The following is a 57,191-nucleotide window of genomic DNA, read 5'->3' as shown; positions in this document are numbered from 1 at the left end:
GTCTTCTGCCCTTTCAGGGCGCGCGTCAGATTGGTGGCTTCATCGCTCAAACGTTGATTCAACTGCTGCAGACGCTCCAGCTCCTTCGCCAGCGAAAAACGTTCGCGGGCTTCGTTCTGATAACTTTCCTCGACGCGCTTTTCGAACGACTGGATGCGCTCCTTGAGCGGTGTGAGCAATTGCCCCAGTTGCTGCTGGCTGGTTTCGGCAAAACGCTGCTCACGCTCATCAAAGATCTTGCCTGCCAACTCGGCGAACTGCGCGCGCAGCTCATCCCGGGAACCCTGCAGGTCATTCAGGCGCTGCTGATGGCTGTCCTGCTGTTCACGCAACTCGGCATTCAATGCCGCGCACTGCGCATCCAGACGACGCAACTCGGCTTCTCTGCCGGCACGCTCATGATTCCAGGCATGCGCCGTTTCGCGAGCGCTATCGCCTTCCTGACGCAGCAACTCGACCTCGCGCCGCAGCGCTGCAAGGTCGGCCTGTTTGGCCGCATTGGCCTGGCTGAGGTCACTCACCTCGTCGCGGCAGGCATCCAGTTGCGCATTGAGGCCTTCCTGCGCCATCTGCGCCATGCTCAGGCGCTCGTCCAGCAGCGCGCTCTCGGCCTGACGAAGTGCCAGACGACGCTGCAACTGCCAGAGCAATGCCAACAAGGGCACAGCAGCTGCAGCAAGCCCCAGTAACAGGCTGTTCAGGTCCAGTGCCATAAAGACTCCATGCAGGCTGAATCATCGCCAGCGGCAGTGTGGGTAAGCGCGTGATAGTGCAGCAGAAACGTCGTCTAGGGCGAGGCAAGATCAACAGGCGGGGGCAAATCGGGGGAACGGATTGTACGCGCTTTCAGCAACGTGCACAGCCCCCATTTCGGGGACATTTCAGCCGGGACAATCCACAGAAGCTGTGGATAACTCAGTGGACAACCCCCCTTTAACTTCCGCAAACGCAAGCAGGATGCGGCCTGCGCTCAAACTGACGATTTTTTCACCAGCTAAAAAAAACGATGTTTTTCATTGACTTAATAATTCACCATCATAAATCAAACCCTTAGCAACGCTTGTGACAGTGATATGGCAGCTTGTTCAGCTAATGTGCACAACTCCTTGCCGGGGCTCTTTTCAGCCATTTCGGGCATCATATGATTGTTGCTCGATTGCATCTTATTCTCAATGAATACGTGGCTTTCAGCAGCCTTTCAACCACTGGGATCGACCTGTCGCCGACGCAGTCCACACCTCACCAGACGCCTTGAAAACAATGCAGGCGACAAATCATGCATCTCGCGGTCCAATCACTGCCAAAAAAGACCAAATATCAGCCACCAAGGATTCAGTGAAGGCCCCATGAAGGAGATAGTGAAGTTCTTCCTGCTGCTGATGGCCGTCTGCATCGTCGCCCTGGCCACCAGTATTGTCCTGCCACCGCCGGACGGCGGCGTCTTCGCCTACAGCGTGCTGTTGTCTGCAATTGCCCTGCTACTGATCATCTGCAGCGACCTGAGCAATGGACGTATCAACAAGACAGGCGACATCATGCGCGCCATCGAAGGCCGCAAGTCCCTGCGGCTGACCATCGCTGCCTACCTGCTCGGGTGCTCAATGGTCGCATCCGTGACCGTGCTGATCTACCGTATGGTGGGGCACTGGTGAATTTTATTTACCGACGCTTGCAATACTTCGAAATGGCGGGTAGCATCACCGCCGTTAGTACCAAGCTGAAAATCAATTCCGGTCGACAAGTCCCCCGACAGAAACTCCTCCATGCGGCGAGAATGTTGGCAACAAGGGATCGACCACCTCGATGGTTTCCAGACATGAACCTTTCGCGCTGATGCACCATTTGGGGTGACAGTGCAGTCATGGCTCTCATGGTCTGCTTCAACCAGCCTGCAATTGATCAGGATCTTCACCCGGAGCGTAGAACCTTTGCTCCTGTTGTGTTGCCTGCCCTCCTAAGTACCTACCGGTCAGCCAGAGCGCCATACGATAAAGCGCGCTTCAACTGCCTGTCTTTGTTCCAGTCAGGTTCTCCGCCCAGCCAGGCTTTTGTATCAAATGTCGGCCTGCGTTTACTGGAATCTTTATTTATGCACGGTATTGTTCCGTGTTGTTTCAGGAAACACCTTGAATATGAATACTCAAACCCAACACGCAATTCACACATTGACCAATGCTTTTGCCCCGATGAACTGCCTGATCATGGCCGCTCGCAAAGGCTGTTTCAGTTTTACAATCGTCAACGAACACGGCATCGCCCGTCACAGCGAACGCCTGTACCCCGATCAGTACGCAAGCGCCGAACCGCTGCAAGCCGTGATCGAGCGTACTCGTCAAGCACTCATCGCCTGACGCAAACGATTCACCGCTCGCCAAAAGCCCCGCCCTGCAAAGCGGGGCTTTTTTATGCCCGCTCTATATTGAATTGACGACATTAACCAATGTGCAGCACTGGGACTTCGTCTAAATTGCAATTCCCACGGCTTCATCAAGATTGTCCTACAAGAATAGCTCTAAATCGGGCTCCTCAGCCTATAGCGCGCCATCGAAAATGTTGGTAATTTTCGACCGGTGAACAACAAGGAGTTCTAATAATGAAAATAATGACAAAAACACTGAACCGGACAACACTTGGACTCGCCCTGGGTCTGGCTTCTTCTCAACTGCTTGCAGCCGGTTTTGCCCTCAACGAACAAAGCATCAGCGGTATGGGCACCGGCTTTGCAGGTCGCTCCTCGTCAGCCGATGACGCAAGCACCGTATTCGGCAACCCTGCCGGCATGTCCCGAATCAAACGCGAACAAATCAGCGTCGGCGCCGCAGCCGTGATTGCCAAGACCGACATCGACAACGGTCGCGGCACATTCGGCGGCAGCAACGACGGTGACATGGTTCCGGTGGTCGGCGTGCCAATGGGCTATTACGTCAAACCTATCGATGATCACTGGGCATTTGGTCTGGGCGTGTACGTCCCGTTCGGCCTGGTCACTGATTACGAAAAAGGCTTTGCCGGCCGCTACTGGGGCGACAAGAGTCACGTCCAGATCGTGACCTTCCAGCCAACTGTCAGCTATGCATTCAATGACAAGGTTTCCATCGGTTTCGGCCCGACCATCAACCGCATCGACGGTGAACTGACCTCGGCAACATTGAACGCCGCAACACCGGGCCGTAATGACGGCAAGGTAAAGATCGAAGGCGATGACACCGCAATCGGCTTCAATGCCGGCATTCTGGTGCAGGCTACCGACACCACTCGTCTGGGCCTGACTTACCACTCCAAGGTCGATTACAAGCTCAAGGGCAAGACCAAGATCGAAGGCTCGGGCTTCGGCCCGTTCGGCGGCCAGAAGTACGATGCTTCGCTGGACATCTCCACGCCTGAGTCGGTGGACTTCTCTATCACCCAGCAACTCGACGAGAACTGGACTGTTTACGCAGGCAGTACCTGGACTCGCTGGAGCCGCCTGCAGGACATCACCGTCAACAACGATGGCGTCCCTGCTCTGCTGGGCGGTTCTGCCGGCCCAATCGGCACCATCACCGAAGAACAGAACTGGCACGACACCTGGGCGCACGCCATCGGTGCCTCGTACAAGGTCAATAAAGAGTGGACCCTGCGCACAGGTTTCTCCGTTGATCAGTCGCCGACCAACAACGTCAACCGCTCCCCACGCATCCCGACTGGCGATCGCAAGATCATCAGTTTCGGCGCAGGCTGGAGCCCGACCGACGACCTGACCATCGACGTGGCGTACTCGTACCTGCGTGAAGACGAAACCAAGATCCGCGACTCAAGCGCGACCAAAGGTTCGTACAGCGCTGACTACCGCAACACCGCTCACGGCCTGGGCACTTCGGTTACCTATCGCTTCTGATAGCAACTGCCAGACTGAAAAAAGCCCGCAACCAGTAATGGTTGCGGGCTTTTTATTGCGTGCCTGATGCGCTCAGATCCGCATTGATTGACTGCCGTACAGATACTCCGCGTCATTGACTGGCTACTGTACAGATGCTCCGCCTCATGACTGACTATCGTGCCGACGCTCCGCGTCGGCATGCAGTTCTGGACGCTCTGCGTCCTCTTTGTGGCGCTCCGCGTCACACAAGGCTTCTGCGATGTCAGGCAGATTCAGACAACACTCAAGCCCGCCCTAAGGCTTCGACGCAATCGCCTTTTCAATGGCTGCGATCAGCTCAGGATCATCCGGCTTGGTCATGCTGGAGAAGTTGGCAATGACTTTACCCTGGCGATCAACCACGTACTTGTAGAAATTCCAGCGCGGCGCACTGCTTTGCTCGGCCAGCACCTTGAACAAATGGGTCGCATCATCGCCGCGCACGGCCTGCGGCTCGGTCATGGTGAAAGTCACGCCGTAATTGACATAGCAGACCTTGGCGGTCTCCTCACCATCCTTGGCTTCCTGTTTGAAGTCATTGGACGGCACGCCCAACACCTCAAGCCCCTGCCCCTTGTAGCGCTGACTCAGCTCTTCAAGCCCTTTGAACTGTGGGGCAAAGCCACAGAAACTGGCGGTGTTGACCACCACCAGCGGCTTGCCGGCAAAGCGTTTGCACAGGTCGATGTTTTCCTTGGCGCGCAGCTTGGGCAACTCGCCCTGCAGCAGCGGCGGACAGTCGGCAGCCATTGCAGCGCCACTCATGGCCAGCAGCAGAAGAGGAATCGAAACAAAGCGAATGTTCATCATGGCGGCCCTGGATAATGTTGTCGTTTGTCGACACGCTACCCCATGCCAGGCTGTCTGCCTAGCAAGCGCCCATTCCCAGTTGCAACGCAGCCAGCCCAACGTGCTGCCAGGCCCACCAGACCAGCCCCAACACCACCGCGCCTGCGAGCACCGCCGCCAGTAGAGGCCAGCGACGGCTCATGCCAGGCTACCCTGCGCCTGCAACCTGGCCACCGGGCGCTCACGCACCGGCCAGTTCAACGCGGCGGCCAGCAGACTCAGCAGTATCGAGACTTGCCAGACGAGGTCGTAGTTGCCGGTACGGTCATACACCAGCCCGCCCAGCCAGCCGCCGAGGAATGCGCCTAACTGGTGAAACAGAAAGACGATACCGCCCAGCATCGACAGGTTACGCACACCAAACAGTGTCGCGACCGTGCCGTTGGTCAGCGGCACAGTCGACAGCCACAGCAGGCCCATTGCTACGCCGAACAGATAGGCAGTGGTCTGGCTCAACGGGGCCCAGAGAAACAACACGATCACCACCGCGCGCAACAGATAAAGCGCGGTCAACAATCGAGGTTTGGACATGCGCCCGCCCAGCCAGCCAGCGGTGTAAGTGCCAAAGATATTGAACAACCCGATCAAGGCCAGCACCGTTGTACCGACCTTGGCAGGCAAGTGTTGATCCACCAGATAGGCCGGCAGGTGCACGCCGATGAACACCACTTGAAAGCCACAGACGAAGAAACCCAGTGCCAGCAGCCAGAACCCCGAATGCGAGCAGGCTTCACGCAGCGCCTCGCCCAGCGTCAGCTCGATGCCGGTAGACACGCTCGGCGTATCCTTGAGCATGCCTACCAAGGGCAGGATCAGCGCCACCATCACGCCCAGCACCAGCAAGGCACCAGACCAGCCCAACCAGCTGATCAAACCCAGTGTGCCGGGCAACATGGCGAACTGGCCGAATGAACCCGCCGCGCTGGCGATCCCCATGCCCATGCTGCGTTTTTCCGCAGGCAGCGCGCGCCCGACGACACCCAGAATGACCGAAAAAGACGTGCCGGACAGACCAATACCGATCAGCAAACCAGCACTAAGGGAAAGACTCAGAGACGAATCAGCCATACTCATGCACAACAGCCCTGCCGCATACAGCACACCGCCAACGAAGACGACTTTGGCCGCGCCAAATCGATCTGCCAGCGCCCCGGCGAACGGCTGCGCCAGACCCCACATAAGGTTCTGCAAGGCGATGGCAAAGGCAAAGACCTCACGCCCCCAGCCAAAATCCGCGCTCATGGGCGCCAGAAACAGGCCGAAACCGTGCCGCGTGCCCAGCGAAAGCGCAAGGATCAACGCACTGCCCAGCAGAACCCAGCCGCTGGTACGCCAGATCGATGTCATGGTTAAGCTCCCTGCACTTTGTTACATGGTTTTACCTGCGAATCGCGAAGCTACGCGCTGCCGGTAAAAGCTGTCAACAAAGCGTTGTGCAGGGTCTCAAAGCAGCGCCAGCGTCAGCAGCACCGCCAATTCCAGCAGCTCGAGCAATGCCCCGGCCGTATCGCCGGTGCAGCCGCCCAGACGGCGCATCATCAACTGCCGCAGCCAGAAGAAACAAACGGCGCAGACCAGCAATACAGCTACCCCTGACCAGCCAGCGAGCAGCACGCACGCAATGGCAGTGGCGGCCAAAACCTTGCGTCCAGGGCCACGCGGCAGGTGATCGGCGAGCGCCTGCCCCAATCCCCCGGAACGCACATATGGTGTGCCCAGAAAAAGCCCAAGCATGGCAGCGCGTCCGATCAGCGGCGCCAACAGCAGCCCGATACTGCTGTGACTTTCGATCAGCGCCAGAATCGCTGCAAATTTGAGCAGCAGCACCAGCACCAGCGTGGCCACGGCAATCGGCCCGCTACGCGGGTCCTTCATGATCTGCAAGGTAAGTTCGCGATCACCACAACCGCCCAGCCAGGCGTCGGCACTGTCGGCCAGACCGTCCAGATGCAAGCCGCCACTGAGCAGCACCCAGGCGCTGAGTACCAACGCGGCATGCAGCATGAGCGGCGTACCACTGAGTAGCGCGCTGAAACCCAGCAGCAGCATGCCGAACACCACGCCTACCAGCGGGTAGAACAACAACGAACGCCCAAGCTCTTCCGGGCGCGGCATGCCGGGCAGACGAATGGGCAGGCTGCCGAGAAATTGCAGGGCGATCCAGAACGGCAGCATCTCAGACCTCCGTGATTACGCCATCAGCAGCGACCTGAATCGACAGCAGTGCGCCATGGCCGACCACCACCTGCAACAATTGCTCACGCGGCAGACCGCGCGCCTGCGCCAGCAGCAGGCGCATTACACCGCCGTGACTGACCAGCAACACGCGTTCATCGGCATACGACTTATGCAGACGCGCCACCGCATTCAGCACCCGTGTCGAAAATTCGATCACTGGCTCGCCATTGGGCGGCGTGAAGGCGTAGGGATCGGCCCAGAACAGGCCCAAGCCTTCGGCATCGGTTTCCATGAGCTGCGCAGGGCTGTGGCCTTCCCAGTCGCCGAAATGCAGCTCCTGCAAACCCGGCTCCAGTTGCATGGGCAGCGACAGGCGCTGCGCCAGCTCTTCGGAAAAACGTGCACAGCGCTGCAAAGGCGAGCTGACAATCCGTTCCCAGGGACCGCCATCGGCCACTGCCGCACGCATCTGCTGCCAGCCGAGTTCGGTCAGAGCATCGTCGAGGCTGCCGCGCAGACCACCGCCCAGTTCTGTTTCGCCATGACGCAGCAAGTCCAGACGCAAGGTCATGCGGGGCGATCCGCCACTGCCGCTTCGGCAAACGTTGCCATGCCGTTGTGCAACTCACAGGCCAGACGCACCAACGGCACCGCCAGGGCTGCGCCACTGCCCTCGCCCAGACGCAAGCCGAGGTCCAGCAGCGGTTCGGCCTGTAGCGTTTCCAGCAAGTGCCGGTGGCCCGGTTCGGCGCCACGGTGGCCGAACAACAGCCAGTTGCGGCAAGACGGATTCAGGCGCACCGCCACCAACGCGGCCACGCTGCAAATGAAACCGTCGACCAGCGCCACGATGCCTTCCTGCGCACAGGCCAGATAAGCGCCGGTCAGCGCGGCAATCTCGAAACCACCCAGGCAGAACAGGCTATGCAGCGGGTCGCCCGCCTGCTCGGCATGCAGCGCCAGTGCGCGTTCGATGACACGGGTCTTGTGCTCGATGCCCTCGGCGTTCAGCCCGGTGCCGGGACCGACCAGCAACGGCGCGGCACATTCCAGCACCGAGCAGGCGACGGCGCTGGCCGCCGTGGTATTGCCGATGCCCATCTCGCCACCGATAAACAGCTCGGTGCCGATCGCCTTGGCGCGCAACACGCTGTCGCGCCCGGCCTGTAGAGCAGCAAGCCCCTGTTCGGTGCTCATGGCTGGCCCGTGGGCGAAATTGGCGGTGCCCGCGCCGATGCGCAAATGACGCACGCCCGGCAAATCCAGAGGCGCCACGGTACCCAGATCCACCACGTCCAGCTGCGCCGAGAGCTGGCGCGCCAGCACGCTGATCGCTGCGCCACCGTTGACGAAGTTATGCAGCATCTGGCCGGTGACTTCCTGTGGATAGGCCGATACACCTTCGGCCACCACACCATGATCGCCGGCAAAGATCGCGATCCACAATTTGTCGGCAGCCGGACGCTCGCGCCCTTGCAGGCCGGCAAGCTGTACCGCCAGACGCTCCAGTTGTGCCAGCGAACCCGCCGGCTTGGTCAACTGTTGCTGACGGGCCAGTGCCGCCTCGCGCATCGGTACATCAATGGCCTGTGCAGGCTTGAGCCACCAGGAATTACTCATAGCGCGGTTCCTTTCAACGTCAGGGGCAAGCCGGCAACGGTCAACACGACACGCTGGCAACGCTCGGCCAGCGCCTGATGCAACAGGCCGGCTTCATCGACATAGCGACGGGTCAGTTCGCCGAGCGGCACGACGCCAAGCCCGGTTTCGTTGCTGACAAAAATGATTTCACCCGGCAGCCCGGCAAGGCTGTCGAGCAGGGATTCACGTTCTTGAAGCAGGCGCTCGGGGTTGTCGAGCATCAGTAGATTGGTCAGCCAGAGGGTCAGGCAATCGACTAGCAGGCAGCAATCGGGCGCCGCATTTTCGCGCAGCACCCGCGCCAGCTCGAGCGGCTCTTCGACCAACCCCCAGTGTTCGGGGCGACGGGCGCGATGGCTGGCCACGCGCTGATTCATTTCGCCGTCCAGAGGCTGACTGGTGGCGATGTAGGTCACCTTCAGCGTGCTGTCGGCGGCCAGTTTTTCCGCCAGGCGACTCTTGCCGGAACGCGCGCCGCCGAGGATCAATTGCAGCATTCAGTTCGCCTCCAGGCCACACAGTTCGCGAAGCAATGGGCCGTCCAGGTGTTTTTCCACCAGGTCCGCCAGACGTTCGATGTCGCGCTCGCGCAGGGCGTGATAGTCGACGGACTGCACGTTCGCCAACCCCGCCCAGCGCAGTAACGCGCTACAGGCCGCAGGTGATTCGAACAGGCCGTGCAGGTAAGTCCCGAGCACCTGCCCGTCGACACTCTGCGCGCCATCGCAACGCCCGTCGTCCAGTTGCACGGCAGCCTGCTCCAGCGCCGGCCCTGTCGTTACCCCGGCATGAATTTCGTAGCCGCTGACCTCGGCGTCTTCCAGGGTCAGACGACCGCGCACATTGCGCAGTTGCTTTTCCGCTTCCAGCACCGTGCTCATTGCCAGTAGGCCAAACCCGGCGCTGGACCCGGCTGCGCCTTCCAGCCCGAGAGGATCGTGCACCTGCTCACCGAGCATTTGCAGGCCGCCGCAGATCCCCATCAGCTTGCCGCCATAACGCAAATGCCGCTCGATGGCGGTGTCCCAGCCACTGTTGCGCAGGTAGTTCAGATCGCTGCGCACGCTTTTCGAGCCGGGCAGAATGATCAGGTCCGCAGGAGGAATCGCCTGGCCGGGACCGATGAACTGCAGATTGACCTGAGGATGCAGGCGCAGCGGGTCGAAATCAGTGTGATTACTGATGCGAGGCAGCACCGGGACCACCACGTTCAGCACATGCTCGACCTTGTCGGTCTGACGCTGGTCCAGGCCGTCTTCGGCCTCCAGGTGAAGGTCCATCACGTAAGGCAACACGCCAACCACCGGCTTGCCAGTGCGCGCCTCCAGCCAGTCCAGGCCTGGCTGCAGCAAGGCGATGTCGCCGCGAAAACGATTGATGATGAACCCCTTGACCCGCGTCTGTTCGCTGGGCGACAGCAACTCCAGCGTGCCGACCAGATGGGCAAACACCCCGCCGCGATTGATGTCGGCAATCAATAGCACCGGGCAGTCGACCGCCTCGGCAAAGCCCATGTTGGCGATATCGTTGGCGCGCAGGTTGATCTCGGCCGGAGAGCCCGCGCCTTCGACCATGATCACCGGGTAGCTTTCACCCAGCCGCTGATGCGACTCCAGCACCGCCTGCATGGCGATCTCTTTATAGCCGTGGTAAGCCACCGCATTCATGGTAGTGACGGCGCGACCGTGAATGATCACCTGCGCACCGGTATCACTGTTGGGCTTGAGCAGCACCGGGTTCATGTCGGTGTGCGGCTGCAGAAAGCACGCCTGCGCCTGCACCGCCTGGGCGCGGCCGATCTCGCCGCCGTCTGCAGTCACCGCGCTGTTGAGCGCCATGTTCTGCGGCTTGAACGGCACGACCTTGACGCCCTGACGAGTCAGCCAGCGGCACAGGGCCGTCACCAGAGTGCTTTTGCCGGCATCGGAGGTGGTGCCTTGTACCATCAGCGTGGTCATGGGTATTCCTTGCGGTATTCAAGCAGAACATCGTGCAGCCGCAGCCAGTCGGCCTCCTCACGGGGCAGACCGAAACGCAGACTGGACGACTCGGAGGTGTCACCCTTGAACAGACGCAGCAGCACGCCGCGCCGCGCACAAAACTCATAGAGCGTCTGCGCCTCAGGGGTCACCAGCCATTGGAACAGCGCACAGCCGCCTTGCGTGGCCAGGGCGTAGCGGTCGAGCAACGCCACCAGCCGGTCGCGGGCCTGATCACAGCGCTCACGTTGACGCGCCTGCCCCTGCTGATCATTGAGGCACACCTGACCGATGATTCGTGTTGGCCCGCTGACCGACCATGGGCCGATTTCCTGCGCCAGCATCCTCAGCAATACCGGCTCGGCCATGACAAAACCGAGCCTGACACCGGCCAGGCCAAAAAACTTGCCGAACGAGCGCAGCACAATCAGCCCGGTGCGCCACGTTTCGGCAGCCAGGCTCAGGCCCGGCGTGTTATCCATAAACGCTTCATCGACGACCAGCCAGCCACCGCGCTCGGCCAGTCGTGCATGCCATTCCAGCAGGCGCTCGGCGCTCAGGTGCAGGCCGGTCGGATTGTTCGGATTGACCACCACCAGCACATCAAGAGAGTCGAGAAAGTATTCGACCTCCTGCTCGCCTACCTCGCGGACCACGAAGCCGTTCTTGCGCCATGCATGTGCATGCTCGGCGTAGCAGGGCGACAGCACGCCAACCCGACCTCCGCTGCGTAACCGCGGCAACGCTTGAATCGCGGCCTGCGAGCCGGATACCGGCAATAAGCGAGGTACGCCGTAATAGCGGCAGGCCGCTGCTTCCAGGCCATCATCGGTCTCGGGCAAACGCGCCCAGGCACGCGTCGGAATCTCCGGGATGGGCCACGACCAGGGTGCAATGCCCGTGGACAGGTCCAGCCAGTCAGCCAGTTCGATACCGTAATGCTGCGCTGCGGCGCGCAACCGCCCGCCGTGCTCAAGCATAGAATTCAGCCGCCACGCAGATGACCAGCAACCACAACCAGACGCCGCGCTGCACCAGTTGCCAGCCGCGATCAATGGAGTCTGCATCGGCAGGTGCACCTTCACCCAATTGCGGACGCTGATGCAGCTCGCCGTGATAGATCGCCGCCCCGCCCAGTTCGACACCCAGCGCACCCGCGCCAGCGGCCATCACCGGACCTGCATTCGGACTGTCCCAGGCCGGGGCCTGCGTACGCCAGCAGCGCAGCGCCAGCCGGGTCTTGCCCAGCAAGGCGTAAGTCAATGCCACAAGGCGTGCAGGAAGGTAGTTGAGCACATCGTCGATCCTTGCCGCAGCCCAGCCGAAACGCTCGAAGCGCTCGTTGCGGTAGCCCCACATGGCGTCCAGCGTGTTGCTCAGCCGGTACAGCACCACGCCGGGCGCACCGGCCACGACAAACCAGAACAGCGCGGCGAACACCGCATCACTGCCGTTCTCCAGCACTGATTCGGTAGCCGCGCGAGCCACTTCGGTGGCATCCAGTTCGCTGGTCTGGCGACTGACCAGATAACCGACCCGCTGGCGTGCCTCGACCAGATCGTCACTGCGCAACGCTTGCGCCACCGGCTGAACATGTTCGCCCAGGCTGCGCATGCCCAGCGCGCAATACAGCGCCAGAACCTCGACCAGCCAGCCAATACCGGGCAACCAGCTCAGTAGCGTGGCCAGCAGCGTCAACGGCACTACGGTGATAACCCAGGCGGTAACGCCATGACTGCGCCAGCCACGGCCACCGCTGTTGAAACGCTGCTCGACACGGCTGGCAAAACGCCCGAACGCCACCAGCGGATGCCATCGTTTCGGTTCACCGAGCAGCGCATCCAGCGCGACCCCGGCGACGCTCAACAGCGCCACACTCATTGATTCACTCCCCATTGATTCTCGTACAGCAGCTCGTGCAGCGGACGCGCCTGCGCCCAGCCTTCCATCACCAGCATTGGCGCAGGATAGAATTCCTTGACCGGCCCCAGGCAAATGATCGCCAGCGGCTTGGCGCCGTCAGGCATGCCCAGCAGTTCGGCCAGCGCCTCCGGGTCGAACAGCGACACCCAGCCCATGCCCAGGCCTTCTGCACGCGATGCCAGCCACAGGTTCTGGATCGCGCAGGACAGCGATGCCATGTCCATTTCCGGCAAGGTGCGGCGGCCGAAAATATGCTGTTCACGGCCTTCCATCAGTGCGGCGACCAACACCTCTGCGCAGTCATTGATTCCTTCGACCTTGAGTTTCATGAACTCGTCGGTGCGCTCGCCCAGTGCCTGGGCAGTGCGGATACGTTCATCCTCTACCTGCGCCTGCATTTTTCCGCGCAACGCCGGATCGCTGATGCGAATGAAGCGCCACGGCTGCATCAGCCCGACACTGGGTGCCTGGTGTGCGGCTTCCAGCAAGCGCGCCAGCAACTCGGGCGCCACCGTGCCGCCGACGAAGTGGCGCATGTCGCGACGCTCGGCGATGGCCCGGTACACCGCAGCCCGCTCTTCAGGGCTGAACGCTTGTTCGGTCATGGTTTGAACAGCGCCGCAATCGCCTGAGGGCAGGAAGGGAAATAGAAATGCACGTAGGAAGCGGTCAGACGACCCAGGCGATAGACTGCCTCTGCGCCACGCCCGCCGTTGGGGCTGACGCCACGGGCAATCGGCTGCAACTCGGTGCTGGTCAGCGAATGGTGGTACGTGTGACCGTGCAGCGTGCCCTCGGGCAATTCAACCGCTTGCAAGGCCAGCGCCGCCAGACGCTTCTGCATGACCGCCTCACCGGACAGCAAGCCGACCAGTTCGGCGCGCACGCCCTCCACATCGGTCAAGGCTTCGAGTAAATAAAGCATGCCGCCGCACTCGGCCAGAATCGGCTTGCCAGCGATATGGTGCGCCCTGATCGACGCCTGCATCGTCAGGTTTTCCGCCAGCGCAACGTGATGCAGCTCCGGGTAACCACCCGGCAGGTACAGGCTGTCGGCGTCGGGAAGCTCGCGGTCATGAATCGGCGAGAAGAAACTCAGCTCTGCGCCCATGTTTCGCAGCAAGTCCAGGCTTGCGCCGTACAGAAAGGCAAAGGCCTCGTCGCGGGCAATGGCGATGCGCACACCGCTGAGCAACGGCTCGACCTGAACCGGGTCGGGCGCGGTAAAGGTTACGGCTGGCGGCAAGGCCACTTCGCAGGTGCTGGCCAGCGCGGCGGCAGCCATGTCCAGCCGCACGTCCAGATCATTGAGTTCGCTGGCCTGGACCAGCCCCAGATGGCGGCTGGGCAATTCGAAACCGACTTCCCGGGACAGTGCGCCATACCAGCGCAGGCCTTCGGTCAGACTGTTCTCCAGCAACTGCGCGTGGCGTACCGTACCAACCCGATTGGCCAGCACGCCGGCAAACGGCAGATCCGGCTGATAACGCGCCAGCCCGAGCGCCAGCGCGCCAAACGTCTGCGCCATCGCCGTGCCGTCGATCACCCCCAACACCGGTACGCCAAAGTGGCGGGCCAGATCAGCGCTGGACGGTGTGCCGTCGAACAAACCCATGACGCCTTCGATCAGGATCAGGTCTGCCTCATCTGCGGCTTCCCACAACAGGCGACGGCTTTCGTCGGCACCGACCATCCACATGTCCAGCTGGTAGACCGGTGCGCCGCTGGCCCGCTCAAGAATCATCGGGTCGAGAAAATCCGGCCCGCACTTGAACACCCGGACCTTGCGGCCCTGGTTGCGGTGCAAACGTGCCAGTGCCGCGGTGACGGTAGTCTTACCTTGCCCGGAGGCAGGCGCGGCGATCAAAACCGCCGGGCAATCGCGCGGAGCTCTCATTGCAGTGTGCTCAATGATGAAGGGTTCAAAGCTCGATACCTTTCTGCGCCCGTATACCGGCCTGAAACGCATGCTTGACCACGCCGATATCGGAAACCGTATCAGCCAGGTCGATCAATTCGGGTTTGGCACCGCGGCCGGTCACCAGCACATGCTGCATCGGCGGGCGGGCCTGCAGGTCACTCAGCACCTGTTCAAGGTCGAGGTAACCATGCTTGAGGGCAATGTTCAGTTCGTCGAGCACCACCAGACCAATGGCCGGGTCGCGAAGCATTTCCCGAGACACGGCCCAGGCGGCTTCGGCAGCGGCAATGTCACGCTGGCGATCCTGGGTTTCCCAGGTGAAGCCCTCGCCCATCACGTGATAGCGCACCTGCTCGGGGAAACGGCGGAAAAACATTTCTTCGCCAGTGCTGTTGCGGCCCTTGATGAACTGCACCACGCCGCACTGCATGTCGTGGCCCATGGCCCTGGCAAGCATGCCGAATGCCGAGCTGCTCTTGCCTTTGCCGTTGCCGGTCAAGACCAGCAGCAGGCCGCACTCGTTGGGTGAGCTGGCAATGCGCTCGTCCATCACGGCTTTCTTGCGCAGCATGCGCGCCAGATGGCGTTCGTCGCGTTCGGGGGATTCGTTCATCCGGGTTCTCCGCTCGTGGCAGTCGACAACAGACGGAAGGACAGCACTGGACAGCACGGCAACGCCCTGCACAGAGCATCACCCTCCGTGATGCCATTGAGTGGTTCAGGCCGGTCTCCGGGCTCATGAGCGGGTTACCCCGGCTGCGCGCCTTCCCATGTCGAAACACAGTGGCGTCAGGCACAGCCTTGACTCATTTACCGTTGCGGGGGCAGCGCCGGGATCGGATCGATTGATCCACACCGGCTTCCCTGTTTCACCCTGCCAATCAAGGATTGCAGAGCACCTGAAACAAACCGCGAAGGGTAGAGGGTTGGGCTGGGAGCGTCAATCGACACCGACGCTGTGAAACGTGATTGAACCCAGACGGTTCGCAGTGCCTCTATCAATTATCGGACCACGCCCTTGTTTATGGAGATTCACCATGTTCAGACTCAGACCCCACTACGCAGTGTTGCTTCTGGTTGCCGGTGGCCTCGCTGCCTGCGGCGAGTCTTCGACCCTGCAAGTCTCGGATGGAACAGGCCCCTCGCCCAAACTGCCGGAGCCTAACAAGACGCTGATCCCGACCGTCAACATCGCCCCTGCCGTAGGCTGGGAAAAAGGCGCAAAACCGGTCGCCGCGCCGGGCACACAAGTGGCAGCGTTCGCCGAAAACCTCGACCACCCGCGCTGGCTGTATGTATTGCCCAATGGCGACGTGTTGGTGGCGGAAACCAATTCGCCGGCCAAACCGGATGATTCCAAGGGTATTCGCGGCTGGGTAATGGAAAAAGTCATGGGCCGCGCCGGTGCGGGCGTGCCAAGCGCCAACCGCATTACTCTGCTGCGCGACATGGACAAGGACGGCGTCGCAGAGACCCGCACCGTGTTCCTGCAAAACCTCAATTCGCCGTTTGGCATGACGCTAGTGGGCAACAAGCTCTATGTCGCCGACACCGACCGCCTGATCAGCTTCCCGTATGAAGCGGGCCAGACCTCGATCAGCGCGCAGCCGACCAAAGTGGTCGACCTGCCGGGCGGCACGCTCAACCATCACTGGACCAAAAACGTCATCGCCAGCAAGGATGGCAGCAAGCTGTACGTCACAGTGGGCTCCAACAGCAACGTGGCCGAGAACGGCATGGACAAGGAAGAAGGTCGTGCAGCCATCTGGGAAGTGGACGCTGCCACCGGCAATCACCGCATTTTTGCCTCGGGCCTTCGCAACCCCAACGGCATGGACTGGGAACCCAAAACCGGCAAGCTGTGGACGGCGGTCAACGAGCGTGACGAAATCGGCAGCGACCTGGTGCCAGACTACGTGACCTCGGTGCAGGATGGCGCTTTCTACGGCTGGCCCTACAGCTACTACGGCCAGCATGTCGACGAGCGCGTCAAACCGCAGAACCCGGCACTGGTCGCCAAGGCCATCGCACCGGATTACGCAGTCGGCCCGCATACGGCCTCGTTAGGATTGGTATTCGCCGATGGCAAGACACTGGCGGCGCCGTTCAACGAAGGCCTGTTCATTGGCCAGCACGGCTCATGGAATCGCAAACCGCACAGCGGCTATAAAGTGGTGTTCGTGCCCTTCAGCGGCGGCAAGCCCAACGGTGCTCCGGTCGATGTGCTGACCGGTTTCCTCAACAAAGACGAAAAAGCCATGGGCCGCCCGGTTGGCGTGGTCAATGATCAGCGCGGCGGCTTGCTGGTGGCAGATGATGTCGGCAACAAAATCTGGCGCGTGACCTCGGCCAAGGCAGCTCAATAACGCTGAGCGTAGAGGGTTGACGCAGAGCGTCGTACGTTAGTTGAGTTATCGTTCCGCACGCTCCAGCGTGGGAATGCAGTTCTCGACGCTCCGCGTCGCACGATAGTTGCGATGATCGTTCCGCACGCCTGGAAAGGCATGTCGACGCAGAGCGCCGTACGGCAGTTGAGATGATCGTTCCCTACGCTCCAGCGTGGGAATGCAGTTCTCGACGCTCCGCGTCGCACGATAATTGCGATGATCGTTCCGCACGTCCGGATCGATATGTCGACGCAGAGCGCCGTACGATAGTTGAGATTATCGTTCCCTACGCTCCAGCGTGGGAATGCAGTTCTCGACGCTCCGCGTCGCAAGAGGACGCGGAGCGTCCGGAAAGGCATGCGACGCGGAGCGCCGCACGATAATTGCGATGATCGTTCCGCACGTCCGGATCGATATGTCGACGCAGAGCGCCGTACGGCAGTTGAGATGATCGTTCCCTACGCTCCAGCGTGGGAATGCAGTTCTCGACGCTCCGCGTCGCAAGAGGACGCGGAGCGTCCGGAACGGCATGCGACGCGGAGCGTCACACGATAATTGCGATGATCGTTCCGCACGTCCGGATCGATATGTCGACGCAGAGCGCCGTACGGCAGTTGAGATGATCGTTCCCTACGCTCCAGCGTGGGAATGCAGTTCTTGACGCTCTGCGTCGCAAGAGGACGCAGAGCGTCCGGAAAGGCATGCGACGCGGAGCGCCGCACGATAAGTTCTGGTCAGACCGCGAGCAGGCGACGCGCTATGGCCGAATCTGCGCCAGACTGGACGGCTGAATGACGCGCTTGGCGTTGAGGTAGGCTTTCTGCCAGTAAGGCTTGTCGAGGCTGTCGAGCTTGACCGTGCCGCCGCTGGCCGGGGCATGTACGAAGCGGCCTTCGCCGACGTAGATGCCCGCGTGGGACACCTGCGAGCCGCCCGAGGTGGCGAAGAACACCAGATCTCCTGACTGCAATTGCTCGCGACGGATATTCGGCGCACCCATCACGATCATCTCGCGCGTGGAACGCGGCAGGGAAATGCCCGCGGCATCACGATAGACATAACCTATAAGACCGCTGCAATCAAAACCGGAGTCAGGCGTGTTGCCACCCCAGCGATAAGGCGTGCCAACCAGCCCCAACGCACGAAACAGCACGTCTTCGGCAGCCGGAGAAAGAATCTGAGGGGGAGCAGTGACCACCGGACGCTGAACGACCCGGGGAGCTTTGGGCGGTGGCGGCGCACTGGCGCAGGCACCCAGTAACGCAGCAACAGAAATAACTATCAGGCGCAACGCAATCGACATAACCACAACAACCTATCCGGATGCGGCTTACGCTGCCGAGAAGCTCAAAAACGCAGAAAGACCCGAAGGTCTTGTTCTGCGCGTTCTATTTTATTTACGCCGCTTTGGCGCGGTCTTGACTGTAGTCGAAGTCATCGCCGTTGTCTGCGTGGCATCAGGTGTCGACTTCACCGCGACTGTACCCGGTGCCATTGCCAGAGGCCGCTTGGCCTCGATAAAGGTCTTGCTCCAGTAGGCGTCATCGAGGCTGTCGATGCGTACACCGCCACTGCGACGGCTGCTGGAGTGAATGAACTGCTGATTACCGGCGTAGATCGCTGCATGGCTTACGCGACCACGGCCACGGGTACTGAAGAACAGTACATCGCCAGGCTGAAGGTTTTTGCGCGATACCAGCGGTGCGTCAACGTTGATCATTTCACGCGTGGAACGCGGCAGGCTCATGCCAGCCTCTTCGCGAAACAGATAACCAATGAAGCCGCTGCAATCGAAACCCGAGGAAGTCGATGTGCCGCCGAACTTGTAACGAGTGCCGATCAGGGATTTGCCACGTTCCAGGATGCTGTCGGCCAGAACCGGCAGCTGGTAGGACTTGTTGTCGGCGAAGTGAGCAAGTTCGTCTTCGGTGGCAATCTCGTCCTGCAAGGCTGCGGCGTCGGCGCGACGTGCTGCGGACTGAGCGTTTGCCGCGCTCTGATAACGCGCAACGGGCTGAGCCTGTTCTTGCTGTGCGACCGGCATATTGGCCGAGCAACCGAAGAGGAATGTAACGAGTGCGAGAGGCACGAGGGGTGCGAAGCGAACAACCTGCATGGGCACAACCGTGGCTGACTAGTTAAGATGGCGAGACTATGCCTTTTATGAAGGTGATTTGCAAATTCAATCGAACTAGATGTGACTTATGAGTTCCGCCATGACATGTGCTGCCCGGCACTGCAAAAAGACGTCCATCTGCGCGCTGTGATCGGTCGGCTGCGGATTGATTTCTGCCGTAAAACCCCCGGAAACTCTGGTGCGAATGACAGGTTCGTGAATGTAGGGGAAGCTTGCTGTGGTACCGATACTCAGGACTGCGTCATAGCCTTTAGCCAGTTGTTCATACAGTGTTTCCAGTGCCTTTTCAGGGAGCATTTCCTGAAAAAGAACGACGGGCGGTCGCATAACGCCACTACATGCCGGGCATAAAGGGGGTAAAGGACGCTGCAAGTGCTCACTCAATTGCGGATCTTCAGCACCACAGGATTGGCAAAACAGTGGCGAGAGTTGCCCGTGAATTTCGATTAGGCGCTCCGGCGGGCTGCCAGCGGCGCGATGATAGCCGTCGACATTCTGGGTCAGCACCCAGCACTCGGGCTTGATGCGCTGCAACTGGGCGATGGCGTAATGCGCGACGTTGGGCTCACCTCCCAGACAGGCCTTGCCCAGCTCGGCGATGTATTTCCAGCACAGCTCGGGGTCACGGCGCAGCATGGGCCCGGACAAGGCCATCTCTATAGGCAGGCCGTCGTCGGTCTTGCCGTTGTACAGCCCGCCGACGCCGCGATAGGTCGGCAGGCCCGAATCAGCCGACAGGCCTGCCCCGGTGATCACCAGAATCCGTTGTGCATGGCGCAAGGCTGCCGCCGTTTGCATCAACAGCGCCTGATCTACCACCCCAGCGTCTCTTTAAGGAAGGGAATGGTCAGCTTGCGCTTTTCCTGGAGTGACGCTTGATCAAGGCGCTCAAGCAATTCGAACAGAGCGCTCATGCTGCGCGTACCACGCGTCAAAATGAAATGGCCTACCTCATCGGTGAGGTGCAGGCCGCGCCGTGACGCACGCAGTTGCAGCGCGCGCAGTTTGTCTTCGTCGGACAGGCCACGCATCTGGAATACCAGAGCCATGGTCAGACGGGATTTCAGATCGGGAAGTTTGACCGGCAGTTCGCGGGGCGATTTGGACGCTGCAATGAGCAGACGACGCCCGCTGTCACGCAAACGGTTGAACAGGTGAAACAGGGCTTCTTCCCACTCCGGCTTGCCGACAATGGCTTGCAGGTCATCCAGGCACACCAGTTCGTACTGTTCAAGATGGTCGAACAGCTCGATACCTTCATCGATAACTTCGGCAAGCGGCAGATACACCGCAGGTTCGCCCAGCTGCTCGAAACGCAGGCACGCAGCCTGAAGCAGGTGCGTGCGCCCTACTCCATCCTTGCCCCACAGATAGATGAGGCTTTCGGTCCAGCCAGCGTCGGCTTCGCACAGCCGCTCGACATAGCCGAGTGCAGCGGCATTGGCGCCTGGATAGTAATTGACGAAAGTGGCGTCATCACGCAGACGCACACTCAGGGGCAGCTGAATCGGTTTCATGCTGACTAACGGCTCATGCAAACCGTCAAGGGCCTCTGTGTAAAGAGCGCAAAGTTTATACCCGTGAAGCGGGTCGCACAATGCGACAGACCTCAAGCAAAATCAAAGGTTTGCGTCAGGGTGCGTAAAGCGCGGGTCGAGAAAGGGCGTTTTGACGTGATGCATGCATTGCCTGCACAAGCCTCTTCACCGGGCAGTGAAGAGGCGTGCGATGCCCTTACAGCTCGGGATCTTCCGCACCTGCATAGATTTCCGAGTCTTTATAAACGTCGTGCATGTGGCGCACCAGCACCATGATCACTGCAGCGACCGGCAACGCCAGCAGAATGCCGGTGAAACCGAACAGCTCGCCACCCGCCAGAATCGCGAAGATCACCGCCACCGGGTGCAGACCGATGCGATCCCCTACCAGCAATGGCGTCAGCACCATCCCTTCGAGGGCCTGACCGATCATGAACACCGCAACAATCCCCATCATCGGGTACAGGTCGCCGCCAAACTGGAACAACCCGGCGACCAGCGCCGAACCAATGCCGATCACAAAGCCCATATAAGGCACGATGGCTGCCAGACCGGCGATCACCCCGATCAACAGGCCCAGTTCCAGCCCGACCAGCATCAGACCGGCCGCGTAGATCACCCCGAGACCGACCATGACCAGCAATTGCCCGCGTATGAACGCGCCCAGCACCTCATGGCACTCGCCCGCCAGCTTGACGATTTGACCTTCACGCTGACGCGGCAGCAGACCGCGGATCTTGCCGGTCATGATGTCCCAGTCACGCAACAGGTAGAAACACACCACCGGGATCAGCACCAGATTGGTCAGCCAGCCGATCAGCGCCAGGCTCGACGCCGTAGCCTGAGACAGCACCACAGAGACGATATCCCCAGCCTGCCCCATGTGCTCGGAGATGGCTGCCTTGATCTTGTCGAACTTCCAGAACCCGTCTGCCAGACCGAACTTGGCCTGCACCCACGGCAACGCCGAGTGTTGCAGCCAGTCGAGGATCTGCGGGGCCAGCTCATAGAGACGAAACAACTGCTTGGCCAGCATCGGCACCAGCACCAGCAGCAAGGCCATCAGCACCAGCGTGAACAGACCGAACACCGCCACCACGCTCAAGGTTCTGGACAGCCCCGCGCGCTCCAGACGATCCACCAGTGGATCGCCCATGTAGGCCAGCAGCAGCGCCACCAGAAAAGGGGTGAGGATCGTGTGCAACAGCACCACGAATGCGACCAGCAAGGCCAGGCCGCCGATCCAGAACCAACGCCGTGTATCAGTCATCAACATCCCTCAACCCAATGGAAAAGCGCTTTGCCGGTTTACCAGCGGAAATAAAGCTGTGGTGCAGACGCCGGAACAATCATCGCTGCGGGCGCAGGTGCCGAAGCAGCCCCATTGGCTGGCGCAACCGGCGCAGTCGCATCGACAGGCGCAGCAGGCGGTGTTGCGGCGGCGGCTGCCTCGGCTGCGGGCACTTCCTGCAATTTGGCCAGCGACAACTGCGAGCGTAGCTGATCGGTGCTGCCACTGACCTCAAACACCACCTTATCGCCGTCAACAGAACTCAGACGCACGCCGAACGGATCAAGTAACTGAAGCAGTTGTGCATAGCGCTCCAGTGTCATGCCCTGAACCTGCACCAACAGGCCCGTCGAGGCACCGGGCTTGGCGACGAAACGTGGGGCCAGACGCTGGCTGACCGACAGCAGCACAGCGTCTGCCAAGGCTTCGGAAGTAGCCCCGGTCGCAGTGCCCTGCTCGCGCTGATCGCCCAGCCACAAGCGCCATTTGCCCTGCCACTGGCCTGCGTCTTCCTTGGCGTGCACCGCCAGTATCGCGTCAGCACCGTAACGCTCGGAGGCTTCCTTGAGCGGTGCGGCATCAGTGCCTTCCAGTGTCTTGGCGTTACCGATGCCCTGCTCGCTCAAATCAGCCAGCGGTAAACGCAACGGCAAACCGCGGTGTTGCGCAGCCCGGCGCAGTGGTTCAGCAGCGGCCTGACCGTCACCGACCAGATTCGAGCCTTCGACCGAGTCGTTCAGCCACCAGCCGAGGATCGACGGGCGATTGCTGCCCCAGATCGACAGGCCGGCATCACGCAACGCACGGTCGGTGGTCGCCGGATCGAAGTCCACCAGCAGGGTTTCCGGCGGACCGGCCTCGTAGCCGTACTGGCTGATGATTTGCTGCGGATCTTTGCGCAGCGCGGCGATGGCCGAACCCTGCGCAGCCTTGGCGTCACCGGTCAGGCGCAGCACCAGCGTTTCGACCGCGGCCTGGGTGGCCCGTGTGCGCTCATCGGGCGACTGACCAGTCACCGGCTCGCGGACCTGATAAAGGTTGCTGACCGTTTCGGCAAGGCTGGGGAGGCTGATCAGGGACAGACAGCCGACTAGAAGAACTCTGGAAAAACGCATGGACAGTTCCCGAACGGAAAAAAGTAAAAAGAAGCTGTTTCAGGAGGAGTACAAGTCTGGGACAGCCTTGAACCACCAATCATTCAATTTGCGCATAAAGTACACCTTAAACGGCGGCACTCGCACTGACGGGAGACGCCGGATCAGGTTTATTTGGCGCAACACCGCCCTGTTGTCGGCGCAAGGATGGCCCCTGGGGAGCAAGCCTGATAAAATCGCGCGCCTTCGCAGACCGGCAATCGCCACGGCCCAACATTACCATCGCATGACAGCGCGGTGCTGAACGGGTCCCAACGCAGCGGTCGATACCTCCGAATCCCCCCTAAAGGCCTGGATTTTTTATGAGCAAGCAACCCTCCCTGAGCTATAAAGACGCCGGTGTAGACATCGACGCCGGTGAAGCATTGGTCGAACGCATCAAGAGCGTCGCCAAGCGCACCAAGCGTCCGGAAGTCATGGGCGGCCTGGGAGGCTTCGGCGCCCTCTGCGAAATCCCGGCCGGCTACAAGCAACCGGTCCTGGTTTCCGGCACCGACGGCGTGGGCACCAAGCTGCGTCTGGCCCTGAACCTGAACAAGCACGACACCATCGGTATCGATCTGGTCGCCATGTGCGTCAACGATCTGGTGGTCTGCGGCGCAGAGCCTTTGTTCTTCCTTGATTACTATGCCACCGGCAAACTGAACGTCGACACCGCTGCCCAGGTCGTCACCGGCATCGGCGCTGGCTGCGAACTGGCTGGCTGCTCGCTGGTCGGCGGCGAAACCGCTGAAATGCCGGGCATGTACGAAGGCGAAGACTACGACCTGGCTGGCTTCTGCGTCGGCGTCGTGGAAAAGGCCGAGATCATTGACGGTTCGAAAGTCGCTGCCGGTGATGCCCTGCTGGCCCTGCCATCGTCCGGCCCGCACTCCAACGGTTATTCGCTGATCCGCAAGATCATCGAAGTGGCCGATGCCGATATCGAAAGCATCCAGCTGGACGGCAAGCCATTGACCGAGCTGCTGATGGCGCCAACCCGCATCTACGTCAAGCCGCTGCTCAAGCTGATCAAGGAAACCGGCGCGGTCAAGGCCATGGCCCACATCACCGGTGGCGGCCTGCTCGACAACATCCCGCGTGTTCTGCCGCAGGGCGCTCAGGCCGTTGTCGATGTTGCCAGCTGGCAGCGTCCGGCCGTGTTCGACTGGCTGCAGCAGCAAGGCAACGTCGCAGAAAACGAAATGCACCGCGTGCTGAACTGCGGCGTGGGCATGGTCATCTGCGTTGCTCAGGAACACGTTGAAGCCGCGTTGAAGGTTCTGCGCGAAGCTGGCGAGCAGCCATGGGTGATCGGTCAGATCGCTACCGCTGCCGAAGGTGCAGCACAAGTCGAGCTGAAAAACCTCAAGGCGCATTGATGCCAGCCACCTGCGATGTCGTGGTGCTGCTGTCCGGCACCGGCGGCAACCTGCAAGCGATGATCGACAGTTTCAAGGACGGGTCCAGCCCGGTCCGCATCCGCGCGGTGATTTCCAACCGCGCCGATGCGTTCGGCCTGCAGCGCGCCAGGGATGCGGGCATCGAAGCCTGCGTGCTGGATCACACTGCTTATGAAGGCCGCGAAGCCTTCGATGCAGCGCTGATCGAACTGATCGACACTTTCCAGCCACAGTTGGTAGTACTGGCCGGGTTCATGCGCATTCTCAGCGCAGGCTTCGTGCGCCATTTCCATGGTCGCCTTCTGAATATTCACCCTTCCCTGCTGCCGCGTTACAAAGGCTTGCACACGCACAAGCGTGCTCTGGAGGCTGGTGACGCCGAGCATGGCTGCAGCGTGCATTTCGTCACCGAGGAACTCGATGGCGGCCCACTGGTCGTACAGGCAGTTATTTCGGTACAGTTGCACGACACGCCCACAACGCTCGCGCAACGGGTTCATGTTCAAGAGCACCGTATTTACCCACTGGCCATTCGCTGGTTTGCCGAGGGCCGACTGAGCCTTGGTGAACAAGGTGCGTTACTCGATAGCCAGTTACTCCCGGCCAGCGGCCATCTGATTCGACATTAGGAGATACTATGCGTCGCGCTCTGCTCTTCGCTTTCGCTCTGCTCGCCTTGCCTGCCGTACAGGCCGCAGACCTTCAACCTTTCTCCGCCAGCTACACCGCCGACTGGAAACAGCTGCCCATGAGTGGCACCGCTGAACGCAGCCTGGAAGCCGGTGCCAATGGCACCTGGACCCTGAGCTTCAAGGCATCGATGATGATTGCCAGCCTGACTGAAGTCAGCACGCTGAAGGTCGACAAGGAAACCTTGCTGCCACAGACCTACAGCTTCGAACGCAGCGGCCTGGGCAAATCCAAAAAGGTTGATCTGGCGTTCGACTGGAACACCAAGTTCGTCACCGGCACCGACCGTGGCGATGCGATCAAGCTGCCGCTCAACCGCGGCATCCTCGACAAGTCCACGTATCAGCTGGCGTTGCAACACGACATCGCTGATGGCAAGAAGAGCATGAGCTACCAGGTGGTCGACGGTGATGAAGTAGACACCTACGACTTCCGCGTACTGGGCTCGGAAAAGGTTACCACCAAGACTGGCCAGGTCGATGCGATCAAGGTCGAGCGCGTGCGTGACCCGACGCAAAGCAAGCGCACCACCGTGCTGTGGTTCGCCAAGGACTGGGATTACCTGCTAGTGCGCCTGCAACAGGTCGAAACCGACGGTAAGGAATACAACATCGTGCTGCTCGACGGCACCGTGAACGGTAAGGCCGTCAAAGGCAGCTGATTGCCCTGACCGCACGCACCACAGAGCCCCGCTTTTTAGCGGGGCTTTTTATTGGCTGAAGGCATGCGACGCAGAGCGCCGCACGATAGTCGGGCCTGCACCGCCCCCTTCGTGAGCAAGCTCACTCCCACGCCCTTCGGGCAGAAGCGCAGAGCATCGGCACGATGTTGCGATGATCGTTCCTCACGCTCCAGCGTGGGAATGCAGTTCTCGACGCTCTGCGTCGTCAAGAGGACGCGGAGCGTCCAGAAAGGCATGCGACGCAGAGCGCCGCACGATAGTCGCGCCTGCACCTGCCCTTCGTAAGCAAGCTCACGCCCTACGGTCAGAAGCGCGGAGCATCGGGCACGATAGTTGAGGTTATCGTTCCTCACGCTCCAGCGTGGGAATGCAGTTCTCGACGCTCTGCGTCGTCAAGAGGACGCGGAGCGTCTGGAACGGCGTTTACACGCGCGTTCGGACAGGCTAGAAGCACATGAAACATCCTTCATTTTGCCACCACTGCGCTGTAAGCCGCGTCATGCAAGGGCTGCAGAGGATCGATCAGTTTATGACCACCGGGGTACCTGAACAGGCTATTTACTTAGGCAGCTAACAAATTCTATAAAAGAGTCCTGCGACACATCGCCGCAGTATCCAGAGGCCTAACCATTCAGGCCATCAAAGTCAGGAGCTTACTACTATGACTGTCAGAGTTACTGAACGCGACGACGCCCACCTCTCTCACGAAGCCGTTGCCGACGGCATCCAGATCTGGGACGTGCATCAACAGGACCAACTTGTAGGCATGTTTCACGTAGAGTCCGATGCTCTACGCTATAAGGAAGAGCTGGAAGCACTGGAAAGCCAGGGCAACCACTAAGCAACTTCCCTGAGCCAGAAAACCCCAGAACAATAAACGACAAAACCCGCTGAATGCGGGTTTTGTTTTGACCGGTCAGCGCGTTACCACATCAGGTCGTCAGGCACCTGATACGCAGCGTACGGATCGTCGGCATCCGGCGCTTCGGTCGGGGTGTTGAGCAACACGATACGGCGCGGGTCGCGCTCCTGGATCTTCAGCGCAGCCTCACGCGGAATGATCTCGTAACCGCCACCATGGTGAACGATGGCCAGCGAACCGCTGCTGAGCTTGTTGCGCACCAGCGCGTTGACCGAGATCCGCTTGACCTTCTTGTCGTCAACGAAGTTGTAGTAATCCTCGGTAATCAGCTTGGGCAGACGCGACACCTCGATCAGTTGTTTGACCTGAGCAGCACGGGCCTTCTGCTCGACCTTCTCCTGCTGCTGACGGTTCAGCTCCTGGTCACGCTTGGCCTTCTCGGCCATGGCTTCCTGAGCCGCGCGCTTTTGCGAGTCGTCGGCCTGGGCCTGACCCTTGTGCACCAGACGCTGCTCTTTCTGCTTTTCTTTGCCGACCTGCTTGGCCTGCTTTTGGTTGACCAGACCTGCCTTGAGCAACTGATCGCGAAGGGAAAGGCTCATTGTCTACTCACTTATACCGTTACCGCACACTCAGCCGCAGCCGGGTGTGCTCTTTTCCTGACGTTTGGCTTCGCCCCACAATGCGTCCATTTCTTCGAGCGAGCACGCTTCGATAGGACGCTGGATGTGGCGCAAGGCCTGTTCAATGAATCGGAAGCGTCTGTCGAACTTGCTATTAGCCGAGCGTAGCGCAGTTTCCGGGTCGACTTTAAGGTGCCGGGCCAGGTTCACGACGCTGAACAGCAAATCGCCGACTTCCTCGGCAATGCCTTCGGCGTCATTGTCGACCATGGCTTCAAGAATTTCATCGAGTTCTTCACGCACCTTGTCGACCACCGGCAACGCTGCAGGCCAGTCGAAGCCGACCTGCGAAGCACGCTTTTGCAGTTTGGCGGCACGACTCAACGCAGGCAAGGCCACCGGCACGTCGTCGAGCAGCGACAACTGCTCGGGGGCGCCAGACTTTTCGGCACGTTCCTCGGCCTTGATCTCGTCCCAACGCTGGTTGACCTGCTCGTCGGTCAGGCACGGCGTTTCTGCCGGCGCGTACAACTCGCCGGTCGGAAACACGTGCGGATGGCGACGCAGCAACTTGCGGGTAATACCGTCGATGACGTCGTCGAATTCAAACCGGCCTTCCTCTTTGGCCAACTGCGCATAGAAGACCACCTGAAACAGCAGGTCACCCAACTCACCCTTCAGATGGTCGAGGTCGCCCTGCTCGATGGCATCGGCCACTTCGTAGGCTTCTTCCAGCGTATGCGGCACGATGCTGGCGTAGGTCTGCTTCAGGTCCCACGGGCAACCAGACTGCGGATCACGCAGCCGGGCCATGAGGTTCAGCAGGTCTTGAACTGTATACATGGGGCTCCCTGTGAGCGCAGGCAACGCTTATGGCGTCCTGTTCCTGCGCGTTTCAATGATGTTCGGCAACTGGGAAATACGCCCCAGCAACCGCCCCAGTGCGTCCAGGCCCGGAATCTCGATGGTCAGCGACATGAGCGCTGTGTTGTCTTCCTTGTTCGAGCGGGTGTTGACCGCCAGTACGTTGATACGCTCGTTGAGCAGCACCTGGGTGACGTCACGCAGCAGGCCGGAACGGTCGTAGGCGCGAATGATGATGTCCACCGGATAGGTGAGCACCGGCACCGGCCCCCAGCTGACCTGAATGATCCGCTCGGGCTCGCGACCACCCAGTTGCAGCACCGAGGCGCAATCCTGACGGTGAATGCTGACGCCACGGCCCTGGGTGATGTAACCGACAATCGCATCGCCCGGCAGCGGCTGGCAGCAACCGGCCATCTGTGTCATCAGGTTGCCAACGCCCTGAATCTGAATATCGCCACGCTTGCCAGGCTTGTAGCCCGTAGCCTTGCGCGGGATCAGTTCCAGCTGTTCATTGACGCGATCAGGTTCAACCTGCTGCTGAGCCAGATTGACCAGTTGCGCCAGACGCAGATCACCCGCGCCCAAGGCGGCAAACATGTCGTCGGCGGTCTTGTGGTTGGCCTTGTCCGCCAGCTTGTCGAAGTCGACCTGCGGCAATGCCAGGCGCGCCAGTTCGCGTTCGATAAGGGTTTTACCGGCCGCCACGTTCTGGTCGCGGGCCTGCAATTTGAACCAGTGAACAATCTTGGCGCGCGCCCGCGAGGTCGTGATGTAACCGAGGTTGGAGTTCAGCCAGTCACGGCTCGGCGTGCCGTGCTTGCTGGTGATGATCTCGACCTGCTCGCCGGTCTGCAAACTGTAGTTGAGCGGTACGATGCGGCCGTTGATCTTCGCACCACGGCAGTTATGGCCGATTTCGGTGTGCACCCGATAGGCAAAGTCCAGCGGTGTCGCGCCCTTGGGCAGGTCGATGGCGTGGCCGTCAGGGGTGAAGACGTAGACCCGGTCAGGCTCGATATCAACCCGCAGCTGATCTGCCAGGCCACCGATGTCACCCAGCTCTTCATGCCACTCAAGTACCTGACGCAGCCAGGAAATTTTCTCTTCGTAATGATTGGAGCCAGATTTGACGTCGGTGCCTTTATAGCGCCAGTGCGCGCAAACGCCCAGTTCGGCCTCTTCGTGCATGGCGTGGGTGCGTATCTGCACTTCCAGGACCTTGCCTTCCGGCCCGATGACCGCTGTGTGCAGCGAGCGATAGCCATTTTCCTTGGGGTTGGCGATGTAATCGTCGAACTCTTTGGGAATATGCCGCCACAAGGTGTGCACAATGCCCAGCGCGGTATAGCAATCGCGCATTTCCGGGACCAGTACACGCAACGCGCGCACGTCATAGATCTGGCTGAATGCCAGGCCTTTGCGCTGCATTTTGCGCCAGATGGAATAGATATGTTTGGCTCGGCCACTGATGTCAGCCGTCACGCCGGTGGCTTGCAGTTCGTTGTCGAGCTGGGACATGACGTCGCTGATGAAGCGCTCGCGGTCCAGCCGGCGCTCGTGCAGCAGCTTGGCGATCTGCTTGTACTGATCAGGCTCCAGGTAGCGGAAAGACAGGTCTTCCAGCTCCCACTTGATATGCCCGATACCCAGACGGTGGGCCAGCGGCGCGTAGATATCGAAGACTTCGCGGGCCACACGGTTGCGTTTCTCGTCGTCGGCGTTCTTTACCGCACGAATCGCGCAAGTGCGCTCGGCCAGTTTGATCAGCGCAACGCGAACGTCGTCGACCATCGCCACGAGCATCTTGCGCAGGTTTTCGACCTGCGCCTGACTGCCCAGCACCAGAGATTGACGAGGGCTGAGACTGGCGCTGATCGCGGCCATGCGCAGCACGCCGTCGATCAGTTTGGCGACCGTCGCGCCGAAACGCTGCTCGACCTCCGGCAAAGGGATGACACCTTCACGCACGCCGCGGTAAATGACCGCCGCAACCAGCGAGTCCTGATCCAGCTTGAGGTCAGCCAGGATCTCCGCGATTTCCAGACCGGTCTGGAAACTGGAGGTGCCCTCTGCCCAGTGATTCTTGTGGGCCTTGTCGTTCTGCTCGGCTTGCCGGGCAAACTCACAGGCCTGTTTCATGACTTCCCGGTCCAGGACCAGGTCGACGCTGACAATATGATCGAGCCACGCGTCGAGATTGATACTGCCGTCTGTGTTTATCGGCTGGTTCGCTCTCACCTGTACCATGCTGCTTACCTTCCCTACGGCGCGATGAATAGCGCCATCAGTCGCCAGCCTTCTGAGCGAATGCCACTTGCCGGGCAAGCAAGGACCGGCATTCGCGGGCCAGTCGGATTAAATGAGGTTCCCTGTCAGCAGCGACCTCGATCCAGTGAACGCTGCTCACTTACTCATTTCAAATAAAGCCATCGCCTCGACATGCGCCGTCTGTGGAAACATATCGAGGATTCCGGCACGTTTTAATCGGTAGCCCTGACTGATCAGTTCGACCGTGTCACGAGCCAAAGTTGCCGGGTTGCATGAAACATAAAGCAGTCGCCGGGCACCCGTCTTTCTGATCTGGCGAACCACTTCAAAGGCCCCGTCACGCGGTGGGTCCAAGAGTACCGCAGAAAACCCTTCCGCCGCCCAGTCGGCGTGTGTCAGCGGCTGGGAAAGATCCGCCTGAAAAAACTGCACATTGTGCAGATCATTACTCATTGCGTTGACGGCTGCACGCTCGACCATGGTCGCAACGCCTTCGACCGCCACCACTTCCTTCGCCAGACCCGCCAGTGGCAAGGCAAAATTGCCCAGACCGCAAAACAGGTCCATTACCCGTTCATCTTTGGCAGGCGCCAGCCATTGCAGAGCCTGCTCGATCATCGCGGTGTTAACCGCCGCGTTGACCTGAATGAAATCTCCCGGTCGCCAGGCCAGTTGCAGGTTCCACGGCTCCAGCCGGTAACCCAGCGTATCGCCGGGGCTGGCCGGTTGGGGCTCGCCGTCGCCATGCAGCCAGAGCTGCGCGCCGTGCTTGGAGCAAAACGCCTGCAACAGCGCCAGGTCGGCCTCGGCAAGCGGCGCGGTGTGGCGCAACAACACGGCAGTCGCAACCCCACTGAACAACTCGACGTGACCCAGCGCCTGCGGTTTGCTGAAGCTTTTCAGCATGCCAGGCAACTCATTCATGATGGGTTGCAAGGCCTGTACCAGCACTGGACAGTGTTCGATGCTGACGATGTCCTGACTGGCGGCTGCGCGGAACCCCACGTCCAGCCTTTTGGCCTTGGCATCCCAGCGAACCGCGACCCGCGCGCGTCGGCGATAGGCCAGCTCGGCACCGCTCAACGGCGCAGCCCATTCATCCGGCACCACGTTCGCCACCCGCAACAGTTGCTCGGCAAGCATGCGCTGTTTCAGGGCAAGCTGTTCTTCGTGGGGCACATGCTGAACACTGCAGCCGCCGCAGCGACCGAAATACTCACAGGCCGGAGCGCGACGCATGGTGCTGGCGGTGAAGACCCGCTCGGTGCGCGCCTCGACAACCTTGCCGCGCGCATTGAGCACGCGCGCCTCGACCTCCTCGCCCGCCAGACTGCCGGCGACAAACCAGGTCTTGCCGTCGAGAAAAGCGATACCGCGACCGTCATCGGACAGGCGCTCGATAGTCAGCCGCTGTTTTTTACCGGCAGGAATCTGCACGGTCTTGACGCCGCCCGTGGGCTGAAAGCGCAGACCTCGTTCATGCTTGGCCATCAGTTGGGCGAATCATAGACGCCGGTCGACAGGTAACGGTCGCCTCGGTCACAGATGATCGCCACAATCACGGCGTTTTCGACTTCCTGGGAAATACGCAACGCCCCGGCGACCGAGCCACCGGACGACACGCCACAGAAGATGCCTTCTTCGCGCGCCAGTCGGCGCATGGTGTCTTCGGCCTCGGTCTGGCCCATGTCGATGATGCGGTCGACACGGTCCGACTGATAGATTTTCGGCAGGTATTCATGCGGCCAGCGGCGAATACCGGGGATCGAAGCGCCCTCCATCGGTTGCAGACCGACGATCTGCACCTCGGGATTTTGCTCCTTGAGGTAGCGTGAGGTGCCCATGATGGTGCCGGTGGTGCCCATCGAGCTGACGAAATGGGTGATGGTGCCCGCCGTCTGCTGCCAGATTTCCGGACCGGTGGACGTGTAGTGCGCCTCGGGGTTGTCGCCATTGGCGAATTGATCGAGCACCTTGCCGCGGCCTTCGGCCTGCATGCGCTCGGCCAGATCACGGGCACCTTCCATGCCCTCGTCCTTGCTGACCGAAATCAGCTCGGCACCGTAGGCGGTCATTGCGGCCTTGCGTTCGGCACTGGAGTTGTCCGGCATGATCAGAATCATCCGGTAACCCTTTATCGCTGCGGCCATGGCCAGTGCGATCCCGGTATTGCCGGAAGTGGCTTCGATCAGCGTGTCACCCGGATGGATCTGGCCGCGCAACTCGGCACGGGTGATCATCGACAGGGCCGGACGGTCTTTTACCGAGCCAGCGGGGTTATTACCTTCAAGCTTCAACAGGAGGGTATTGCTGGTATTACCCGCCATGCGTTGCAGACGCACCAGCGGAGTGTTGCCGACGCAATCGGCAATGGTTTGATACTGCAGGGTCATGGCGTCTTCGCAATCCAGACTGCGGGGGGTGCCTATCATAACGGCAAACGGCCAAAGCCCATATCACGCAAAGTGCGCTGCTTATTCCCAAAAAGAATAAACACTGTTTTTTCCACTGCGGCTTCGTCATGCACAGAGAGTTAGGTGCCCATGCTGGCGGTAAATGGCTAAACTCAACCCCTTGTGCCGATACAGCCAGGCAGCCGATGCCTGATATCGACGGACTGATACGTGTTGCCGGAGAACGAGCGTGCTGACCAAGCTGGGTATAAAAGGCCGTGTGCTGCTACTGACTATTTTGCCTGCCAGCCTGATGGCCGCAATGCTTGGTGGTTATTTCACCTGGATGCAGTTGAGCGAACTGCAAAGCCAGTTGCTGCAACGCGGCGAAATGATCGCCCAGGATCTGGCACCATTGGCCGCCAACGCATTGGGGCGCAAGGACAAGGTCCTGCTGAGCCGCATCGCCACCCAGACCCTGGAGCAGACCGACGTGCGCGCAGTGTCGTTTCTCGACGTCGATCGCACGCCACTGGCCCACGCCGGACCGACCATGATCAGCCCTTCGCCCATTGGCAGCGGCTCGCAGTTGCTCAATTCGACCGGCACCGACGCCACGCGTTATTTGCTCCCGGTATTCGGCAATCAACGCCACCTGACCAGCCCGATCATTCCGGCCGAAGCCGACACCCTGCTGGGCTGGGTCGAACTTGAAATATCCCATAACGGCACGCTGTTGCGCGGCTATCGAAGCCTGTTTGCCAGCCTGCTGCTGATCCTGACCGGACTGGCCTGCACCGCGACTCTTGCAGTGCGCATGAGCCGCACCATCAACGGGCCGATGAGCCAGATCAAGCAGGCGGTATCGCAGCTCAAGGACGGCAACCTCGAAACCCGCCTGCCGCCGCTGGGCAGTCGGGAACTGGACGAGCTGGCGTCGGGCATCAATCGCATGGCGGCGACCTTGCAGAACGCGCAGGAAGAGCTGCAACTGAGCATCGATCAAGCGACCGAGGATGTACGCCAGAACCTGGAAACCATCGAAATCCAGAACATCGAGCTGGATCTGGCTCGCAAGGAAGCCCTTGAAGCGAGCCGGATCAAGTCCGAATTCCTGGCCAACATGAGCCATGAAATCCGCACGCCGCTCAATGGCATTCTGGGTTTCACCCATTTGCTGCAAAAAAGCGAGCTCACGCCGCGCCAGTTCGACTACCTGGGCACCATCGAGAAGTCGGCCGACAACCTGTTGAGCATCATCAACGAGATTCTCGACTTTTCGAAAATCGAGGCTGGCAAGCTGGTGCTCGATAACATCCCGTTCAACCTGCGCGACCTGCTGCAGGACACCTTGACCATCCTCGCCCCGGCGGCGCACGCCAAACAGCTGGAACTGGTCAGTCTGGTGTATCGCGATACGCCACTGGCGCTGTCCGGCGACCCGCTGCGCCTGCGGCAGATTCTGACCAACCTGGTCAGCAACGCGATCAAATTCACCCGCGAAGGCACCATCGTCGCCCGCGCCATGCTTGAAGACGAAACCGAAGAGCACGCGCAATTGCGCATCAGCGTGCAGGACACCGGCATCGGCCTGTCCAGCCAGGATGTGCGGGCGCTGTTCCAGGCCTTCAGCCAGGCCGACAATTCGCTCTCGCGCCAGCCGGGCGGCACGGGTCTGGGCCTGGTGATTTCCAAGCGCCTGATCGAACAGATGGGCGGCGAAATCGGTGTCGACAGCACACCGGGCGAAGGCTCGGAATTCTGGATCAGCCTGAAACTGCCCAAGGCCCGCGAAGACAAGGAAGAGTCGTTCAATATCCCGCTGGGAGGGCTACGCGCAGCAGTGCTTGAACACCATGACCTGGCGCGGCAGGCGCTGGAGCATCAGTTGGAAGACTGCGGCCTGCAAACCATCGTGTTCAACAACCTGGAAAATCTGCTCAACGGGGTGACGGCGGCGCACGAGACCCCGTCGGCCATCGATCTGGCGGTGCTCGGCGTGACGGCGCTGGAAATTTCCCCGGAACGGTTGCGCCAGCACATCTGGGATCTGGAAAACCTCAACTGCAAGGTCATGGTGCTATGTCCGACCACCGAGCACGCGCTGTTCCAGTTGGCGGTCCACGATGTCTATACCCAGTTACAAGCCAAACCCGCCTGCACCCGAAAACTGCAAAAAGCCTTGTCCGAACTGATCGCGCCGCGAGCGATCCGCGCCGACATCGGCCCGCCGTTGTCGAGCCGCGCGCCGCGGGTGCTGTGCGTGGATGACAACCCGGCCAACCTGCTGCTGGTGCAGACCCTGCTTGAGGACATGGGCGCAGAAGTCGTGGCCGTCGAAGGCGGCTATGCAGCGGTCAACGCGGTGCAGCAGGAAGCGTTCGATCTAGTGTTGATGGACGTGCAGATGCCCGGTATGGACGGGCGCCAAGCCACCGAGGCGATTCGTGCCTGGGAAGCTGAACGCAACCAGAGCTCACTGCCGATCGTGGCACTTACGGCCCACGCGATGGCCAATGAAAAACGCTCGCTGCTGCAAAGTGGCATGGATGACTACCTGACCAAACCGATCAGCGAGCGGCAGCTGGCACAGGTGGTCCTCAAGTGGACGGGGCTGGCACTGCGCAACCCTGCGCCAGAACGCCAGAACGAAGCACCTGAAGGGCACGTCGGGCCGTTGGTGCTCGATCATGAAGAAGGGCTGCGCCTGGCTGCGGGCAAAGCGGATCTCGCCGCCGACATGCTGGCCATGCTGCTGGCCTCGCTGGCCGCCGACCGCGAGGCCATCCGTGTGGCGCGGGCCAACCAGGATATACAAGCGCTGATCGAACGCATTCACCGTCTGCACGGCGCAACGCGCTACTGCGGCGTCCCGCAGCTGCGCACCGCCTGTCAACGCGCTGAAACCCTGCTCAAGCAGAACGCCGCGCACACCGAAGAAGCTCTGGACGATCTGGACAAAGCTATCATTCGCCTGGAATCCGAGGCGCGGGTGACAGCGTAATGGTAACGCTCGCTCCTCACACTTCAGCGCAGCAATGCCGTTGTGGGTGCCCTGCGTCCGGTCCTGAAGGCGTGGAGCATGATAGGATGCGCGCAATTTTGGAGGACCCATGGTCGAACACGATTTTCGCTACAGCATGCTCAACCCGCAGCACACCTTGACCGAATGCCGCACTTTGGCGCCCGGTCGCTATCAGGTCACCGGTAACGGCGGCTCGATTCACGACAACGACCAGTTGCTGGTGACGATCAAAGGCAGCAAAAGCCTGCACATGCGCCTGACCGTCGAGAAAGTCCGGCACCTGATCAACCCGCCGGGCCAATGGATTGCAGTGGCCAAAGGTCCGGTGTTCGACGAGTTGGCGATTCATCAGTGGAAAGTGAATTGCGACAGCTGCGCCGCCGAACTGAATTTCGAGTTCATGGTAGAGAGCAAGCTGGGCGTCAAGGCGCAGAAACCTGCCGCCATCGCGCGCATCGCGGAGCTGGGCTGGAAAACCGAAGGCGAGAAGCACCTCTGCAAGAAGTGCCAGGAGAAAGCGGCATGAAACAGTTTGCGCTCCTGAGCCTGATCGGCGGCGCGCTGCTGGCCGGTTGTACCGCTGACCCGCTGCCGATCCGTCAGGACCACAGCTACGTGATGGAATGGATTGGCGAACGTCCACTCATCGACAACAGCCGCCTGACCATGACCCTGGGTGCCGATGGCCGAGCGTATGGCAATGCAGGCTGTAACCACTGGTTCGCGCCCTATACACTGAACGACCACAGCATCAGCTTCGGTCCGGTGGGCAAAACCCGCAAGATGTGCGCCCCCGCGCTGATGGAGCAGGAACAACGCTTCATCAAAGCCATCAGCAGCGTGCAACGCTGGGACATCTCGCCCATCGAGCAACTGCGCCTGTGGCCAACCCAAGGCAAGCCGCTGCGCTTCTGGCTGGAAGATAGCTGATCCGAAGCTCCGCGTAACTTGCGACGCAGAGCGTCTAGAACTGCATTCCCACGCTGGAGCGCAGGGAACGATCACTATCCTGCGACGCCCCGCGCCACGCCTGGATAACAGCCGACTGCTCGCGCATTTCACTATCGTGCGACGCTCCGCGTCGCATGCCGTTCTGGACGCTCCGCGTCCTCTTGCGACGCAGAGCGTCGCGACCTGCATTCCCACGCTGGAGCGTAGGGAACGATAATCCAGACTATCGTGCGATGATCTGCGCAACGCCTGGATCAAAGCCGACTGCTCACGCATTTCACTATCGTGCGACGCTCCGCGTCGCATGCCGTTCTGGACGCTCCGCGTCCTCTTGCGACGCAGAGCGTCGCGACCTGCATTCCCACGCTGGAGCGTAGGGAACGATAATCCCGACTATCGTGCGATGTTCTGCGCAACGCCCGGATCACAGCCGACTGCTCGCGCATTTCACTATCGTGCGGCGCTCCGCGTCGCATGCCGTTCTGGACGCTCCGCGTCCTCTTTCGACGCAGAGCGTCGCGACCTGCATTCCCACGCTGGAGCGTACGGAACGATAATCCAGACTATCGTGCGATGATCTGCGCAACGCCTGGATCAAAGCCGACTGCTCACGCATTTCACTATCGTGCGACGCTCCGCGTCGCATGCCGTTCTGGACGCTCCGCGTCCTCGTTACGGCGCAGAGCGTCGAAAATCGATCCGATCACCCCTCGCCGCGCAATGCCTTGAGCTTCTGGATCACGGTCGCGGCTGACTGCTCACCGAGCAGTTGCTCGCGCATCTTGCTCTTGTCGTCGATGATGTAGGTCACCGGCAGCGCTTCGGAGGGCGGCAGGCTGTACTGCTCGGCTGGGTCCTGAGCCAGCACGGTGAATTTGATACCCAGTGCGTTGGCAGCGTTTTTCAGCTCGTCGCCCTGCAGATTGTCAAAGTTGACACCCAGCACCGTGACCTTCTTGTCCTTGAGCTGTTCGGACAATGCGTTGAATTCCGGAACCTCGGTACGGCACGGGCCACACCATTCGGCCCAGTAGTTCACCACCAGCCAATGCCCCTTGATTCGCTCGCTGGCCACCTTCTGGCCGTTCTGGTCAGTGCCCAGGTCCACGCCACATCCGCTGAGCAGCAAGCTGCCGAAAAGTATCACTGCTGCTGTTAATCGCCTTGCCATTTGTTTCCTTCCTCGCCCCGTTCAACCTGCAATCACTTATATCCAGGCTACGACTATTGACCATTCGATATGTCGGACAGTGCCATCGCTGGTTAGAATACGCCACCCCACACAAGATGCGACGTGCAAATGACCGATCTGACGCTGTATCACAACCCGCGCTGCAGCAAATCCCGCGGCGCGCTGGAACTGCTTCAGGCCCGCGGCCTGACGCCCGATATCGTCCTGTACCTGGAAACCCCGCCCGACGCAGAGCGTTTGCGCGATCTGCTCGGCAAGCTGGGCATCACTGCCCGGCAACTGCTGCGTACCGGCGAAGATGATTACAAGCAACTCAACCTGGCCGACCCGAGCCTGAGCGACGAGCAACTGATCGCCGCCATGGCCGCGCACCCCAAACTGATCGAGCGGCCAATTCTGGTCGCAGGCGACAAGGCTGTGATTGGCCGCCCACCCGAGAACATCCTGGAGCTGCTGCCGTGAGCACACCTTACATTCTGGTCCTCTATTACAGCCGCAACGGTTCCACCAGCGAAATGGCCCGGCAGATTGCCCGCGGTATCGAGCTGGGCGGCATGGAAGCTCGGCTGCGCACCGTTCCTGCCGTTTCCGCCGACTGCGAAGCGACCGCCCCTGAGATCCCGGAAAACGGCGCGCTGTACGCGACCCTCGACGACCTGAAAAACTGCTCAGGCCTGGCGCTGGGCAGCCCGACGCGCTTCGGCAACATGGCCGCCCCGCTGAAATACTTTCTCGACGGTACCAGCAACCTTTGGCTGACCGGCGCACTGGTCGGCAAACCCGCAGGCGTCTTCACCTCCACTGCCAGTCTGCACGGCGGCCAGGAAACCACGCTGATGTCGATGCTGCTGCCGTTGTTGCACCACGGCATGCTGATCATGGGTCTGCCCTACAGTGAATCGGCGCTGCTGGAAACCGCCGGGGGTGGCACGCCTTATGGTGCCAGTCATCACGCCGGTGCCGATGGCAAGCGCGCGCTGGACCGCCATGAGACTGACCTGTGCCGTGCACTGGGCCAGCGCCTGGCCAAAACCGCGTTGCAGCTGGACACAGCACGCAGCTGAATCGGCAGAGCGTGGTCTGACGCTTTCAGTTAAATCGCAAACTTGCAGCGCAAGGGTCGGTCTGAACCCTTGACCTGCCTGTTGAATTTCTTTGGAGAACCGATGCAAGACTACAAATGGCTGAACGAGTATTGCCTGAATCGATTCGGCTCCGCCAAAGCACTGGAAGCCCACCTGCCCACCCCGAAGACACCGAAACAACTGCAAGCCATCAGCGCCGACCGCTATCTGTCGACCATGGCCCTGCGCGTGTTTCGCGCAGGCCTGAAACACAGCCTGGTGGACTCTAAATGGCCGGCGTTCGAGGAAGTCTTCTTCCGCTTCGACCCGGAAAAAGTCGTGCTGATGGGGGCTGATCACCTGGAGCGGCTGATGCAGGACGCGCGCATCATCCGCCACCTGGGCAAACTCAAGAGCGTGCCGCGCAATGCGCAACTGATTCTGGACATCGAACAGGAGCACGGCAGTTTCGGCAAATTCATCGCCGAGTGGCCGGTCGATAACATCACTGGCTTGTGGCAGTACATTGCCAAACACGGCAACCAGATGGGCGGACTGTCAGCGCCACGCTTTCTGCGCATGATCGGCAAGGACACGTTCATTCCGACCTGGGACGTGGTGGCCGCGCTGAACGCGCAGGATATCGTCGACCGCGTGCCTACCAGCAAACGCGATCAGGCAATTGTGCAGGACGTGTTCAACCAATGGCACGCAGAAAGCGGTCGGCCGATGTGCCAGCTGTCAGCCATGCTGGCGTTCACCGTCAACCACTGAGCACCCTCAGATATTCACCACATTGACGAACCGCGACGCAGCGGTTTCGTCGATGCGCAGGTTGCTGAAGTCGAACAGGTTGCGGTCAGCCAGTTGCGAGGGCTGTACGTTCTGCAAGGCGCGGAAAATGCTTTCCGTGCGACCCGGTGTCTTGCGCTCCCAGTCGATCAACATGTCCTTGACCACCTGACGTTGCAGGTTCTCCTGAGAGCCGCAGAGGTTGCACGGGATGATCGGAAACTGTTTAAGGTCCGAATAGGCCTGAATGTCCTTTTCATGGCAATACGCCAATGGACGAATCACCACGTTACGGCCATCGTCGGCACGCAGTTTGGGTGGCATGGCCTTGAGCGAGCCGTTGAAAAACATGTTGAGGAAGAACGTCTCGACGATATCGTCTCGATGATGCCCCAGTGCCATCTTGGTAGCACCTATTTCATCAGCGAAGGTATACAGCGTGCCACGACGCAGCCGTGAACACAGCGAACAGGTCGTCTTGCCTTCAGGAATCAATTCCTTGACCACTGAATAGGTGTCTTTCTCGACGATGTGGTACTCGATACCCAGCTCTTTCAGATACGCAGGCAGCACGTGCTCGGGGAAGCCAGGCTGCTTCTGGTCCATGTTGACGGCCACGATGTCGAATTTGATCGGCGCGACTTTCTGCAAGTGCATCAGCACATCGAGCATGGTGTAACTGTCCTTGCCGCCGGACAGGCAGACCATGACCTTGTCACCCTCTTCGATCATGTTGAAGTCGGCAACGGCCTCGCCGGCCAGCCGACGCAGACGTTTCTGCAGTTTGTTCTGATTGACTGAAAGGGTGCCCATTTATGGAAATATCCGCTGACGGTAGCTTGAGAAAAGCCGGGCATTTTACCTATAACCGACCTTTGGTTAAATATGCTGCGCGCGTGCTGTTCAGACTGGCAATCGCCCTTGATCAAAAACGACCACCGGGCGGCCAGCATTTTCAGAGCGTAGTCACATTGCGGCATACTTGGCGCACTGGAGAATCCTAAAGCATGCCCGACCAACTCAATTCACGCGTTGAAACCTGTTACCAACAAGCCGAAACCTTCTTCAAGCGCACCTTCAAACGCCCAGTGGTCAGTTTCCAGTTGCGCGGCCAGAAGGCTGGTGTCGCTCACCTGCACGAAAACCTGCTGCGCTTCAATCCGCAGCTCTACAAGGAAAACGCCGAAGACTTCCTGCGCCAGACCGTGCCGCACGAAGTCGCGCATCTGATTGCCCACCAGCTGTTTGGCGGCAGCATCCAGCCACATGGCGAAGAATGGCAACTGATCATGCGCGGCGTCTATGAACTGCCACCCAACCGCTGCCACACCTACGCCGTCAAGCGACGCAGCGTGATCCGTTACATCTACCGCTGCCCTTGCCCGGACAGCGACTTTCCGTTCACTGCCCAGCGCCACAGCATGGTTCGCAAGGGTCGGCGCTACCTGTGCCGCCGCTGCCGCGAGCCGTTGGTGTTCAGCGGCGAGACGCGCACGGAATAACTCCCCAGACAAACGACAGGCATAAAAAAACCCATCCGAAGATGGGTTTTTTATGGCCTGACGGTTAATCAGACGGTTTTGGTGGTATTCACCGCATTGGCCGGAGTCGGGCCTTCGGCAACGCCGAGGTCGTCTTCAGGACGGGTTTCCAGGATGGCACTGCCACCGGAAGCCAGCTCGGATTGCAGCTTGTCGGTGTCCAGCTCGCCGACCCACTTGGCAACCACAACGGTGGCAACAGCGTTACCGACCAGGTTGGTCAGGGCGCGGGCTTCGGACATGAAGCGGTCGATACCCAGAATCAGCGCCAGACCGGCAACCGGCAGGTGGCCGACAGCCGACAGGGTTGCAGCCAGAACGATGAAGCCGCTACCGGTTACGCCTGCAGCACCCTTGGACGACAGCAGCAACACCAGCAACAAAGTGATCTGGTGGGTGATGTCCATGTGCGTGTTGGTCGCCTGAGCGATGAACACGGCAGCCATGGTCAGGTAGATAGACGTACCGTCGAGGTTGAACGAGTAACCCGTCGGGATAACCAGACCCACGACAGATTTTTTGGCGCCCAGACGCTCCATCTTGATCAGCATGCGTGGCAGGGCCGATTCCGACGAGGAAGTACCCAGTACGATCAACAGCTCTTCACGGATGTAGCGAACCAGCTTGAAGATGCTGAAACCGTGAGCGCGGCAGATGGCACCCAGCACCAGCACCACGAACAGCGCGCAGGTGATGTAGAAGCAGATCATCAACTGACCCAACTGCACCAGCGAGCTTACGCCGTAGGCACCGATGGTGAAGGCCATGGCACCGAACGCACCGATGGGTGCCAGCTTCATGATCATGTTGATGATGTTGAACATCACGTGGGCGAAGCGATCGATGAAGTCCAGAACCGGCTTGCCGTACGAACCCAGACGATGCAGGGCGAAGCCGAAGATCACCGAGAACATCAGGACTTGCAGGATATCGCCGTTGGCAAACGCGCCGACGATGGTGTTCGGAATCACGTTGAGGATGAAGCCGACAATGCTCTGATCCTGACCGGCAGTCACATAAGCCGCGATCTTGGAAGCGTCGAGCGTGCTGACGTCGATGTTCATGCCGGCACCCGGCTGAACCACGTTGACCACGATCAGACCGATCAGCAGAGCGATGGTCGAAACGATCTCGAAGTACAGCAGCGCATAACCACCGGTCTTGCCGACCGACTTCATGTTCTGCATGCCGGCGATGCCGCTGACGACGGTACAGAAGATGATCGGCGCGATAACCATCTTGATCAGTTTGATAAACCCGTCACCCAGCGGCTTTAGAGCCTTGCCAGTGTCCGGGTAGAAGTGACCGATCAGGATACCGATGACAATCGCAACGATTACCTGAAAATAGAGGGATTTGTAGATGGGCTGACGAGTCGTCATTGCAGTTTTCCTCAAGGGCGTCGTCGGCATCTTCACCTGATGCACGCGAGCCTATAAAGCGCTAACCCTCCTGCACTGGAGGGATTTGTTTTGTCGAGCTGCGCAAGGCAGGCCTCTGCCATGTAGATAGCAATAGGCGTGCCATAGAATCAAATAGCCATCAAAACCCCGCATTACAAGGCGCAGACGGGTAACGGTAGACGCAAACCGAAAAAGACGTGGCGGTTTTCCGCCGTATGGTGGGAAAAATGGGCACACAGTGGCGGGTATCCGCCGTCTTTCCGTGGTGACAGGAGTGCTCGGTGACGCGCAGAGGTGTGACGCAGAGCGTCACGCACGGCATTCCGACGCTGGAGCGTGAGGAACGACAGGTGTGATAACACTATCGTGCCAATGCTCCGCGTTGGCATGCCGTTCTGGACGCTCTTGAAACTGGGGTGAACACACCCTTACTGCGCCAGAAAATGAATCCTGAACGCCGCGCCGCCCAGCGGGGAATCGCCCAGGGTCAGTTGTGCGCCGTAGCTTTCGATGATGTCCTTGACCACCGCCAGACCAATGCCTTGCCCAGGGTTCTGGCGGTCCAGGCGTTCGCCACGCTCGAGAATGCGCGCGCGCTGGCTTTGCGGAACGCCGGGGCCGTCGTCTTCGACGCACAGTTCATCGCCGTCCGCTGAGCGGGTAAAGCTCACGCGTACTTCGCTGAGGCATAGCCGATAGGCGTTTTCCAGCAGGTTGCCGAGCATTTCCAGCAACGCGCCCTCTTCCATGTGCACCTGACAATGCTCCGGCAGGTCCAGCGTGGCCTTGACCTGTTTGTCGCGATACACCTTGTCGAGTGTGTTGCACAGGCTTTCGACCACAGGCCGCAGCATGACGTGATGGCGCACCAGACCGCTCTTGCGCAGGCTGGCCCGTTGCAGTTGATAGCCAATCTGTTGGCTCATGCGCTCGATCTGTGACTGCAGCACCCACGCCTGCTCGACATCTTCGGGGCGCTTGGCGATGTTTTCGCTGACCCCCTGCAAGACCGCCAGCGGTGTTTTCAGGCTGTGGGCCAGGTCATCCAGCGAATCACGGTAACGAATCCGCTGTTCACGTTCGCTGCGCAGCAGGCGGTTGAGCGAGTCGGTCAGACGCAGCAGTTCGCTGGGATGCTCCTCGCTCAGGCTGTCGCGCACGCCGGCTTCCACCTGATCCAGTTCCTGGCTCAAGCCGCGCAAGGCACGCAACCCCCAGGTCAGGCCCATCCACAGCAACCCGAGCAGCACCGCCAGTGCTGCGCCAAAGCCCAGATAGAGCTTGCGGCGCAAACCGTCGATGGTTTCCTGATAGCCGCGCAAGGGCTGCACGGCGACGATACTGAACGCGGCATTGCGCCCGCCGAGCAGCCGGATCTCGACGTCATAGACGAAATACTCATCGCCATTGATTTCCTTGATCTTGGTGAACTCGCTGCCCTGCCCGTCATACTGCGGGCGGTAGTCGATGTTCTCGCCTTCGGTGGACAGTGAGCGCCAGACCATCTGCCCCTGGCGGTTATAGATGTAGCCCAGCAGGCGGCTGCCCGGCAGGTTGAACTGTTCGCCCGGCAGCACGGACGGCATCAATAGATGACCGTCTTCGACGCGCGCCGCCGAAATCATGGTGGTCACGTCGGAAGCCAGGCGTTGCTCTATCGCCCCGCGCAGCGCCAGGCTGAACGCCCCCTGCAAAGCAGGCAGCATCAGCAGCATGAAGATCACCGCCAGCGTGGCGGCGCCCAGCATCAGGCGCAGGCGAAGCGAACGAATCACGTACAGCGCTCATTGAACAGGTAGCCCATGCCGCGCACGGTTTCGATAGGTTTGAACGCCACGTTGCTGTCCAGCTTGCGACGCAGGCGGCCGACCAGCACTTCGATCACGTTTGGGTCGCGCTCGTCGTCATCAGGATACAGCTGCTCCATCAGGCGCTCTTTGGGCACCACTTGCTGGTGATGGAGCATCAGGTATTCGAGGATGCGGTATTCGTAGGCGGTCAGCGCCAGCGGTTGTTCAGCCAGCGCGGCGTGCTTGCGATTGAGGTCCAGCAGCAGCGGGCCAGCCGTGATGGTGGACTGAATGAAGCCGCTGGAACGCCGCAACAAGGCGTTGAGCCGCGCTTCCAGTTCTTCGAACTGGAAGGGTTTGACCACGTAGTCGTCAGCGCCGGCCGCCAGCCCTTCGACCTTGTCCTGCCAATTGCCGCGCGCGGTCAGGATCAGAATCGGAAACGCCTTGCCCACGGTGCGCAACTGCCGAATCAGGTCCAGCCCACCGATGCCCGGCAAGCCCAGATCGATCACGGCCAGGTCGTGATTGAATTGCGTGACCTGATACAACGCTTCCTCAGCGTTGGCCACCGCTTCCACCACATGTCCCGCTTCGGTCAGACGGGTTCGCAAGTGATGGCGCAGCAGCGCTTCATCCTCAACTACCAACAACTTCATGCAGCTCTCCCAGGCACAATCGCAGCCTCAAGACAAAGAATGAAACGACATCGTCGCATCAGTACTCAACAGGCGGGCGCTGACGGGCACGTGTTGTGTCACATCATAGCTGCCCAGCAGGATTTCGCGGCTGACAGGCACACCATTGTGAGTCCCTGTCAGGGTGCCGTAAACCGGCGGTGAATAAAGTGTGCCCACAGAAACATTGGTATGTGCCTGTTCCCCGAGCGCATGCCCCCAGCTGTTGGCGTCATCAAGCCTTTCGCTGGTCTTGCCGAACTCGATACGAGCCACGTCAAGCCGACCATCGCCCGCCTGCGCTGCGGCGCTGCCACCCAGAAAAGCCAAGGCCAGGAAAAACTTGTTGAGATTCAACATATCGACTCCTTTTGCGCTCGGGGACGCTGTCAAGGTACGGCCCAACAGTAATCGCGCCGGGCTGAACCCCGACTGAACACGCCATGAACCGGCGCTGAACAGTCATCTACACCGGATGCAGCGGAATCGGCTATGGTTGTTTGCGACCTCAAACTATCAAAAGGAGCTGACCATGCGTGTGTGGATTGCAATGATCATGATGGGCCTGACCGGACTCGCTCAGGCAGCGATCAAGACCGAGCAGATCGATTACAAAAGTGCCGACGGAACCAAACTGGTGGGTTACTACGCTTACGACGACGCGGTAAAAGGTCCACGTCCCGGTGTTCTGGTGGTTCACGAGTGGTGGGGCCTGAACGACTACGCCAAGCGCCGCGCCCGCGACCTGGCTGCACTGGGCTATAGCGCCATGGCTATCGACATGTACGGCGAAGGCAAGAACACCGAGCACCCGAAGGACGCGATGGCGTTCATGCAGGCTGCGCTCAAGGACAGTGATGCGGCTGACAAGCGCTTTGATGCCGGGCTGGAGCAATTGAAGAAGCAACCTCAGACCGACCCGAAAAAAATTGCAGCGATCGGTTACTGCTTCGGCGGCAAGATCGTGCTGGACGCGGCGCGGCGCGGCGAACCGTTGCTGGGCGTAGTGAGCTTCCACGGCGCACTGGTCACCAACACCCCGGCGAAACCGGGTATCAAGGTGCCAATGCTGGTCGAGCACGGCGCCAAGGACAGCATGGTCACCGCTGAAAACGTTGCGGCGTTCAAAAAGGAAATGGACGACGCCAAGGCAGACTACAAATTCGTCAGCATCGACGGTGCCAAACACGGCTTCACCAACCCCGACGCCGACCGCCTGAGCCACGGCGACCACGGCGGCCCGGACATCGGCTACGACAAGGCTGCCGATGAGCGCTCCTGGTCAGACATGCAGGTGTTCTTCAAGAAGATATTTGGTTGAGTAGCAGATGCTCCTTCTGCACGGAGCGTCGCACGATAGTTGCGATCATCGTTCCCACGCTCCAGCGTGGGAATGCAGGTCTCGACGCTCTGCGTCGTCAAGAGGACGCGGAGCGTCCGGAAAGGCATGCGACGCAGAGCGACGCACGATAGCTGGATTCTCGTTCCGCACACTCTGCGTCGCATCAATTCGCTAATACCAGCGCTGAATATCGATCAAACCGCGCTGCCCCTCATAATCGCGAGCGCTGGAGTATCTCCAGTGCTCACCGACATCCACATAACCCCTCTTTACCGGGTTGTGGTGAATGTAATCGAGCTTCTGACGCATCACCGCTTCATTCCACACAAGCTCCGCATGAGCCCCTTCCTGCCAGACCTGATAAACCCTGTCGGTCTTGTGCATGGGTTTGACAAAGCGCAGACGCTGAAGCGCGCTCTGGGCATTCGCTTTCTCGAGGACGTGGATTATCTGCCGGGCAGTGAAAGACTTGAAACTATTCACACATTTATCTAGCTCGGGGGCTTGAGCCACGAAGTGCAGATGGTTTTCCAGGACGACATACCCGAAGAGCTGCAGTCCTTGATGAGCCTGTTGATAGCGCCATGCGTTCAACAGAACGTCCACCAGAGCAGGCCGGGTAAAAAGCGGCAACCACTCCACCACCGTACAGGTCAGAAAGTGGGGTTTTTCACGTTCGGTGATGGTGTACCGGCTTCGGCCCATGAGTTCGTCCTTGAATCATCAGAGGCCCGAACGGTACATCCCGACTGAGTGGGTGGAAATGATGAAAGTGTGACCTGCTTTTTGCTCTACCTGGCAAAGAGGACGCAGAGCGTCCAGAACGGCATTCGACGCGGAGCGACGCACGATAGTTGAGATTCTCGTTCCCACGCTCCAGCGTGGGAATGCAGGTCGCGACGCTCTGCGTCGCCAAGAGGACGCGGAGCGTCCGGAACGGCATGCGACGCGGAGCGTCGCACGATAGTTGGATTCTCGTTCCGCACGCTCCAGCGTGGGAATGCAGATCTCGACGCTCTGCGTCGTCAAGAGGACGCGGAGCGTCCGGAAACGCATGCGACGCGGAGCGACGCACGATAGTGGGATTCTCGTTCCCACGCTCCAGCGTGGTAATACAGGTCGCGACGCCCAGCGTCGTCAAGAGGACGCGGAGCGTCCGGAACGGCATGCGACGCAGAGCGTCGCACGATAGTTGGATTCTCGTTCCCACGCTCCAGCGTGGTAATACAGGTCGCGACGCCCAGCGTCGTCAAGAGGACGCGGAGCGTCCGGAACGGCATGCGACGCAGAGCGTCGCACGATAGTTGGATTCTCGTTCCCACGCTCCAGCGTGGTAATACAGGTCGCGACGCCCAGCGTCGTCAAGAGGACGCGGAGCGTCCGGAACGGCATGCGACGCAGAGCGACGCACGATAGTTGAGATTCTCGTTCCCACGCTCCAGCGTGGTAATGCAGGTCGCGACGCTCTGCGTCGCCAAAAGGACGCGGAGCGTCCGGAACGGCATGCGACGCGGAGCAACGCACGATAGTTGCGATGATCGTTCCTCACGCTCCAGCGTGGGAATGCAGTTCTCGACGCTCTGCGTCGCAAGAGGACGCAGAGCGTCCGGAAAGGCATGCGACGCGGAGCGACGCACGATAGTTACGATCATTCCGCACGCTCCAGCGTGGGAATGCATGTCTCGACGCTCTGCGTCGTCAAGAGGACGCAGATGTTACCAGTGCCCTTCCCTCCAACCCATTCCCCCGGCAAAATGCCGCCCATGACTCGACTATCCGACCTCTCCATCTGCTGCCCGGAACTGATCCGGCATTGGCCGTTGCCACAAGCCTTGCCAGGCGCGATGCTGGTCAGTGGGCGGTTCGATCCGCTCAAGCTTGTCGACGGCGATTTTCAGCGCTGTGCGGTGCAGATGCCTGCGAGCATTCAGCGCTCAGTCGCCAAGCGTCAGGCCGAATTTCTCGCCGGTCGGCTCTGTGCCCGCGAAGCCATGCGCCAACTGGATGGCCGTCTGCATGTTCCTGCTGTGGGTGAAGACCGCGCGCCGGTCTGGCCCGCTGATGTCTGTGGCTCGATCACCCACAGCACCGGCTGGGCCGCCGCTGTGGTGGCGAACAAGCGGCAATGGCGCGGACTAGGGCTGGACACGGAAAACCTGCTGAGCCATGAGCGTGCCTCGCGACTGGCCGGGGAAATTCTGACGGCTGCCGAGCTGGCCGACATGGCAGCAGGCCCGCAGGATCAGATCGCGTTGCGCGTGACCCTGACCTTTTCGATCAAGGAAGCGCTGTTCAAGGCGCTCTATCCCATCGTGCAAAAGCGCTTCTATTTTGAAGACGCGCAACTGCTTGAATGGTCCGCCGACGGCAACGCCCGCTTGCGCCTGCTCATCGATCTGTCCAGCGAGTGGCACGCAGACAAGGAACTCGACGGCCAGTTCAGTGTGCTGGGCGATCATCTGTTGAGTCTGGTCGCAGTCGAAGGCTGATCAGCCGGACAGCGGACAATGTTCGCAACGCCCGACCCACTCCACACGATGACTCAGGCAACACACACGACGTTGCCTGCGCGGTTCATCACCCTGCGCCTGCGCAACATAACGCACCGCCTGAAACAGAGGATTGGCCCGCCCATCCGGCATTTTCCTCTCGCTCAACAGCGCCAGCCCTGGCACCAATGACGCAGTGCTGCACGTGGCCAGTTGCACAAGACAGCCTTCCAGATAATCCCCGGCGCTGCTCCACAACACCGCGCAGGGCAGCCCGCCATAGGCGCTCAATGCGGCAATAAAGGGCTGCAGATTGTCATCAAGCAACCCGGCAAACCGTTGAAACGGATCAGCCGGAATGCCCCGCCAGGCCTCTCCCTCCCCCGCCAACCGAACACCATTCGGCAGGCCACGTTTATCCACTGCCAGTGCGACCTGCTCAAGCGCCAACGGCCAATGCCAGCCATGCACCAGACTGGCAACCAGCACCGGCGGAACAATCTGCATGAAGTAAAACTTGGCCCACTGCGACACCAGCACCGGCAATTGGCTGGGCATCAACTGCGGCCCGTAAATGCTCAGCAGTAACTGATCAAGCCGCTCGGTTTGCAGCAGATCAGGCAACGCCACTACAGGGCGCGAATCAGGGCGCGAATCATCTGCCGCCAGCAACGTCTGCCCGAAGCGCTCAAGCGGACCACTGAACAGCTGAGCACTCAACGCGGCACCTGCGTACGCGGCCAGGACAGGCTGAAACACGCGCCACCCAGGCTGCCACTATGGCCAATCAGCGCGCGACCTTCGTGCCAATGGATGATCCGCCGCACAATCGACAGGCCCAGCCCATGCCCGCCTGACGCTCGGGTGCGGCTGTCATCGATACGCATGAACGGCGTGAAAATCTGCTCCCATGCCTCTTCCGGAACGCCGGGACCGTCGTCGTCCACATCAATACGGCACTGCTGCGCCTCCAGTCGGTAACTGATACGCACCTCGTTTTCCGCATGGCGCATCGCATTGCTCACCAAGTTCTGTACCGCACGATGCAGATAACGCGGTTCTGCCTCGACCCAGGCGGCTTCGCCCTCTTCAGAGGTTAAACATTCGCCCCGTGAAACCCGCACATCGGCGCGCAAGGGTGCCAGTTCGGCGATCACCTGATCGATCAGCGCATCCAGATCGACACGCTGGAAATTCAGGGTCGGCGCGCCTTGCTCAAGGCGCGCGTAAGTGAGCATTTCATCGACCAGTTTGTCGAGGTCCTGAATATCGCTGTCCATGCCGCGCATGTATTTGCGCCGCGCCTCGGGAGTGGTGGCGTCGCTGACCATCTCCAGACCGAAACGCAAGCGTGCAACCGGCGTGCGTAGCTCGTGAGACACAGCGCGCACCAGCTCGCGCTGGATCATCAACGAGCGCTGCAGGTGCTCGGCCATGCTGTTGAACGCCGCCGCCACACGCCCCACCGAGTCGGAGCCCTCGGTCGGCACGCGGGTTTGCAGGCTGCCCCGGGCGATCTGCGTCGCCGCAGCTTCCAGTTCCAGCACGCGTCGCTCCAGACGCCGCACCAGCAAGTACACCACCAGACCGATAAAACACAGGCCCATCAAGGCGATCACCAGCAGCCAGTGCAGCGGATAGGGGTTCATCTGATACAGCGGGCCGATTTCCAGCACCCAGTTGGTGTCGACGATTCCGGCCAGCACGCGGATCGAGTCGCCGCCCTTGCCCAGCGCCATCACCGTGTCGCCTTCATAGATGCGGCGGCGCTGGTCATCGTCCAGGTCAGCTTGGTCCAGCGCCAGTAGATGCAAGTCGAAACCAAAGCCCTTGTCGATGCGCAGGGCTTGCAGGCGTGCCGGTTGCTCATCGACCGGAAAGCGCACCAGCTCGTCGATCAGCAGGTAAATAGTGGCTCGCGCCAGTTGCTCGGTGATCTGCTGCACCTCGCCGTTCAGCAGCAGCGGTTCCTTGTCACTCAACTGACGATAGACCCTGGCGGCGTGCGGGCCGATCTGCTCGACCACCACCTGCCCACGCGCCAGACGACCGCGCGCGCCGCTGTCCAGTCCAGCCTGCTCGATGCTTTGCAGGCTGAGGGGAATGCCCAGCAAGCGCTCCCAGATCGCCAGGGCGCGGCGGCGCTCGATGTCGTTGAGCGGCACAAGGTTATCGGCCATCACCGTAAAGGTGCCGTGAGCCAGACGCTCGCGGTACTGCTCGCCGCGCGACTGATTGAGCACATGCAGGGCGAACACGCCAAGCAGCGCGACCAGCACCAGTACGCCGAGCATGCCGCCGTAGATCCGCAGAAAGATCGAATTCATCAGGTCATCCGCTGAACACGTGGCCGCTCATGTCCTGCGCCGCTTCGGGCACAAACAGATAGCCCTTGCTGCGCACGGTCTTGATCAGACGCGGGTGGATGGGGTCGTCGCCAATTTTCGGGCGGATGCGCGAGATACGCACGTCGATAGAGCGATCCTGCCCGTCATAACCCACACCGCGCAGCGCAGTGAAGATTTCCTCGCGGGACAGCGTGCGCCCGGCGTTGGCCACCAGCAGCCACAGCAGGTCGAATTCGGCGCCGGTCAGTTCGATGCTCTGCTCGCGCAGCCAGGCCTCGCGCAGGGCGTTGTCCACCACCAACGGGCCAAACACCAACCGCCGCAGCTCTGCAGCAGGCACCTGCGGCGCTTCACTGCGGCGCAGCAAGGCATGAATACGCGCCAGCAGCACGCGCGGATGCACCGGTTTGCAGACGAAATCGTCAGCCCCGGTATCGAGCCCCTGAATATGATCGGTGTCATCGGTGCGCGCGGTGAGCATCAGAATCGGCCCGTCGTAACGGTCACGTACCGAGCGACAGATACTGAAACCGTCCTCGCCGGGCAGCATCAGGTCAAGAATCACCAGATCCGGCTGTTCGGCAATGATTCGCGCCGTCGCCAGCGCGCCATTGCCCTCAATACTTACGCGCAGGCCGTTGTTGTGCAGGTAATCGCTGGTCAGCTCGGCCAGTCGCTGGTCATCTTCGACAATCAGTACATGCCAGGTGTGTGGCTCCAAAGCAATCTCCCCTTGTTGTGGTTGACCCATTGTTGTTATTCAAAACAAGGGTTGCGGCACCGCGTCGCAGGCGAGTGTAGCAACCGCCGCCCGCCTCGCACGACACCCGGCGCGGCTTAGCACATCACATGCCAGACAGGTCTTGCAGCAGCGTTTTTTTGTGATAGGGTTCGCGCCCTCAAAAATCAGCAACCTGTCGCCAGCACCTACAGAAATCGGTGACAAACGGTCACGATCCAGTAGTTATGCGGCCTACACGCATGGTGTGCGATTCATACACAAACTACACACACTTTATCCACAGGCGGTGCGTTGCAATTCATGTCCAAAACGCATTATCTTGTAGCCCGGCGACGAGACACACCCTACATGTGGGGTTTTTCGCAAAAACACCAGCACAACTCAAATGGGAAATTCAAGCATTTTTGTTGCGTCTGAGGGGTTGAACTTCAAGCCGGTTTAGGCACCCAAACCGCTCGCGCTTGAGCCAGAGCCATCCCGTACACGTTTTGCAACATCGAACACGCATTCTTCATCAGATTTTCAAAGGATCGGGCACAGCCCGGTCCTTTTTGGCTTCAAAACCTGGAAGCGGCTGCACCTCCCGCTTCCACCTTCGTTTTGGAGCCCTTGAGTCGCCTTTTGCGACTTACTGCTCGAAACGAAACGGTGGGCAGCAATGCCCGAACAAACTTAAAGGAACGTGGAGTCACACATGCAAACAGACACAACTCGCGAGAACTCGCCGACCGGCGCGCCGCAGGCCAGCCAGACCCCACAGGACCTGTCTGCCACTGCTCCCGGTCAACTGCGCGTGATCAAGCGTAACGGCACTGTCGTTCCTTACACGGATGACAAGATCACCGTTGCCATCACCAAGGCGTTTCTTGCAGTTGAGGGTGGCAACGCTGCCGCCTCGTCGCGCATCCACGACACCGTTGCACGCCTGACCGAACAGGTCAGCGCCACGTTCAAACGGCGCATGCCTTCGGGCGGCACCATCCACATCGAAGAAATCCAGGATCAGGTCGAACTGGCGCTGATGCGTGCCGGCGAGCAGAAAGTGGCTCGCGACTACGTCATCTACCGTGATTCGCGCGCCAAGGAGCGTGCCGTTCGTACCCCTGAAGATCAGGTCCAGGCTCACCCGTCGATCCGCATCACCCTCGCCGACGGCAGCTTTGCGCCGCTGGACATGGGTCGCCTTAACACCATCGTTACCGAAGCGTGTGAAGGCCTGGCTGAAGTCGACGCCAACCTGATCCAGACCGAAACCCTGAAAAACCTGTATGACGGCGTGGCGCTGAAAGACGTCAACACCGCACTGGTCATGACCGCGCGTACCCTGGTCGAGCGTGAGCCGAACTACTCGTTCGTCACCGCCCGCCTGCTGATGGACACCCTGCGCGCCGAAGGCCTGGGTTTCCTCGGTGTCGCCGACAGCGCCACCCACCACGAAATGGCCGACCTGTACGCCAAGGCGCTGCCTGCCTACGTCGCCACCGGTATCAAGTTCGAACTGCTCAACCCTGTACTGGCCGAATTCGACCTCGAAAAACTCGGCAAGGCCATCAATCACGAGCGCGATCAGCAGTTCACCTACCTGGGCCTGCAAACCCTGTACGACCGTTACTTCATCCACAAGGATGGCGTGCGTTTCGAACTGCCGCAGATCTTCTTCATGCGTGTGGCCATGGGCCTGGCAATCGAAGAGAAAGCCCGTGAAGACCGCGCCATCGAGTTCTACAACCTGCTGTCGTCGTTCGACTACATGTCCTCGACCCCGACGCTGTTCAACGCCGGTACCCTGCGTCCACAGCTGTCCAGCTGCTACCTGACCACCGTGCCGGATGACCTGTCGGGCATCTACCACGCGATCCACGACAACGCCATGCTGTCCAAATTCGCAGGCGGCCTGGGCAACGACTGGACGCCGGTTCGTGCGCTGGGCTCGTACATCAAGGGCACCAACGGCAAGTCGCAAGGCGTCGTACCGTTCCTGAAAGTGGTCAACGACACCGCCGTTGCGGTCAACCAGGGCGGCAAGCGCAAGGGCGCTGTCTGTGCCTACCTGGAAACCTGGCACATGGACATCGAAGAGTTCATCGAGCTGCGCAAGAACACCGGTGATGATCGTCGTCGTACCCACGACATGAACACCGCCAACTGGATCCCTGACCTGTTCATGAAGCGCGTCTTCGACGACGGCCCGTGGACCCTGTTCTCGCCATCCGAAGTACCGGACCTGCACGACCTGACCGGCAAGGCCTTCCAGGAGCGTTACGAGTACTACGAAGCGCTGACCGAATACCCAGGCAAGATCAAACTGTTCAAGACCATCCAGGCCAAGGATCTGTGGCGCAAGATGCTCTCGATGCTGTTCGAAACCGGCCACCCATGGCTGACCTTCAAGGACCCGTGCAACCTGCGCAGCCCGCAGCAGCATGTGGGCGTGGTTCACAGCTCGAACCTGTGCACCGAGATCACCCTGAACACCAACAAGGACGAGATCGCGGTCTGCAACCTGGGCTCGATCAACCTGCCGAACCACATCGTCGACGGCAAGCTGGACACCGACAAGCTCAAGCGCACTGTCGATGTAGCGGTACGCATGCTCGATAACGTTATCGACATCAACTACTACTCCGTGCCGCAGGCCAAGAACTCCAACCTGCGCCACCGTCCGGTCGGCCTGGGCATCATGGGCTTCCAGGACGCGCTGTACCTGCAACACATTCCGTACGGTTCCGATGCTGCGGTGCAGTTCGCCGACACCTCCATGGAAGCGGTCAGCTACTACGCCATCCAGGCGTCCTGCGACCTGGCCGACGAGCGCGGTGCTTACGAGACGTTCCAGGGTTCACTGTGGTCCAAAGGCATCCTGCCGCTGGATTCGCAACAGATCCTGATCGAGCAGCGTGGCGAGAAGTACATCGATGTCGACCTGAAGGAAACCCTGGACTGGGCGCCGGTTCGTGCCCGTGTGCAGAAAGGTATCCGTAACTCGAACATCATGGCCATCGCACCGACCGCCACCATCGCCAACATCACTGGCGTGTCGCAGTCGATCGAACCGACCTATCAGAACCTGTACGTGAAATCGAACCTGTCCGGTGAATTCACCGTGATCAACCCGTACCTGGTACGCGACCTCAAGGCCCGCGACCTGTGGGACTCGGTCATGATCAACGACCTGAAGTACTACGACGGTTCGGTACAACAGATCGAGCGCATCCCGCAGGAGCTCAAAGAGCTTTACGCGACTGCCTTCGAAGTGGACACCAAGTGGATCGTCGACGCGGCAAGCCGTCGTCAGAAGTGGATCGACCAGGCTCAGTCGCTGAACCTGTACATCGCTGGCGCTTCGGGCAAGAAGCTGGACGTGACCTACCGCATGGCCTGGTACCGTGGTCTGAAAACCACCTACTACCTCCGTGCTCTGGCCGCGACCAGCACCGAGAAGTCCACCGTCAACACCGGCAAGCTCAACGCAGTATCGAGCGGCGGCCACGGCCCGGACGACTCGGCGATCACCGCCCCGCGTCCAACCGAAGCAGCACCGGCCGGCCCGGCCCCAGTGCCAAAGGCTTGCGCAATCGACGAGCCGGATTGTGAGGCTTGCCAGTAAGGCAACCCCACCTCGCCCCACAGGATAAACACAACCCTGTGGGAGCGAGAGGCCACCAAGCCTGACGCTGTACCTGTAGGAGCGGACTTGTCCGCAAAGAGGCCAACAAGCCGAATGCTGACTTGTAGACTCCTGTAGGAGCGGACTTGTCCGCGAAGAGGTCGGCAAGGACACACATGCCCTTGCCACCCTCCTCCTCACCCAAAGGCCTAAAAAGCCAAAAATTCATGTTCCTTGCGCGCAACACCTTAAAAGCAAGCAACACCCCCTCTAGATCCAACAGGCCAGTCCACCCGACTGACCCTCAAGCAGGAGAATTACACCATGCTGAGCTGGGACGAATTCGATAAAGAAGACGGCGAAGTAGTCGCCAAAGCGACCAACGCCGGTCACGCCAACGAAGCCAACATGGACCGCCTCGACAGCGCCGGTGGCCTGGCTGCACAAGAAGCCCGCGCCGTTACCGCCGCTGACTCCGCTGCCCTGATCCGCGCCAAGAAAGCGCTGGACGCACTGGACGTCGCTGAAGGCCTGGCCGAGCTCGAAGGCGCCAGCGCCCGTGTCGCCGTTGACGAAAAAATGATGATCAACTGCCGCGCCGACCTCAACCAGCTCGTACCTTTCAAGTACGACTGGGCCTGGCAGAAGTACCTGGACGGTTGCGCAAACCACTGGATGCCGCAAGAAGTCAATATGACCGCCGACATCGCCCTCTGGAAAAACCCGGAAGGCCTGACCGACGACGAGCGCCGCATCGTCATGCGCAACCTGGGCTTCTTCTCCACTGCCGACTCGCTGGTTGCCAACAACCTGGTACTGGCCGTGTACCGCCTGATCACCAACCCGGAGTGCCGTCAGTACATCCTGCGCCAGGCCTTCGAAGAGGCAATCCACACCCACGCCTACCAGTACTGCATCGAATCGCTGGCCATGGATGAAGGCGAGATCTTCAACATGTACCACGAGATCCCATCGGTCGCTAAAAAAGCAGCCTGGGGCCTGAAGTACACCCGTTCGATCTCCGATCCAAAGTTCGAAACCGGCACCGTCGAAACCGACAAAGAGCTGCTGCGCAACCTGATCGCCTACTACTGCGTACTGGAAGGCATCTTCTTCTATTGCGGCTTCACCCAGATCCTCTCCATGGGCCGCCGCAACAAAATGACCGGCGTCGCCGAGCAGTTCCAGTACATCCTGCGCGACGAGTCCATGCACCTGAACTTCGGCATCGACGTGATCAACCAGATCAAAATCGAAAACCCGCACCTGTGGGATGCCGAAATGAAAGAAGAAGCCACGCAGATGATCCTGCAAGGCACCCAGCTGGAAATCGAATACGCCCGCGACACCATGCCCCGCGGCGTGCTGGGCATGAACGCTGCGATGATGGAGGATTACCTGAAGTTTATCGCTAACCGTCGTTTGAGCCAGATTGGGCTGAAGGAAGAGTATCCGGGGACGACGAATCCGTTTCCTTGGATGAGTGAAATTATGGACTTGAAGAAAGAGAAGAACTTCTTTGAGACTCGGGTTATTGAGTATCAGACTGGTGGGGCGTTGAGCTG

General features: G+C 60.3%; 54 protein-coding genes and 1 riboswitch (2 of these 55 cut by a window edge). Of the genes, 19 read left to right on the top strand and 35 right to left on the bottom strand.

Going from position 1 to position 57,191, the window contains the following annotated elements; genetic code table 11:
- Positions 1–599: the start of a DNA recombination protein RmuC gene (rmuC, locus tag RYA97_RS01350; RefSeq protein ID WP_162836993.1), read on the bottom strand. The gene continues 766 nt to the left of window position 1, outside the view; only the first 599 of its 1,365 coding nucleotides appear in the window; it begins with the start codon at positions 597–599; the stop codon falls past the left edge of the window.
- A 747-nt stretch (positions 600–1,346) separates the two neighbouring features.
- Between rmuC and RYA97_RS01345 the strand changes: the two genes are divergently transcribed.
- The 3 genes from RYA97_RS01345 to RYA97_RS01335 all read left to right on the top strand — a co-directional run bounded on the left by RYA97_RS01345 (position 1,347) and on the right by RYA97_RS01335 (position 3,877).
- Positions 1,347–1,652 (top strand): hypothetical protein, encoded by a 306-nt coding sequence (locus RYA97_RS01345; protein ID WP_002554587.1) that lies wholly within the window; start codon positions 1,347–1,349, stop codon positions 1,650–1,652.
- 480 nt (positions 1,653–2,132) lie between these two features.
- Positions 2,133–2,351 carry a hypothetical protein gene (locus tag RYA97_RS01340; RefSeq protein WP_002554588.1) on the top strand — a complete coding sequence of 73 codons (219 nt, stop codon included), beginning with the start codon at positions 2,133–2,135 and terminating at the stop codon, positions 2,349–2,351.
- Between the two features lie 242 nt (positions 2,352–2,593).
- Positions 2,594–3,877 (top strand): OmpP1/FadL family transporter, encoded by a 1,284-nt coding sequence (locus RYA97_RS01335; protein ID WP_002554589.1) that lies wholly within the window; start codon positions 2,594–2,596, stop codon positions 3,875–3,877.
- 276 nt (positions 3,878–4,153) lie between these two features.
- Here the strand turns inward: RYA97_RS01335 and RYA97_RS01330 are convergent, their stop codons facing one another.
- The 13 genes from RYA97_RS01330 to cobO all read right to left on the bottom strand — a co-directional run bounded on the left by RYA97_RS01330 (position 4,154) and on the right by cobO (position 15,002).
- Positions 4,154–4,705: a glutathione peroxidase gene (locus RYA97_RS01330; RefSeq protein WP_002554590.1), complete on the bottom strand. Its 552-nt coding sequence runs from the start codon at positions 4,703–4,705 to the stop codon at positions 4,154–4,156.
- A 61-nt stretch (positions 4,706–4,766) separates the two neighbouring features.
- On the bottom strand, positions 4,767–4,889 hold the full coding sequence (locus RYA97_RS01325; RefSeq protein WP_002554591.1) for a hypothetical protein: 123 nt from the start codon (positions 4,887–4,889) through the stop codon (positions 4,767–4,769).
- Positions 4,886–6,094: an MFS transporter gene (locus tag RYA97_RS01320; protein WP_004657250.1), complete on the bottom strand. Its 1,209-nt coding sequence runs from the start codon at positions 6,092–6,094 to the stop codon at positions 4,886–4,888. Before RYA97_RS01320 ends, RYA97_RS01325 begins: the two co-directional genes overlap by 4 nt.
- A 96-nt stretch (positions 6,095–6,190) precedes the next feature.
- Entirely contained in the window at positions 6,191–6,922 is a 732-nt protein-coding gene (locus RYA97_RS01315; RefSeq protein WP_117139690.1) for an adenosylcobinamide-GDP ribazoletransferase, read from the bottom strand.
- A gap of 1 nt (position 6,923) precedes the next feature.
- On the bottom strand, positions 6,924–7,496 hold the full coding sequence (cobC, locus tag RYA97_RS01310) for an alpha-ribazole phosphatase family protein (protein ID WP_005744722.1): 573 nt from the start codon (positions 7,494–7,496) through the stop codon (positions 6,924–6,926).
- On the bottom strand, positions 7,493–8,545 hold the full coding sequence (gene cobT / locus RYA97_RS01305; protein ID WP_046832724.1) for a nicotinate-nucleotide--dimethylbenzimidazole phosphoribosyltransferase: 1,053 nt from the start codon (positions 8,543–8,545) through the stop codon (positions 7,493–7,495). The genes cobC and cobT overlap by 4 nt, the downstream gene beginning before the upstream one ends.
- Positions 8,542–9,063 (bottom strand): bifunctional adenosylcobinamide kinase/adenosylcobinamide-phosphate guanylyltransferase, encoded by a 522-nt coding sequence (gene cobU, locus RYA97_RS01300; RefSeq protein WP_004643289.1) that lies wholly within the window; start codon positions 9,061–9,063, stop codon positions 8,542–8,544. The genes cobT and cobU overlap by 4 nt, the downstream gene beginning before the upstream one ends.
- Entirely contained in the window at positions 9,064–10,524 is a 1,461-nt protein-coding gene (locus RYA97_RS01295) for a cobyric acid synthase (protein WP_117139691.1), read from the bottom strand.
- The gene (gene cobD, locus RYA97_RS01290) at positions 10,521–11,525 is read right to left on the bottom strand and encodes a threonine-phosphate decarboxylase CobD (protein WP_117139692.1); all 1,005 of its coding nucleotides are present in this window, start codon (positions 11,523–11,525) and stop codon (positions 10,521–10,523) included. Before cobD ends, RYA97_RS01295 begins: the two co-directional genes overlap by 4 nt.
- Complete coding sequence (gene cbiB, locus RYA97_RS01285) at positions 11,518–12,426, bottom strand: adenosylcobinamide-phosphate synthase CbiB (RefSeq protein WP_057458659.1); 909 nt, start codon at positions 12,424–12,426, stop codon at positions 11,518–11,520. The genes cobD and cbiB overlap by 8 nt, the downstream gene beginning before the upstream one ends.
- Positions 12,423–13,073 carry a 5,6-dimethylbenzimidazole synthase gene (gene bluB / locus RYA97_RS01280; protein ID WP_004657236.1) on the bottom strand — a complete coding sequence of 217 codons (651 nt, stop codon included), beginning with the start codon at positions 13,071–13,073 and terminating at the stop codon, positions 12,423–12,425. Before bluB ends, cbiB begins: the two co-directional genes overlap by 4 nt.
- Positions 13,070–14,365 (bottom strand): cobyrinate a,c-diamide synthase, encoded by a 1,296-nt coding sequence (locus tag RYA97_RS01275; RefSeq protein WP_004657233.1) that lies wholly within the window; start codon positions 14,363–14,365, stop codon positions 13,070–13,072. The genes bluB and RYA97_RS01275 overlap by 4 nt, the downstream gene beginning before the upstream one ends.
- 25 nt (positions 14,366–14,390) lie before the next feature.
- A complete protein-coding gene (cobO, locus tag RYA97_RS01270; RefSeq protein ID WP_002554602.1) occupies positions 14,391–15,002 on the bottom strand; it encodes a cob(I)yrinic acid a,c-diamide adenosyltransferase in 612 nt (203 codons plus the stop codon).
- Between the two features lie 90 nt (positions 15,003–15,092).
- Positions 15,093–15,307, bottom strand: a riboswitch (cobalamin riboswitch).
- A gap of 119 nt (positions 15,308–15,426) precedes the next feature.
- Between cobO and RYA97_RS01265 the strand changes: the two genes are divergently transcribed.
- Complete coding sequence (locus tag RYA97_RS01265) at positions 15,427–16,755, top strand: PQQ-dependent sugar dehydrogenase (RefSeq protein ID WP_016981440.1); 1,329 nt, start codon at positions 15,427–15,429, stop codon at positions 16,753–16,755.
- Between the two features lie 778 nt (positions 16,756–17,533).
- Here RYA97_RS01265 and RYA97_RS01260 read toward each other — a convergent pair.
- The 6 genes from RYA97_RS01260 to RYA97_RS01235 form a co-directional block, all read right to left on the bottom strand.
- Positions 17,534–18,079: a C40 family peptidase gene (locus RYA97_RS01260; protein ID WP_004657225.1), complete on the bottom strand. Its 546-nt coding sequence runs from the start codon at positions 18,077–18,079 to the stop codon at positions 17,534–17,536.
- Between the two features lie 90 nt (positions 18,080–18,169).
- On the bottom strand, positions 18,170–18,892 hold the full coding sequence (locus tag RYA97_RS01255; protein WP_002554605.1) for a C40 family peptidase: 723 nt from the start codon (positions 18,890–18,892) through the stop codon (positions 18,170–18,172).
- Positions 18,893–18,967: 75 nt separating this feature from the next.
- Positions 18,968–19,732 (bottom strand): NAD-dependent deacylase, encoded by a 765-nt coding sequence (locus RYA97_RS01250; protein ID WP_057405662.1) that lies wholly within the window; start codon positions 19,730–19,732, stop codon positions 18,968–18,970.
- A complete protein-coding gene (gene hda / locus RYA97_RS01245) occupies positions 19,726–20,430 on the bottom strand; it encodes a DnaA regulatory inactivator Hda (protein ID WP_002554607.1) in 705 nt (234 codons plus the stop codon). The genes RYA97_RS01250 and hda overlap by 7 nt, the downstream gene beginning before the upstream one ends.
- 217 nt (positions 20,431–20,647) lie before the next feature.
- Positions 20,648–21,721: an AI-2E family transporter gene (locus RYA97_RS01240; RefSeq protein WP_002554608.1), complete on the bottom strand. Its 1,074-nt coding sequence runs from the start codon at positions 21,719–21,721 to the stop codon at positions 20,648–20,650.
- Positions 21,722–21,759: 38 nt separating this feature from the next.
- Positions 21,760–22,857, bottom strand: a complete 1,098-nt coding sequence (locus RYA97_RS01235; RefSeq protein ID WP_016982703.1) for a DUF2066 domain-containing protein — start codon at positions 22,855–22,857, stop codon at positions 21,760–21,762.
- Positions 22,858–23,198: 341 nt separating this feature from the next.
- Between RYA97_RS01235 and purM the strand changes: the two genes are divergently transcribed.
- The 4 genes from purM to RYA97_RS01215 all read left to right on the top strand — a co-directional run bounded on the left by purM (position 23,199) and on the right by RYA97_RS01215 (position 26,491).
- Positions 23,199–24,257 carry a phosphoribosylformylglycinamidine cyclo-ligase gene (purM, locus tag RYA97_RS01230; protein ID WP_016982705.1) on the top strand — a complete coding sequence of 353 codons (1,059 nt, stop codon included), beginning with the start codon at positions 23,199–23,201 and terminating at the stop codon, positions 24,255–24,257.
- On the top strand, positions 24,257–24,907 hold the full coding sequence (gene purN, locus RYA97_RS01225) for a phosphoribosylglycinamide formyltransferase (protein WP_005783262.1): 651 nt from the start codon (positions 24,257–24,259) through the stop codon (positions 24,905–24,907). The genes purM and purN overlap by 1 nt, the downstream gene beginning before the upstream one ends.
- 8 nt (positions 24,908–24,915) lie before the next feature.
- Positions 24,916–25,629 carry a DUF3108 domain-containing protein gene (locus tag RYA97_RS01220; protein WP_004665988.1) on the top strand — a complete coding sequence of 238 codons (714 nt, stop codon included), beginning with the start codon at positions 24,916–24,918 and terminating at the stop codon, positions 25,627–25,629.
- Positions 25,630–26,311: 682 nt separating this feature from the next.
- Entirely contained in the window at positions 26,312–26,491 is a 180-nt protein-coding gene (locus RYA97_RS01215; RefSeq protein ID WP_002554613.1) for a hypothetical protein, read from the top strand.
- Positions 26,492–26,574: 83 nt separating this feature from the next.
- On the opposite strand, the gene RYA97_RS01210 is transcribed toward RYA97_RS01215, so the two are convergent.
- The 5 genes from RYA97_RS01210 to cysM all read right to left on the bottom strand — a co-directional run bounded on the left by RYA97_RS01210 (position 26,575) and on the right by cysM (position 32,663).
- Positions 26,575–27,114, bottom strand: coding sequence for a DUF2058 domain-containing protein (locus RYA97_RS01210; RefSeq protein ID WP_005755227.1), 540 nt, complete (start codon positions 27,112–27,114; stop codon positions 26,575–26,577).
- Positions 27,115–27,144: 30 nt separating this feature from the next.
- On the bottom strand, positions 27,145–27,978 hold the full coding sequence (mazG, locus tag RYA97_RS01205) for a nucleoside triphosphate pyrophosphohydrolase (protein WP_002554615.1): 834 nt from the start codon (positions 27,976–27,978) through the stop codon (positions 27,145–27,147).
- Between the two features lie 27 nt (positions 27,979–28,005).
- Positions 28,006–30,249, bottom strand: a complete 2,244-nt coding sequence (relA, locus tag RYA97_RS01200; RefSeq protein ID WP_004657204.1) for a GTP diphosphokinase — start codon at positions 30,247–30,249, stop codon at positions 28,006–28,008.
- 156 nt (positions 30,250–30,405) lie between these two features.
- Positions 30,406–31,761 carry a 23S rRNA (uracil(1939)-C(5))-methyltransferase RlmD gene (gene rlmD, locus RYA97_RS01195; RefSeq protein WP_316891743.1) on the bottom strand — a complete coding sequence of 452 codons (1,356 nt, stop codon included), beginning with the start codon at positions 31,759–31,761 and terminating at the stop codon, positions 30,406–30,408.
- Entirely contained in the window at positions 31,761–32,663 is a 903-nt protein-coding gene (gene cysM / locus RYA97_RS01190; protein ID WP_057404435.1) for a cysteine synthase CysM, read from the bottom strand. The genes rlmD and cysM overlap by 1 nt, the downstream gene beginning before the upstream one ends.
- A gap of 250 nt (positions 32,664–32,913) precedes the next feature.
- Between cysM and RYA97_RS01185 the strand changes: the two genes are divergently transcribed.
- From RYA97_RS01185 to RYA97_RS01175, 3 genes are all read left to right on the top strand, one after another.
- Positions 32,914–35,667, top strand: a complete 2,754-nt coding sequence (locus RYA97_RS01185; protein ID WP_016982707.1) for a response regulator — start codon at positions 32,914–32,916, stop codon at positions 35,665–35,667.
- Between the two features lie 109 nt (positions 35,668–35,776).
- Positions 35,777–36,214: a hypothetical protein gene (locus RYA97_RS01180; protein ID WP_002554619.1), complete on the top strand. Its 438-nt coding sequence runs from the start codon at positions 35,777–35,779 to the stop codon at positions 36,212–36,214.
- The gene (locus tag RYA97_RS01175; RefSeq protein WP_004657193.1) at positions 36,211–36,618 is read left to right on the top strand and encodes an META domain-containing protein; all 408 of its coding nucleotides are present in this window, start codon (positions 36,211–36,213) and stop codon (positions 36,616–36,618) included. The genes RYA97_RS01180 and RYA97_RS01175 overlap by 4 nt, the downstream gene beginning before the upstream one ends.
- Positions 36,619–37,342: 724 nt before the next feature.
- On the opposite strand, the gene RYA97_RS01170 is transcribed toward RYA97_RS01175, so the two are convergent.
- Positions 37,343–37,810 (bottom strand): TlpA disulfide reductase family protein, encoded by a 468-nt coding sequence (locus RYA97_RS01170; RefSeq protein ID WP_316891740.1) that lies wholly within the window; start codon positions 37,808–37,810, stop codon positions 37,343–37,345.
- 129 nt (positions 37,811–37,939) lie between these two features.
- Between RYA97_RS01170 and arsC the strand changes: the two genes are divergently transcribed.
- The 3 genes from arsC (at position 37,940) to RYA97_RS01155 (ending at position 39,669) form a co-directional block, all read left to right on the top strand.
- Entirely contained in the window at positions 37,940–38,293 is a 354-nt protein-coding gene (arsC, locus tag RYA97_RS01165) for an arsenate reductase (glutaredoxin) (protein WP_002554622.1), read from the top strand.
- Positions 38,290–38,895, top strand: a complete 606-nt coding sequence (wrbA, locus tag RYA97_RS01160; protein ID WP_005744747.1) for an NAD(P)H:quinone oxidoreductase — start codon at positions 38,290–38,292, stop codon at positions 38,893–38,895. The genes arsC and wrbA overlap by 4 nt, the downstream gene beginning before the upstream one ends.
- Positions 38,896–38,997: 102 nt before the next feature.
- The gene (locus tag RYA97_RS01155; protein WP_004657183.1) at positions 38,998–39,669 is read left to right on the top strand and encodes a DNA-3-methyladenine glycosylase I; all 672 of its coding nucleotides are present in this window, start codon (positions 38,998–39,000) and stop codon (positions 39,667–39,669) included.
- 6 nt (positions 39,670–39,675) lie between these two features.
- On the opposite strand, the gene ttcA is transcribed toward RYA97_RS01155, so the two are convergent.
- Positions 39,676–40,500, bottom strand: coding sequence for a tRNA 2-thiocytidine(32) synthetase TtcA (gene ttcA / locus RYA97_RS01150; protein WP_002554625.1), 825 nt, complete (start codon positions 40,498–40,500; stop codon positions 39,676–39,678).
- Between the two features lie 194 nt (positions 40,501–40,694).
- Here ttcA and RYA97_RS01145 point away from each other — a divergent pair, with 194 nt between their 5' ends.
- On the top strand, positions 40,695–41,189 hold the full coding sequence (locus RYA97_RS01145) for a SprT family zinc-dependent metalloprotease (RefSeq protein WP_002554626.1): 495 nt from the start codon (positions 40,695–40,697) through the stop codon (positions 41,187–41,189).
- A gap of 68 nt (positions 41,190–41,257) precedes the next feature.
- Here the strand turns inward: RYA97_RS01145 and RYA97_RS01140 are convergent, their stop codons facing one another.
- From RYA97_RS01140 to RYA97_RS01125, 4 genes are all read right to left on the bottom strand, one after another.
- Positions 41,258–42,610, bottom strand: a complete 1,353-nt coding sequence (locus RYA97_RS01140; RefSeq protein ID WP_004657180.1) for a dicarboxylate/amino acid:cation symporter — start codon at positions 42,608–42,610, stop codon at positions 41,258–41,260.
- A gap of 449 nt (positions 42,611–43,059) precedes the next feature.
- Positions 43,060–44,406: an ATP-binding protein gene (locus RYA97_RS01135; RefSeq protein WP_004665996.1), complete on the bottom strand. Its 1,347-nt coding sequence runs from the start codon at positions 44,404–44,406 to the stop codon at positions 43,060–43,062.
- On the bottom strand, positions 44,403–45,080 hold the full coding sequence (locus RYA97_RS01130) for a response regulator (protein ID WP_002554629.1): 678 nt from the start codon (positions 45,078–45,080) through the stop codon (positions 44,403–44,405). The genes RYA97_RS01135 and RYA97_RS01130 overlap by 4 nt, the downstream gene beginning before the upstream one ends.
- Positions 45,081–45,107: 27 nt before the next feature.
- Positions 45,108–45,458 (bottom strand): hypothetical protein, encoded by a 351-nt coding sequence (locus RYA97_RS01125; protein ID WP_002554630.1) that lies wholly within the window; start codon positions 45,456–45,458, stop codon positions 45,108–45,110.
- 172 nt (positions 45,459–45,630) lie between these two features.
- On the opposite strand from RYA97_RS01125, the gene RYA97_RS01120 reads away from it, so the two are divergent.
- Positions 45,631–46,419, top strand: coding sequence for a dienelactone hydrolase family protein (locus RYA97_RS01120; protein ID WP_005779627.1), 789 nt, complete (start codon positions 45,631–45,633; stop codon positions 46,417–46,419).
- A gap of 192 nt (positions 46,420–46,611) precedes the next feature.
- Here the strand turns inward: RYA97_RS01120 and RYA97_RS01115 are convergent, their stop codons facing one another.
- The gene (locus tag RYA97_RS01115) at positions 46,612–47,145 is read right to left on the bottom strand and encodes an REP-associated tyrosine transposase (protein WP_316891737.1); all 534 of its coding nucleotides are present in this window, start codon (positions 47,143–47,145) and stop codon (positions 46,612–46,614) included.
- A 1,058-nt stretch (positions 47,146–48,203) separates the two neighbouring features.
- Between RYA97_RS01115 and RYA97_RS01110 the strand changes: the two genes are divergently transcribed.
- Positions 48,204–48,929, top strand: coding sequence for a 4'-phosphopantetheinyl transferase (locus RYA97_RS01110; protein WP_198287304.1), 726 nt, complete (start codon positions 48,204–48,206; stop codon positions 48,927–48,929).
- Here RYA97_RS01110 and fhuF read toward each other — a convergent pair whose 3' ends face one another.
- Genes fhuF through RYA97_RS01095 form a run of 3 tightly spaced genes read right to left on the bottom strand, consistent with a single transcriptional unit; the run spans position 48,930 to position 52,028 of the window.
- Positions 48,930–49,688: a siderophore-iron reductase FhuF gene (fhuF, locus tag RYA97_RS01105; protein WP_005779624.1), complete on the bottom strand. Its 759-nt coding sequence runs from the start codon at positions 49,686–49,688 to the stop codon at positions 48,930–48,932.
- The gene (locus tag RYA97_RS01100) at positions 49,646–51,256 is read right to left on the bottom strand and encodes an ATP-binding protein (protein WP_005779622.1); all 1,611 of its coding nucleotides are present in this window, start codon (positions 51,254–51,256) and stop codon (positions 49,646–49,648) included. Before RYA97_RS01100 ends, fhuF begins: the two co-directional genes overlap by 43 nt.
- A gap of 4 nt (positions 51,257–51,260) precedes the next feature.
- Positions 51,261–52,028: a response regulator gene (locus RYA97_RS01095; protein ID WP_373561871.1), complete on the bottom strand. Its 768-nt coding sequence runs from the start codon at positions 52,026–52,028 to the stop codon at positions 51,261–51,263.
- A gap of 685 nt (positions 52,029–52,713) precedes the next feature.
- On the opposite strand from RYA97_RS01095, the gene RYA97_RS01090 reads away from it, so the two are divergent.
- On the top strand, positions 52,714–55,626 hold the full coding sequence (locus RYA97_RS01090; protein WP_005779619.1) for a ribonucleoside-diphosphate reductase subunit alpha: 2,913 nt from the start codon (positions 52,714–52,716) through the stop codon (positions 55,624–55,626).
- A 324-nt stretch (positions 55,627–55,950) separates the two neighbouring features.
- Positions 55,951–57,191, top strand: the 5' portion of a protein-coding gene (locus RYA97_RS01085; protein WP_002554639.1) for a ribonucleotide-diphosphate reductase subunit beta. The gene runs 7 nt beyond the window's last position; only the first 1,241 of its 1,248 coding nucleotides appear in the window; the start codon lies at positions 55,951–55,953; its stop codon lies off the right edge, out of view.

Source organism: Pseudomonas syringae group sp. 26L6, assembly GCF_032587815.1.
In the GTDB taxonomy this organism is placed as follows: Bacteria; Pseudomonadota; Gammaproteobacteria; order Pseudomonadales; family Pseudomonadaceae; genus Aquipseudomonas; species Aquipseudomonas amygdali.
This window is presented reverse-complemented; position numbering and strand designations above follow the sequence as displayed.

Coding starts and splice junctions, on each gene's coding strand:
- RYA97_RS01210 (WP_005755227.1), bottom strand. CDS start 27,114: ATGAGCCTTTCCCTTCGCGATCAGTTGCTCAAGGCAGGTCTGGTCAAC.
- rlmD (WP_316891743.1), bottom strand. CDS start 31,761: ATGGCCAAGCATGAACGAGGTCTGCGCTTTCAGCCCACGGGCGGCGTC.
- RYA97_RS01215 (WP_002554613.1), top strand. CDS start 26,312: ATGACTGTCAGAGTTACTGAACGCGACGACGCCCACCTCTCTCACGAA.
- RYA97_RS01275 (WP_004657233.1), bottom strand. CDS start 14,365: ATGAGAGCTCCGCGCGATTGCCCGGCGGTTTTGATCGCCGCGCCTGCC.
- ttcA (WP_002554625.1), bottom strand. CDS start 40,500: ATGGGCACCCTTTCAGTCAATCAGAACAAACTGCAGAAACGTCTGCGT.
- RYA97_RS01180 (WP_002554619.1), top strand. CDS start 35,777: ATGGTCGAACACGATTTTCGCTACAGCATGCTCAACCCGCAGCACACC.
- purM (WP_016982705.1), top strand. CDS start 23,199: ATGAGCAAGCAACCCTCCCTGAGCTATAAAGACGCCGGTGTAGACATC.
- cobU (WP_004643289.1), bottom strand. CDS start 9,063: ATGCTGCAATTGATCCTCGGCGGCGCGCGTTCCGGCAAGAGTCGCCTG.
- RYA97_RS01240 (WP_002554608.1), bottom strand. CDS start 21,721: ATGACTGATACACGGCGTTGGTTCTGGATCGGCGGCCTGGCCTTGCTG.
- RYA97_RS01115 (WP_316891737.1), bottom strand. CDS start 47,145: ATGGGCCGAAGCCGGTACACCATCACCGAACGTGAAAAACCCCACTTT.
- RYA97_RS01155 (WP_004657183.1), top strand. CDS start 38,998: ATGCAAGACTACAAATGGCTGAACGAGTATTGCCTGAATCGATTCGGC.
- cobD (WP_117139692.1), bottom strand. CDS start 11,525: ATGCTTGAGCACGGCGGGCGGTTGCGCGCCGCAGCGCAGCATTACGGT.
- RYA97_RS01130 (WP_002554629.1), bottom strand. CDS start 45,080: ATGAAGTTGTTGGTAGTTGAGGATGAAGCGCTGCTGCGCCATCACTTG.
- RYA97_RS01145 (WP_002554626.1), top strand. CDS start 40,695: ATGCCCGACCAACTCAATTCACGCGTTGAAACCTGTTACCAACAAGCC.
- cobO (WP_002554602.1), bottom strand. CDS start 15,002: ATGAACGAATCCCCCGAACGCGACGAACGCCATCTGGCGCGCATGCTG.
- RYA97_RS01335 (WP_002554589.1), top strand. CDS start 2,594: ATGAAAATAATGACAAAAACACTGAACCGGACAACACTTGGACTCGCC.
- RYA97_RS01120 (WP_005779627.1), top strand. CDS start 45,631: ATGCGTGTGTGGATTGCAATGATCATGATGGGCCTGACCGGACTCGCT.
- bluB (WP_004657236.1), bottom strand. CDS start 13,073: ATGACCGAACAAGCGTTCAGCCCTGAAGAGCGGGCTGCGGTGTACCGG.
- RYA97_RS01320 (WP_004657250.1), bottom strand. CDS start 6,094: ATGACATCGATCTGGCGTACCAGCGGCTGGGTTCTGCTGGGCAGTGCG.
- RYA97_RS01265 (WP_016981440.1), top strand. CDS start 15,427: ATGTTCAGACTCAGACCCCACTACGCAGTGTTGCTTCTGGTTGCCGGT.
- RYA97_RS01325 (WP_002554591.1), bottom strand. CDS start 4,889: ATGAGCCGTCGCTGGCCTCTACTGGCGGCGGTGCTCGCAGGCGCGGTG.
- RYA97_RS01315 (WP_117139690.1), bottom strand. CDS start 6,922: ATGCTGCCGTTCTGGATCGCCCTGCAATTTCTCGGCAGCCTGCCCATT.
- RYA97_RS01095 (WP_373561871.1), bottom strand. CDS start 52,028: ATGGGTCAACCACAACAAGGGGAGATTGCTTTGGAGCCACACACCTGG.
- RYA97_RS01110 (WP_198287304.1), top strand. CDS start 48,204: ATGACTCGACTATCCGACCTCTCCATCTGCTGCCCGGAACTGATCCGG.
- RYA97_RS01220 (WP_004665988.1), top strand. CDS start 24,916: ATGCGTCGCGCTCTGCTCTTCGCTTTCGCTCTGCTCGCCTTGCCTGCC.
- RYA97_RS01090 (WP_005779619.1), top strand. CDS start 52,714: ATGCAAACAGACACAACTCGCGAGAACTCGCCGACCGGCGCGCCGCAG.
- RYA97_RS01170 (WP_316891740.1), bottom strand. CDS start 37,810: ATGGCAAGGCGATTAACAGCAGCAGTGATACTTTTCGGCAGCTTGCTG.
- cbiB (WP_057458659.1), bottom strand. CDS start 12,426: ATGAGTGTGGCGCTGTTGAGCGTCGCCGGGGTCGCGCTGGATGCGCTG.
- RYA97_RS01340 (WP_002554588.1), top strand. CDS start 2,133: ATGAATACTCAAACCCAACACGCAATTCACACATTGACCAATGCTTTT.
- cobC (WP_005744722.1), bottom strand. CDS start 7,496: ATGACCTTGCGTCTGGACTTGCTGCGTCATGGCGAAACAGAACTGGGC.
- hda (WP_002554607.1), bottom strand. CDS start 20,430: ATGAAACCGATTCAGCTGCCCCTGAGTGTGCGTCTGCGTGATGACGCC.
- RYA97_RS01260 (WP_004657225.1), bottom strand. CDS start 18,079: ATGTCGATTGCGTTGCGCCTGATAGTTATTTCTGTTGCTGCGTTACTG.
- RYA97_RS01140 (WP_004657180.1), bottom strand. CDS start 42,610: ATGACGACTCGTCAGCCCATCTACAAATCCCTCTATTTTCAGGTAATC.
- relA (WP_004657204.1), bottom strand. CDS start 30,249: ATGGTACAGGTGAGAGCGAACCAGCCGATAAACACAGACGGCAGTATC.
- RYA97_RS01345 (WP_002554587.1), top strand. CDS start 1,347: ATGAAGGAGATAGTGAAGTTCTTCCTGCTGCTGATGGCCGTCTGCATC.
- mazG (WP_002554615.1), bottom strand. CDS start 27,978: ATGTATACAGTTCAAGACCTGCTGAACCTCATGGCCCGGCTGCGTGAT.
- purN (WP_005783262.1), top strand. CDS start 24,257: ATGCCAGCCACCTGCGATGTCGTGGTGCTGCTGTCCGGCACCGGCGGC.
- arsC (WP_002554622.1), top strand. CDS start 37,940: ATGACCGATCTGACGCTGTATCACAACCCGCGCTGCAGCAAATCCCGC.
- RYA97_RS01235 (WP_016982703.1), bottom strand. CDS start 22,857: ATGCGTTTTTCCAGAGTTCTTCTAGTCGGCTGTCTGTCCCTGATCAGC.
- cysM (WP_057404435.1), bottom strand. CDS start 32,663: ATGACCCTGCAGTATCAAACCATTGCCGATTGCGTCGGCAACACTCCG.
- RYA97_RS01255 (WP_002554605.1), bottom strand. CDS start 18,892: ATGCAGGTTGTTCGCTTCGCACCCCTCGTGCCTCTCGCACTCGTTACA.
- RYA97_RS01125 (WP_002554630.1), bottom strand. CDS start 45,458: ATGTTGAATCTCAACAAGTTTTTCCTGGCCTTGGCTTTTCTGGGTGGC.
- RYA97_RS01295 (WP_117139691.1), bottom strand. CDS start 10,524: ATGACCACGCTGATGGTACAAGGCACCACCTCCGATGCCGGCAAAAGC.
- RYA97_RS01330 (WP_002554590.1), bottom strand. CDS start 4,705: ATGAACATTCGCTTTGTTTCGATTCCTCTTCTGCTGCTGGCCATGAGT.
- RYA97_RS01100 (WP_005779622.1), bottom strand. CDS start 51,256: ATGAATTCGATCTTTCTGCGGATCTACGGCGGCATGCTCGGCGTACTG.
- cobT (WP_046832724.1), bottom strand. CDS start 8,545: ATGAGTAATTCCTGGTGGCTCAAGCCTGCACAGGCCATTGATGTACCG.
- RYA97_RS01175 (WP_004657193.1), top strand. CDS start 36,211: ATGAAACAGTTTGCGCTCCTGAGCCTGATCGGCGGCGCGCTGCTGGCC.